Origin of the sequence: Streptomyces sp. NPDC035033 (assembly GCF_040636735.1) — a bacterium.
Taxonomy (GTDB): Bacteria; Actinomycetota; Actinomycetes; order Streptomycetales; family Streptomycetaceae; genus Streptomyces.
Genome location: NZ_JBEZUZ010000035.1, coordinates 1 through 56,930, shown reverse-complemented (window position 1 = coordinate 56,930; position 56,930 = coordinate 1). Strand labels below are relative to the sequence as shown.

53 protein-coding genes and 7 pseudogenes (1 of these 60 running past the window's edge) are annotated in these 56,930 nt (G+C 71.4%); 29 read left to right on the top strand and 31 right to left on the bottom strand.

The window, feature by feature from the left end:
* The 10 genes and pseudogenes from AB0E83_RS16755 to AB0E83_RS16710 all read right to left on the bottom strand — a co-directional run.
* Positions 1-2,443: the 5' portion of a Helicase associated domain protein gene (locus tag AB0E83_RS16755; RefSeq protein ID WP_362111410.1), read on the bottom strand. The gene continues 224 nt to the left of window position 1, outside the view; 2,443 of the gene's 2,667 nt are visible here — the first part of the coding sequence; it begins with the start codon at positions 2,441-2,443; its stop codon lies off the left edge, out of view.
* 225 nt (positions 2,444-2,668) lie between these two features.
* A complete protein-coding gene (locus AB0E83_RS16750) occupies positions 2,669-3,076 on the bottom strand; it encodes a hypothetical protein (protein ID WP_362111407.1) in 408 nt (135 codons plus the stop codon).
* A gap of 97 nt (positions 3,077-3,173) precedes the next feature.
* A pseudogene (locus AB0E83_RS16745) lies at positions 3,174-3,793 on the bottom strand (XRE family transcriptional regulator).
* A gap of 10 nt (positions 3,794-3,803) precedes the next feature.
* Entirely contained in the window at positions 3,804-4,694 is an 891-nt protein-coding gene (locus AB0E83_RS16740) for a hypothetical protein (protein ID WP_362111404.1), read from the bottom strand.
* Positions 4,691-4,975, bottom strand: coding sequence for a DUF6211 family protein (locus AB0E83_RS16735; protein ID WP_362111401.1), 285 nt, complete (start codon positions 4,973-4,975; stop codon positions 4,691-4,693). The genes AB0E83_RS16740 and AB0E83_RS16735 overlap by 4 nt, the downstream gene beginning before the upstream one ends.
* Positions 4,976-5,129: 154 nt before the next feature.
* Positions 5,130-5,648, bottom strand: a complete 519-nt coding sequence (locus AB0E83_RS16730) for a DUF3560 domain-containing protein (RefSeq protein WP_362111398.1) — start codon at positions 5,646-5,648, stop codon at positions 5,130-5,132.
* A gap of 282 nt (positions 5,649-5,930) precedes the next feature.
* Positions 5,931-6,164, bottom strand: a complete 234-nt coding sequence (locus AB0E83_RS16725; RefSeq protein ID WP_362111395.1) for a hypothetical protein — start codon at positions 6,162-6,164, stop codon at positions 5,931-5,933.
* Positions 6,165-6,841: 677 nt separating this feature from the next.
* The gene (locus tag AB0E83_RS16720; protein ID WP_362111392.1) at positions 6,842-7,015 is read right to left on the bottom strand and encodes a hypothetical protein; all 174 of its coding nucleotides are present in this window, start codon (positions 7,013-7,015) and stop codon (positions 6,842-6,844) included.
* Between the two features lie 706 nt (positions 7,016-7,721).
* Positions 7,722-8,060, bottom strand: a complete 339-nt coding sequence (locus AB0E83_RS16715) for a hypothetical protein (RefSeq protein WP_362111389.1) — start codon at positions 8,058-8,060, stop codon at positions 7,722-7,724.
* Between the two features lie 204 nt (positions 8,061-8,264).
* Positions 8,265-8,648: a hypothetical protein gene (locus AB0E83_RS16710; RefSeq protein ID WP_362111386.1), complete on the bottom strand. Its 384-nt coding sequence runs from the start codon at positions 8,646-8,648 to the stop codon at positions 8,265-8,267.
* A 254-nt stretch (positions 8,649-8,902) separates the two neighbouring features.
* Here AB0E83_RS16710 and AB0E83_RS16705 point away from each other — a divergent pair.
* Positions 8,903-9,708, top strand: a protein-coding gene (locus tag AB0E83_RS16705; protein ID WP_362111383.1) for an IS5 family transposase whose coding sequence is annotated in 2 segments (ribosomal slippage) — positions 8,903-9,242 and positions 9,242-9,708 — 807 coding nt in all. Because the reading frame shifts where the segments join, the coding sequence is not laid out codon by codon here.
* Between the two features lie 5 nt (positions 9,709-9,713).
* Here the strand turns inward: AB0E83_RS16705 and AB0E83_RS16700 are convergent.
* From AB0E83_RS16700 to AB0E83_RS16690, 3 genes are all read right to left on the bottom strand, one after another.
* Positions 9,714-10,088 carry a hypothetical protein gene (locus AB0E83_RS16700; RefSeq protein ID WP_362111380.1) on the bottom strand — a complete coding sequence of 125 codons (375 nt, stop codon included), beginning with the start codon at positions 10,086-10,088 and terminating at the stop codon, positions 9,714-9,716.
* 208 nt (positions 10,089-10,296) lie between these two features.
* Positions 10,297-11,451, bottom strand: a complete 1,155-nt coding sequence (locus AB0E83_RS16695; RefSeq protein ID WP_362111437.1) for an MFS transporter — start codon at positions 11,449-11,451, stop codon at positions 10,297-10,299.
* Positions 11,452-11,750: 299 nt separating this feature from the next.
* Positions 11,751-12,665, bottom strand: coding sequence for a LysR family transcriptional regulator (locus AB0E83_RS16690; protein WP_362111377.1), 915 nt, complete (start codon positions 12,663-12,665; stop codon positions 11,751-11,753).
* 127 nt (positions 12,666-12,792) lie between these two features.
* Here AB0E83_RS16690 and AB0E83_RS16685 point away from each other — a divergent pair, with 127 nt between their 5' ends.
* The 10 genes from AB0E83_RS16685 to AB0E83_RS16640 all read left to right on the top strand — a co-directional run bounded on the left by AB0E83_RS16685 (position 12,793) and on the right by AB0E83_RS16640 (position 22,118).
* A complete protein-coding gene (locus AB0E83_RS16685) occupies positions 12,793-13,794 on the top strand; it encodes a fumarylacetoacetate hydrolase family protein (RefSeq protein WP_362111374.1) in 1,002 nt (333 codons plus the stop codon).
* Positions 13,791-14,747, top strand: a complete 957-nt coding sequence (locus AB0E83_RS16680; RefSeq protein ID WP_362111371.1) for a cyclase family protein — start codon at positions 13,791-13,793, stop codon at positions 14,745-14,747. The genes AB0E83_RS16685 and AB0E83_RS16680 overlap by 4 nt, the downstream gene beginning before the upstream one ends.
* A 53-nt stretch (positions 14,748-14,800) precedes the next feature.
* On the top strand, positions 14,801-15,934 hold the full coding sequence (locus tag AB0E83_RS16675) for an FAD-dependent oxidoreductase (RefSeq protein WP_362111368.1): 1,134 nt from the start codon (positions 14,801-14,803) through the stop codon (positions 15,932-15,934).
* Positions 15,935-15,960: 26 nt separating this feature from the next.
* The gene (locus tag AB0E83_RS16670) at positions 15,961-16,965 is read left to right on the top strand and encodes an amidohydrolase family protein (protein WP_362111434.1); all 1,005 of its coding nucleotides are present in this window, start codon (positions 15,961-15,963) and stop codon (positions 16,963-16,965) included.
* An 11-nt stretch (positions 16,966-16,976) separates the two neighbouring features.
* Complete coding sequence (locus AB0E83_RS16665; protein WP_362111365.1) at positions 16,977-17,918, top strand: VOC family protein; 942 nt, start codon at positions 16,977-16,979, stop codon at positions 17,916-17,918.
* Positions 17,919-18,178: 260 nt separating this feature from the next.
* Positions 18,179-19,150, top strand: a complete 972-nt coding sequence (locus AB0E83_RS16660) for a fumarylacetoacetate hydrolase family protein (protein ID WP_362111362.1) — start codon at positions 18,179-18,181, stop codon at positions 19,148-19,150.
* Positions 19,147-19,893, top strand: coding sequence for an SDR family oxidoreductase (locus AB0E83_RS16655; RefSeq protein WP_362111359.1), 747 nt, complete (start codon positions 19,147-19,149; stop codon positions 19,891-19,893). Before AB0E83_RS16660 ends, AB0E83_RS16655 begins: the two co-directional genes overlap by 4 nt.
* Positions 19,890-20,669: an SDR family NAD(P)-dependent oxidoreductase gene (locus tag AB0E83_RS16650; RefSeq protein ID WP_362111356.1), complete on the top strand. Its 780-nt coding sequence runs from the start codon at positions 19,890-19,892 to the stop codon at positions 20,667-20,669. The genes AB0E83_RS16655 and AB0E83_RS16650 overlap by 4 nt, the downstream gene beginning before the upstream one ends.
* A gap of 16 nt (positions 20,670-20,685) precedes the next feature.
* Complete coding sequence (locus tag AB0E83_RS16645) at positions 20,686-21,468, top strand: CoA transferase subunit A (protein ID WP_362111353.1); 783 nt, start codon at positions 20,686-20,688, stop codon at positions 21,466-21,468.
* Entirely contained in the window at positions 21,468-22,118 is a 651-nt protein-coding gene (locus AB0E83_RS16640; protein ID WP_362111350.1) for a CoA transferase subunit B, read from the top strand. Before AB0E83_RS16645 ends, AB0E83_RS16640 begins: the two co-directional genes overlap by 1 nt.
* Before the next feature lie 59 nt (positions 22,119-22,177).
* Here AB0E83_RS16640 and AB0E83_RS16635 read toward each other — a convergent pair.
* A pseudogene (locus AB0E83_RS16635) lies at positions 22,178-22,809 on the bottom strand (transposase family protein); the annotation flags it as partial.
* 213 nt (positions 22,810-23,022) lie between these two features.
* Positions 23,023-23,718: a substrate-binding domain-containing protein gene (locus AB0E83_RS16630; RefSeq protein WP_362111347.1), complete on the bottom strand. Its 696-nt coding sequence runs from the start codon at positions 23,716-23,718 to the stop codon at positions 23,023-23,025.
* A gap of 75 nt (positions 23,719-23,793) precedes the next feature.
* On the opposite strand from AB0E83_RS16630, the gene AB0E83_RS16625 reads away from it, so the two are divergent.
* The 9 genes from AB0E83_RS16625 (at position 23,794) to AB0E83_RS16585 (ending at position 32,551) form a co-directional block, all read left to right on the top strand.
* Complete coding sequence (locus AB0E83_RS16625) at positions 23,794-24,561, top strand: IclR family transcriptional regulator (protein ID WP_362111344.1); 768 nt, start codon at positions 23,794-23,796, stop codon at positions 24,559-24,561.
* Between the two features lie 109 nt (positions 24,562-24,670).
* On the top strand, positions 24,671-25,882 hold the full coding sequence (locus AB0E83_RS16620) for a 4-hydroxybenzoate 3-monooxygenase (protein WP_362111341.1): 1,212 nt from the start codon (positions 24,671-24,673) through the stop codon (positions 25,880-25,882).
* Between the two features lie 52 nt (positions 25,883-25,934).
* The gene (locus tag AB0E83_RS16615) at positions 25,935-26,960 is read left to right on the top strand and encodes an amidohydrolase family protein (protein WP_362111338.1); all 1,026 of its coding nucleotides are present in this window, start codon (positions 25,935-25,937) and stop codon (positions 26,958-26,960) included.
* Positions 26,961-26,985: 25 nt separating this feature from the next.
* On the top strand, positions 26,986-27,675 hold the full coding sequence (ligK, locus tag AB0E83_RS16610; RefSeq protein WP_362111335.1) for a 4-carboxy-4-hydroxy-2-oxoadipate aldolase/oxaloacetate decarboxylase: 690 nt from the start codon (positions 26,986-26,988) through the stop codon (positions 27,673-27,675).
* 2 nt (positions 27,676-27,677) lie between these two features.
* Complete coding sequence (locus AB0E83_RS16605) at positions 27,678-28,595, top strand: amidohydrolase family protein (protein WP_362111332.1); 918 nt, start codon at positions 27,678-27,680, stop codon at positions 28,593-28,595.
* A 39-nt stretch (positions 28,596-28,634) separates the two neighbouring features.
* Positions 28,635-29,939 carry a protocatechuate 4,5-dioxygenase subunit alpha gene (ligA, locus tag AB0E83_RS16600; RefSeq protein ID WP_362111329.1) on the top strand — a complete coding sequence of 435 codons (1,305 nt, stop codon included), beginning with the start codon at positions 28,635-28,637 and terminating at the stop codon, positions 29,937-29,939.
* A gap of 1 nt (position 29,940) precedes the next feature.
* A complete protein-coding gene (locus tag AB0E83_RS16595; RefSeq protein ID WP_362111326.1) occupies positions 29,941-30,915 on the top strand; it encodes a Gfo/Idh/MocA family oxidoreductase in 975 nt (324 codons plus the stop codon).
* Positions 30,916-30,995: 80 nt separating this feature from the next.
* Complete coding sequence (locus AB0E83_RS16590) at positions 30,996-31,880, top strand: aldo/keto reductase (RefSeq protein WP_362111323.1); 885 nt, start codon at positions 30,996-30,998, stop codon at positions 31,878-31,880.
* 197 nt (positions 31,881-32,077) lie between these two features.
* Positions 32,078-32,551 (top strand): hypothetical protein, encoded by a 474-nt coding sequence (locus tag AB0E83_RS16585; RefSeq protein ID WP_362111320.1) that lies wholly within the window; start codon positions 32,078-32,080, stop codon positions 32,549-32,551.
* A 431-nt stretch (positions 32,552-32,982) separates the two neighbouring features.
* Here the strand turns inward: AB0E83_RS16585 and AB0E83_RS16580 are convergent, their stop codons facing one another.
* The 4 genes from AB0E83_RS16580 to AB0E83_RS16565 form a co-directional block, all read right to left on the bottom strand.
* Positions 32,983-34,575 (bottom strand): VWA domain-containing protein, encoded by a 1,593-nt coding sequence (locus AB0E83_RS16580; RefSeq protein WP_362111431.1) that lies wholly within the window; start codon positions 34,573-34,575, stop codon positions 32,983-32,985.
* 68 nt (positions 34,576-34,643) lie between these two features.
* Positions 34,644-35,840: an AAA family ATPase gene (locus tag AB0E83_RS16575; RefSeq protein ID WP_362111428.1), complete on the bottom strand. Its 1,197-nt coding sequence runs from the start codon at positions 35,838-35,840 to the stop codon at positions 34,644-34,646.
* 196 nt (positions 35,841-36,036) lie between these two features.
* Positions 36,037-36,738, bottom strand: a complete 702-nt coding sequence (locus AB0E83_RS16570) for a hypothetical protein (protein WP_362111318.1) — start codon at positions 36,736-36,738, stop codon at positions 36,037-36,039.
* A 607-nt stretch (positions 36,739-37,345) separates the two neighbouring features.
* Complete coding sequence (locus AB0E83_RS16565) at positions 37,346-39,172, bottom strand: protein kinase (RefSeq protein ID WP_362111315.1); 1,827 nt, start codon at positions 39,170-39,172, stop codon at positions 37,346-37,348.
* Positions 39,173-39,287: 115 nt separating this feature from the next.
* Here AB0E83_RS16565 and AB0E83_RS16560 point away from each other — a divergent pair, with 115 nt between their 5' ends.
* From AB0E83_RS16560 to AB0E83_RS16545, 4 genes and pseudogenes are all read left to right on the top strand, one after another.
* A complete protein-coding gene (locus AB0E83_RS16560; RefSeq protein WP_362111312.1) occupies positions 39,288-39,887 on the top strand; it encodes a TetR/AcrR family transcriptional regulator in 600 nt (199 codons plus the stop codon).
* A 1,066-nt stretch (positions 39,888-40,953) separates the two neighbouring features.
* Positions 40,954-41,726, top strand: a pseudogene (locus AB0E83_RS16555) (transposase family protein).
* A 104-nt stretch (positions 41,727-41,830) separates the two neighbouring features.
* On the top strand, positions 41,831-42,352 hold the full coding sequence (locus AB0E83_RS16550; protein WP_362111309.1) for a YrhB domain-containing protein: 522 nt from the start codon (positions 41,831-41,833) through the stop codon (positions 42,350-42,352).
* 235 nt (positions 42,353-42,587) lie between these two features.
* Positions 42,588-43,475: a hypothetical protein gene (locus tag AB0E83_RS16545; RefSeq protein ID WP_362111439.1), complete on the top strand. Its 888-nt coding sequence runs from the start codon at positions 42,588-42,590 to the stop codon at positions 43,473-43,475.
* A gap of 29 nt (positions 43,476-43,504) precedes the next feature.
* Here the strand turns inward: AB0E83_RS16545 and AB0E83_RS16540 are convergent.
* A pseudogene (locus AB0E83_RS16540) lies at positions 43,505-43,905 on the bottom strand (transposase); the annotation flags it as partial.
* 288 nt (positions 43,906-44,193) lie between these two features.
* On the opposite strand from AB0E83_RS16540, the gene AB0E83_RS16535 reads away from it, so the two are divergent.
* A complete protein-coding gene (locus tag AB0E83_RS16535) occupies positions 44,194-44,574 on the top strand; it encodes a hypothetical protein (RefSeq protein ID WP_362111306.1) in 381 nt (126 codons plus the stop codon).
* A gap of 167 nt (positions 44,575-44,741) precedes the next feature.
* Complete coding sequence (locus AB0E83_RS16530; protein WP_362111303.1) at positions 44,742-45,407, top strand: excalibur calcium-binding domain-containing protein; 666 nt, start codon at positions 44,742-44,744, stop codon at positions 45,405-45,407.
* 59 nt (positions 45,408-45,466) lie between these two features.
* Here AB0E83_RS16530 and AB0E83_RS16525 read toward each other — a convergent pair.
* From AB0E83_RS16525 to AB0E83_RS16505, 5 genes and pseudogenes are all read right to left on the bottom strand, one after another.
* A pseudogene (locus AB0E83_RS16525) lies at positions 45,467-46,156 on the bottom strand (transposase family protein); the annotation flags it as partial.
* A 333-nt stretch (positions 46,157-46,489) separates the two neighbouring features.
* Entirely contained in the window at positions 46,490-46,693 is a 204-nt protein-coding gene (locus tag AB0E83_RS16520) for an EF-hand domain-containing protein (RefSeq protein WP_362111300.1), read from the bottom strand.
* 92 nt (positions 46,694-46,785) lie between these two features.
* Positions 46,786-47,001, bottom strand: a pseudogene (locus AB0E83_RS16515) (HNH endonuclease); the annotation flags it as partial.
* Positions 47,002-47,045: 44 nt separating this feature from the next.
* Positions 47,046-47,450, bottom strand: coding sequence for an SMI1/KNR4 family protein (locus tag AB0E83_RS16510; protein WP_362111297.1), 405 nt, complete (start codon positions 47,448-47,450; stop codon positions 47,046-47,048).
* Between the two features lie 220 nt (positions 47,451-47,670).
* Complete coding sequence (locus AB0E83_RS16505) at positions 47,671-47,865, bottom strand: hypothetical protein (protein WP_362111294.1); 195 nt, start codon at positions 47,863-47,865, stop codon at positions 47,671-47,673.
* A 112-nt stretch (positions 47,866-47,977) separates the two neighbouring features.
* Between AB0E83_RS16505 and AB0E83_RS16500 the strand changes: the two genes are divergently transcribed.
* Positions 47,978-48,685: a SpoIIE family protein phosphatase gene (locus AB0E83_RS16500; RefSeq protein ID WP_362111425.1), complete on the top strand. Its 708-nt coding sequence runs from the start codon at positions 47,978-47,980 to the stop codon at positions 48,683-48,685.
* An 86-nt stretch (positions 48,686-48,771) separates the two neighbouring features.
* On the opposite strand, the gene AB0E83_RS16495 is transcribed toward AB0E83_RS16500, so the two are convergent.
* Positions 48,772-49,125: a helix-turn-helix domain-containing protein gene (locus tag AB0E83_RS16495; RefSeq protein ID WP_362111291.1), complete on the bottom strand. Its 354-nt coding sequence runs from the start codon at positions 49,123-49,125 to the stop codon at positions 48,772-48,774.
* A gap of 132 nt (positions 49,126-49,257) precedes the next feature.
* Here AB0E83_RS16495 and AB0E83_RS16490 point away from each other — a divergent pair, with 132 nt between their 5' ends.
* Complete coding sequence (locus AB0E83_RS16490; protein WP_362111288.1) at positions 49,258-50,229, top strand: DMT family transporter; 972 nt, start codon at positions 49,258-49,260, stop codon at positions 50,227-50,229.
* Between the two features lie 655 nt (positions 50,230-50,884).
* Here the strand turns inward: AB0E83_RS16490 and AB0E83_RS16485 are convergent.
* The 5 genes and pseudogenes from AB0E83_RS16485 to AB0E83_RS16465 all read right to left on the bottom strand — a co-directional run.
* Positions 50,885-51,424: a GNAT family N-acetyltransferase gene (locus tag AB0E83_RS16485; RefSeq protein WP_362111285.1), complete on the bottom strand. Its 540-nt coding sequence runs from the start codon at positions 51,422-51,424 to the stop codon at positions 50,885-50,887.
* A 397-nt stretch (positions 51,425-51,821) separates the two neighbouring features.
* Positions 51,822-52,340, bottom strand: coding sequence for a pyridoxamine 5'-phosphate oxidase family protein (locus AB0E83_RS16480; RefSeq protein ID WP_362111282.1), 519 nt, complete (start codon positions 52,338-52,340; stop codon positions 51,822-51,824).
* Positions 52,341-52,648: 308 nt separating this feature from the next.
* On the bottom strand, positions 52,649-54,208 hold the full coding sequence (locus AB0E83_RS16475) for an FtsX-like permease family protein (protein ID WP_362111279.1): 1,560 nt from the start codon (positions 54,206-54,208) through the stop codon (positions 52,649-52,651).
* Positions 54,209-54,220: 12 nt separating this feature from the next.
* Positions 54,221-54,844: a hypothetical protein gene (locus AB0E83_RS16470; RefSeq protein WP_362111276.1), complete on the bottom strand. Its 624-nt coding sequence runs from the start codon at positions 54,842-54,844 to the stop codon at positions 54,221-54,223.
* Positions 54,841-55,317: pseudogene (locus AB0E83_RS16465) on the bottom strand (ATP-binding cassette domain-containing protein); the annotation flags it as partial. The pseudogene AB0E83_RS16465 and the gene AB0E83_RS16470, both read right to left, overlap by 4 nt.
* Positions 55,318-55,655: 338 nt before the next feature.
* Here AB0E83_RS16465 and AB0E83_RS16460 point away from each other — a divergent pair.
* Positions 55,656-56,930, top strand: a 1,275-nt coding sequence (locus AB0E83_RS16460) for a serine/threonine-protein kinase (RefSeq protein WP_362111273.1), incomplete at its 3' end; no start/stop codon positions are given.

Sequence of the window (56,930 nt, the reverse complement as noted above, 5' to 3'; positions counted from 1 at the left end):
TCTTCCCCTCCCTTGCCGCTTGCCGGGTGGCGGGTGCCGGTTCGGCGGGCGGGGAGATGCCGAGGGCGGCCAGGCGGGCGCGCTGTTCGTCGCAGAGGTCCGGCCAGGCGCGGCGTTGGCGGGTGATCCAGCGGCCGAGGTCGTCGCCGTCGTGGACGACGCCGGGGGTGATGTCGGGCAGCTTTCCGTCGGGTTCGTCGGCGGCGAGGCGGGCCAGGACGCGGTGGTGGCGCTGCCAGTCCAGCGGCCAGGGGCAGTTCCAGTCGCGGTCGATCTCGGCGAGCTGTGCCGCGCGGGTCGCGGCGCGGTCGGGGTCTTTGCCGAGGGCGCCTGGGCGGCGGAGGTTGGCGATCAGCCGGCCGATCGCGATGGTGTCCTGGTCGGTCTCGCCCCATACCGCGTCCTGGCGGGGGGCGAGGTGGCCGTGGGCACGGTGGTAGGAGCGCAGGGCGGCGAGCTTGGTCTCCCATGCCTCGTCGCCGGGTTCCCAGACCATGCCCTCGGCGTCCAGCTGGGTCTTGCGGTGGGACTCCAGAGTGCCGGCACGGTGGCTCTTGCGCTGCTGGTGGACCCAGCGGCCCAGCGGGAACTCCTTCATCCCGCCGGCGGTGGCGAGGGTCGTCACGGTGTCGTAGGGGACGGCGTACAGGCCCTCGATGTTGTGTTCGGCGCGCCAGCGGCGCAGGGCCTGGTAGCCCTCCAGCCACACCAGGGACTCGGGCTGGTAGACGCGGGTGCGCAGGAAGGCGGCGATGGTGGCCGGGTCGCGCGGGCCGGCGAAGTGCAGCAGGGCGGACCCGGCGGCCTGCGCCACGCTCTCCTCGCCAGCCTCCCCCTCCTGGTCCTGCTCGGCGCCGGTGACGGAGACGATGTTGCCGTCCTCGTCGCGCTGCATGTGGATCGCGCGGTGTTCTTCGCGGCGGGAGAGGGCTCGGGAGGCGATGTCGGCGACGAGGTGTTCGGAGTGGGCGCGCAGGCCGTTCAGGACGGCGACGAGGGGTTCGTAGGAGGCGGAGGCGACCATGTCCTCGGGGTCCTCGCCGGGCTGGAGGAAGACAGGGACGAGGATCCGGGCGGTCTTGGCGGTGCCGTCGGGGTCGGGGCGCAGGGCGCGGCCGATGTTCTGGACGATCTCGACCTGGGAGCCGCGGGTGTCGGCGAAGCAGACCGCCTGCACGCCGCGTTCGCCGGTGATGTCGACGCCTTCGCCCAGGACGCGGACGGAGGCGAGGAAGGCGCGGTGGACGCGGTGGCCGGTGGCGTCGATGCCGTTGGCGAACTGCCGGATCGCTTCGCGGCGCTCGGTGACCTTGTGCTCGCCGCACAGCCACGCCGACCACACCCGGCCGGGCGGGACGTGGCGGCCGGGGTCGAGGTCGTAGAGGCGGGCCTCGATCGACGATTCGGGCATCTTCTCCGCGGCGGCCAGCGCGTCGAGGCTGGGTTCGTGCGCGTAGAGCTCGGCCGCGGTCCGGGGAAGCTGGGCGGCGAACGCCTCGGCCTCCTCGACGCGGTGGTGGAAGGTCATGACGGTCTTGAGGTTGTGGCGGGCGGCATGCTCCAGCAGCGCGGTCTGCAGCAGGGCGAGCCGGCGGCCGCGCAGCGCCTCCTCGGAAAGGACGAGCATCGGGTCGGGGTCGCGGATCTCCAAGACGTCGATCTCGAACCCGGCCAGGATCTCCCGGGTGATCGCCTCCGCCAGACCCAGCTCATGAATCCACTCCCCGTAGACCCCGCCCGGGTCGCTCACCATCGACACGATCGGCGTCTCTTCGCCGTCGGCGCCGGGGCGGGGGGCTGCCAGGATCCGCGGGGTGGCGGTCATGTAGAGGCGGAAAGCCGCGGGGATGCGGGTGTTGTCGTGGATCGCGGCCCATGGGCGGGCCGCGTCGCCGGCCGTGCCGTGGGCCTCGTCGACCACCGCCAGGTCGAAACCGTCCATCCGCTGCCCGTACATCCGCACCCCGCCCGCCAGCGCCGCCTCCAGCGGGCCGCGGACCTTCGCGGTGCCGGTGAAGTCCTCGGGGTCGTCGCGGTCGACGAGCGAGGCGTACGTCGCGAACACCACCACCGGCCCGCTGCCGGCCCACAGGGCGAGCTGGATCGGATTCGTCGTGGTGCGCACCCCGAGCTCGGTGAGGGCCTCGTCGCCCTCCAGGGAGCAGACGGCGACCATCGGGGCGGTGTGGCCGACCCGTCGCCACGCGGCGGCGGTCTGGGCGAGGAGGTCGAGGGTGGGGACCATGACCAGGACCCGGCCCGCGGGGAAGAACTGCCGGGCGGCGGCCGCGGCCGTGATGGTCTTGCCCGATCCGGTCGCCGAGACGTACGTCGCCCGCTCCCCCGCCGGCCGCGGCACCCGCAGGTGGGGCCAGCCGAGCCACGCCTGGATCGCGTCCAGACCGGTCTTCTGGTGCTCCCGCAGATGGATCGTCGTGCTCACGGGCCCATGTCTCCTTCGGAAGCGGGGTCGCGGGTCAGGGGTCGGTGGACCGGCAGAACTCGGTGAAGGTATCGCCCTCGTTCTTGGTGTCGGGGTGGTAGACGGCTTTCCAGCCCTGTGTGCCTGCGCGCAGATGTTCGGCAGTAGTCTGCCCGGCGCCGGAGACGCCGGAAGGGGGGCGACGGCAGAATCGCCGTCGGCTCCGGGTCCGGGTCCAGGTCCGGCTCAGGAGGCTCTGTGCAGTTCCAGGCGATCGGATGCGTCGTCGACGTTCCACTCGACGTAGAGGCCATCACGGCCCTCGGGCCCGGAGACCCGCACCATGCCGATCATGGCGTACGACGGCTTCGTGAAGTCCAGGTCGATGCCCTGGTCGGTGCCGTGGTCGTCGCTGAACGACCACGTGCCGCAGGTGTCGACCCGCTGTTCCGGGGACCTCTCGATCGGGAAACCGGCCGCGCAGAACGTTCCGTCCTCGCGGAACTCCAGGGACTCCCCGTCGGGGCCCTTCCAGGCTCCCGCCAGCCGGTCCGCGGTAATGGTGCCGGGGGCGAACGGACCCCACCCGAAGGCGAGGGCCGCCCCACATCCCGCGGCCACCACCCCGACGGCGGCGATCAAAAGTTTTCTCATCCTCATCGTGGCCCTATCCGAATCGTTTCGGTCCAGAAGATTCGCTGGGAAATCCCGGCGCCGTTTCCACTGCCGGCGCCGCCGGCGTGTGCCTTGGTCACAGGTCGAACTCGATGTGCTCGACGTTGAGCATGCGGACCTCCTCCAGGCTCGCCGCCCGGGTGCCGCGCTGCTGGAAGTAGACCTCCTTCAGCGCGTCGGCGACCGCCTGGCGCATCTGCCGCTCACCGCCGCGTTCCTGGGCGTCGAAGATCCGTCCGGCGTGGTGCGGGGGCAGGCCGAGGGTGAGGTGGCGCTCGCGGGCCTCGTCGGTGGTGCCGGCCGGGGCGGCGTAGCCGAGGCTCGCGCGGACGTCGATCATCAGGCCCTGACTGGTCGCGGCCGCCTGCTTCGCCCGCTCGCGTACCTTGGGCTGCCACCGCTTGCGGACTTCCCCGGCCATCCGGCCGCCTGCTTCGCCCGCTCGCGTACCTTGGGCTGCCACCGCTTGCGGACTTCCCCGGCCATCCGCCCGGCGAGGGCGGGGCGGGGGTTTTTGATCTGGTCCTTCACGTACCGCTCGACGGTGCGCTGGGAGATCCCCAGCAGCCGCGCGACGGCCTGGGTGCCCTTGAGCTGCTTGACCAGGAACCGCATCTGGGCGCCCGCGGACCGCGGGGGCTTGCGGGTGAACACCTTGTCCAGCATCTGGTCCAGCGCTTCGCCGACCGACCTGATCACCATGGGTCTACTCCCCCGCGTCCGGACCGGCACCGGTGTCGGTGTCGGTGGGGTGTTCGCGGGCGGTGAGGATGATGTTGCGCCAGGAGCTGCGGGATGTGGGCTGGTCGGACTGCCGGCTGAGGCGTTCGATCAGTTCGGTCTGGGTGGCGTCGGGGTGCTGGGCGAGGACCTCGCGGGCGAGGGCCAGGCGGGGGTCGCCGTGGTAGGGGTAGGGCTGGCTGTTGGTGCTGCCGGTGCGGCGGCGGCGGACGGGCTGGGCGGCGGTGATGTCCTTGCGGGTGGTGGCGTAGGTGACGGCATCTGCGCGGCGCCACTTCGGACGCTTGCGGGCGACGGGGTCGCCCCAGTCGGCCGGCTCGGGGAAACCCGGGGGCGGCGCCACAACGGCCTTGGCGACCCAGCTGTGGTCACGGTGCCCGAGGATCCGCGCGAAGGCGGAGGAGCCGATCAGTTCCTCGGGATCGCCCGCCGCGGCCTCCTCGTCGACTTCGGTGCGGATCGAGCGGGCCGAACCCTGCTGCCGGGCGTACCAGTCGGCCCACTCCTGGGCGTCCCAGTACTGGGTGCGGCCGATCCGGGTGGCCGGCGGGTGGCCGTTGGTGGCGCGATCAGCCCACAGGGAGGCGAGCTTCGCCCGGCTGACGTGGTGCTCCCGGATGAGGTCGTCACGGCTGCGCAGGTTCGCCGGCACCTCGGGGTTGAGCCGGCGCCGGTCCCACCCCTCCCATTCCTCGGCGTCCCAGAACATGACACCGCCGATCTTGGTGGGGATCGGGTCGGGGTGGCCGTTGGTCTCGCGGGCGGCCCACCAGCGTTCCAGCGCGCTCATGGCGTAGCCGTAGCGGTTGTGGATGTCCTGGCGCGACAGCACGTCGCGGCCGTCGATGCTGATCACTGGTTCTCCTCGGCAGGCTGGGGCAGGGTCCATGATCGCGCGCTGTGGGTGCCGTGGCGGACGACCATGGAGATGTCAGCGGCGCTCGCGCCCGCGGTCCAGTCCCAGAAACCGGGATGCTGCTCCTGGTGGTACAGCTCCCAGACGTCATCGGCGGGACCGAAGTCGGCGACACTCAGCGGGACGGCCGGGTCGATACCGAACCGGTTCCCGGGGCGCAGATAGACCACGTCGTAGGGCTGGGGCAGGTCGGGGTCGAGGCCGGGCGGGTCGTCTAGCATGGGGTTGTCTCCTCGTGAAGGGGAACACCGGGTCCGGCGCCGTTGCCCTTGTGCGCCGGGCCCACTTTCATGTCTCCTTCCGGGCCGGCCGCGCGCGGCGGCCGGCCCGCAGAGCGCTTCGCCCGTCAGGGCACGGGACGGGCCACGGTGTGGGTCAGGTCAGGGTGGCGGGGTCCGTGACGCGCACCCCGTCGCGGATCCGGGCCAGGACCCGGTCGTAGGGGCGGCGCGGGTCGTCGAAACCGCCGCCCGGCCCCTGGAGCGTCAGCGAGGCCCTGTTGACCCGCTTGACCCGGTAGAGGTCGGTGCGGGTACGCGAGACGCGGACCTCGACGACGTCGCCGGCGCGGAAGTCGGCGGGCGTCCAGGCGCGGCCGCGGCCCTGAAGACGCCCGGCCATGTCCGCCTCGGCCTGGAGACGGGCCGCCTTGTCCCGGGCACGCCCGGCCTGAGCGCGGGCCTCGACCGCGCGCCTGACCGCGGCGTCGGCGCGGGCGCGGGCGCGGACGGCGGACCGGTAGGAGTGGTGGCCGACGAGCAGGGGCTGCCCGTGCTCGAACCGGCCGTACATGCCGGACGCGCGGTCGCTGCGCTGCTCGGCTTCGGCGGCAAGCCGGTCCGCGTACTCCCGGGCCCGGCGGGCCCGGGAACGGGCCTCGCTGGCACTGGTCATGAGGTGCTCTCCTCGATGGTGAAGGGAAACGTCCGGGCCCGGAACACGAGCCCACAGAACGAGGGGTTGCCCACCCTCACTCTTAATATCTATTAGACCACAATTTGAGGTGAGGGGCACCCTCCCGAACTCCAGCCCCGCCGGCATGGAACCTGCCCGCTAGAACGGCCCGGGCAGGCCCAGGACAGACCGCGCGGTCTCCGGCGAGGCCGCACGCCGACCACCTGGTCCTGCCGCCCTCCGGCACAGGCGGGCGGCCGGCGTCCTCGGTGGCGCGAGCCGCTACCGGCCGCAGGCGCAGTCGGGCGGGCACGCCTCGCCGGTGCCGTACGGGTCCAGCGCCCGCGCGGCATTCACCCGGATCCGAGTCTCCTCCGTGAGCCCGTGGACGAACCCCTCGAACAGCTTCGGACGCGACTCCTGGGCCCCGGCGTGCGGGTGCTCCTCACGGACGTGGACACTGACGGCCGCGAGGACGTCGGGCAGGGGCGTGGCGATCCAGTGCGTCGGGCCCATCTACGAGCACAAGCGGCAGACGGCCGTGATCGTGTTGGCGGGCGGCTGGACGGCCGAGGAAGTCGAGACTCATACCCGGCCAACTCGACCACGCCCCGGTCGGTCACGCCCCAGACGGTCAAAGGACAGCCCGGTGGACGGGCGAGCCGGCCGCCGGGGCCTCCGCAGAGCACGACGTCGCGACCTCCGTCACGGGGAACCACCGCCCCGCGACCCTGGACCGGAACGGGCCGGCCGCTCCCTCCCCCGGGCTGCTGCCGCCACCTCGGTCCAGGCGAAGGCGTTGGACAAGCGTGGAATGAACCCAGTGGAGAGGAGGGCCGGCCGGAGGCCGCTCAGGGGCGAGGCACCGGACAGATCCGCCGGCCAACCTCGCTCTCCACCCCGTGGTGAGTCCGGGCCGAAGGCCTATCAGGTTCCCTATCAGCAGGCCCATCCACCTGGGAAAACAGGGGTCGGACCTATCAGGTCGAAAGCCGAACTCACCATGGTGAGTGCCGCTTACCACGGCCGGCTGGTCCCGTCCCGCGCGCGACCGCACGGGACGACCTGACGAGCGGGTACGGACAGAGCCCTCTTGCAGCCGCGGCCCGAGACGCCGGACTCCAGGACCACCCCATGGTGACGGATGCCGACCGGCGCGCGGTAGCAAGACGTCCGGGCGCACGGCCTGGCGGTCAACGGCGCCGGCGCCGCGCGAGCGTCGCGGCGAGCTCCGGCAACGCCCGGACCACCAAAGCGATCTCGGCCCGATCGGCGCGCAGCAGCGCCACGACACACACGACCGTCGCGCAGACGATCGCCGTGCACAGCACCACCAACAGAACAACGGCATAGGGGTCTAGAGACATCACGGTCCTCCTGAATCCGGGCGGCTGCGGTAGACGCCTGGCAGGAAGTCGGCGCCCTCGGTATGCAACTGAAGGATGCGTTGCGGTAGTCGGATAGCCCGTCCCGGCCACGGCCCGGGCCGAAAACCTTCCTCGCGGCCAGACCTACCGCGGGCTGCGGTAGGCGTGCCCGGAGCACCCCTCCTTTTCCGGCCTCGCGCGGTTGAACAGGTGGAAGGGGAGGACGAACTCCAGGCGCGCCTCCGCCGGGCCCGGGCCGGCTCTCGGGAACGGCTCAGACGGACCAGGGGTGAGTTCATCAAGGTCAACGGGAGCCACCTCTCCGCCGAGTTTTGGAGCCACCTCAGCCGGGTCCTGCCCGCAGACAGCAACGGCCCGAGCTGGCCAGATACCCCTTTCTGCTGCCGTCTTGAGGTTCGGAAGGTGGCTCCCGAGTTCGCCGAAGAGCCGGCTCCGGTTCGCGTCGATGAACTCACCCCCGCTCCCCGCCCCGTGGTAAGTCCGGGCCGAGCTCCTATCAGGTTCCCCTATCAGCAGGCCCGTCCACCTGGGAAAACAGGGGGCCGACCTATCAGGTTGGAGGCCGAACTCACCATGGTGAGTGCCGCTTACCACGGCTTCCCGGAACGCATGTCTGTGCCGCCGCGCGCCCCGTCCGGCTTTCTGGCTTGGCGCCCTGGCTCTGTACCGGCGCGTGTTCTGGCGATCAGCCCACGCCGGCTGAGGCCAGGGCGGCCGCGAGCGCGATGCGGGGGACGGCGTCCAGACAGAACTCGGCCGCTGCGCTCGGGTCCGGTGCGGTGCGCGCCTCGTACAGCGCCGGCAGGCCGGTCAGCACCGCGGCGTCAACCGCCTCGTCGAGGATCTCGTCCACGGAGAGTTCGCCGCCGGCCGCCGGCTCGCGCACCAGGGCGGCCGCCGCCTGCGGATCGGCCCGCCACTGCGCGGCGACTTCGGTACCGGCGCTCACCAGATCCATCACGGCGGCCTGCTCGACCATCGGCAGCGGCACGCCGTGCGCGCCGGGCGGGCCGGCCTTCTCCACCCGGAGCCATCGCCCGCTACGGCACGGCCGCCCTCGGCCCGGCACGTCCGTTTCGTCTGCCGAGTACGTGGTGAGCCGCTCTGGATACTTCGCCGCAGGGCTCTGACCTGCGGTGGTAAGCGCGGTGGTAAGTGGCGGGCGGCTGTGGTGAGTGACCGGCCCGGGGGTGGACCGGTCACTCACCATGGCCGGTCCGCCGGTGTCTCACGCTGCCGGGGCGGCGTCGTCGAGGAGGGCCAGGACGGCAGGGTGGTTCTTCAGCCGCATGCGCTCCTCGACCCGCTTCGGTCCGCGCTCCACCGTGTCCCAGTACGGGTGGGTGGACACCGCGATCGACAGCTCCCGGACCCGGTCCAGCAGCTCCTTCTCCCGGACGGCCTGCTCGGGGGTGTAGCCGGGGCTGTCCTTACGGCCGGCGGTGATCTCGTGGGTGTGGGGGTGCTCGGCTCCGGGCCACCCGGCCGCCGGCTCCACGGACCACGGAAGGGACTCGCACAGGGCCCGGTAGGCGGCGCGTGCGCGGCGCAGCTCGGCCTGCGCCTTCTTCAGGTCGTCGGGGAAGCCGTCCGGGACGTCGTTCCCGCGCACCCTGGAATCATATTCCTGTTCGATTCAAGGGGGTGGTGCGGCGCCCCGACCTGGGGCTCCGGTCTGCGCCGGAGCGCGATATCTGTCGCCTGATCGCGAAGACCGTCACTGCCGAGCCCACCGAACGCCACTGCCCACGCCGCCGCTCCGGATGCCGCTGCCCTCGAAGGGGGGCTCGCCAGTTACTGATCGTTTCAGAATGAGTTGAGCCGTGGGCCTTGCGCTCGGCGATCTTGGTCGGCAGGGTGTCCGGCTTGCGTGCTGATCTTGTTTCGGATGGCCTGTGGGAGCGGGTGGCCCCGCTGCTGCCGCCCGCCCCCGAACGGCGCCATCGCCACCCGGGGCGGCTGCGGGTTCCCGATCGAGTGGCGCTCGCCGGCGGCATGTACGTACTGCGGGCCGGTGTCGCGTGGCGTGACGTTCCCGCGGAGGCAGTGGGCTGTTCCGGGGTGACGGCCTGGCGCCGACTGCGGGACTGGACCGAGGCGGGTGTCTGGCCGCGCCTGCACGCCGCCCTGCTGACCGAGCTTCGTCGCGCCGGCCTACTGGGCCTGGACGGCTGCTCCGTGGACGGGTCCCACGTCCGGGCTCTCAAAGAGGGGATCACGTCGGCCCCTCGCCCGTCGACCGCGCGCGTTCCGGTTCCAAGCACCACCTGATCGTCGACCGCCACGGAACCCCGCTCGCCGTCACGCTCACCGGTGGCAACCGGCACGACGTCACCCAGCTCCTGCCGCTCCTCGACGCCGTCCCGTCGATCCGGGGACTGCGACGACCCCACCACAGACCCCGACGGCTATACGCCGACCGGGGCTACGACTTCGACAAGTACCGCCGCCTGCTGTGGAAACGCGGCACCAAGCCGATGATCGCCCGACGCGGGGTCGCTCATGGTTCAGGACTGGGCAAGGTGCGCTGGGTCGTCGAGCGTGCCTTCGCCTGGCTGCACCGGTTCAAACGGCTCCGCACCCGCTACGAACGACGCACCGATCTCCACCAGAGCCTGCTCGAACTTGCCTGCAGCCTCATATGCCTGCGGCGCCTGCGCACCTCGTCCTGAAGCGATCAGCTGGCGACACTGAACCAGCCCGGTCGCACCTCGGTCAGAAGCGGTTGCAGGGACCGCACGGCGGTCCGCAGGTCCTGATCCGTGACGTCAAGAGGCTCCGGCAGGCTCAGCCCGTACCAGCGCAGCCGCCAGAGGTCGAAGATCTCGCTCCCGTCGGGTGCGAAGTCCACATCGATCTCGGTGCCGTTGTCGCTGACGAAGCGGCACCCGGCCCCATGCACCGAGTAGGAGTAGGTGCCGGCCTGCCCACTCCGGTTGATGATCCGGTGCGAACGGACCAGGCCGAGGACATCTGCGAGTCGCTCAAGCGAAGGGATCGCCGCCCTCATGGCCGCGTCGATTGCGTTCAGAGCGTCGACGTAGCCGAGCACGAGCCCCCGTGCGTCCCCAACCCGTTCCATACGTCGTCATCCCCCTGAGCCCGTGGTTGAAGGGGATTGTTCCATGGGCCGCAAGCGTCTTCGCAGGGCGGCATTCTGAAACGATCAGTTAGAGAACGTGCTCTGCCGGTGGAAACGAATCGTCGGCTTCGCCTCACCCCAGCGGGTGGTGGTCTTCTTGCGCAGCGTTTCGTCGGGATCACTGGTGCACGCTTCCGGGCGGGCCGGTGAGTGCGGGGCGGCGGGCGGTCGGGATGAGCGCCGCGGCGAGGGCCGCGGTGGCCACGCCGAGGAGGGCGACGGCGGAGGCGAGGCTGCCCGCCGGCTCCTTGCCGGCCAGCAGGACCAGGGGGCAGAGGAATTCGCCGAGGAAGAAGGCCGCGGTCCACAGGCCCATGCCGCGACCGCGGTCGGCGAAGTCCAGGAGGGACATGGCGCGGGTGACCAGTGACGGCAGCAGCAGGCCGGTGCCGACGCAGTTGACGACGGCTCCGGCGATCAGGAGGGGGAGGGTGTCGGCGAAACCCATCAGCAGGAAGCCGGCGGCGCACAGTGCGAGCAGGGCGGGCAGGCGGTGGCGGTGGTGCTGGGCGAGGCGGGTGAACAGGACGGAGCCGAGGACGGTGGCGGCGCTGGCCACGGCGGTGACGGCGCCGATGGCGCCGGGGGAGTCGGTCCCCAGGTCGTCCAGGAGATAGGCCATCTCGACGGGGACGGTGTAGAAGACGACGGCGCCGAAGACCGTGAGGAGACAGACTCCTGCCATGCGCCGGACGGGGAACGGGCGCCGCGGGAGCGGTTCCTCCGCCTCGGATCCGGGCTGCGGCGGGAGGGGTGCGGGAAGGACGCGGGCCATGACGGGGGCGATGAGCAGGCCGACGGCGTAGAGCCAGAAGGGGGCGCGCCAGTCGGCGGCTCCCAGGGCTCCTCCGAGGACGAAGAAGAGCGTGGCGGAGGCGGAGGCACACATGGTCTGCAGGGCCAGGTAGCGGTCGCGGAGTTCGCCGCTGTAGTAGTCGCCGATGAGGGTGGTGCAGGCGGTCATGATCGCCGCTTCGGCGACGCCCACGAGGACGCGGCTGACCAGGACGGCGTGGAGGGAGTCCAGCCAGAGGGGAGTCGTCCCGAACAGGGCGTAGAGGACGGTGGCGACGACGAGCAGGCGCTTGCGGCCGAGCCGGTCGACGATCATCCCGGCGAAGGGGGCGAGCAGGGCGAGGGCGAGCGCGGGGACGGTGAGCACGACGGGGACCAGGGCCGCGCTTCCCGGCACGCTGCCGAAGTGGTCCTGCATGCGGGGCAGCACGGGGGCGAGCAGGACCGCGCCGAGGACGGGCAGACAGCTGCCGGTCATGAGTACGGCGGCGGGAAGGCGGCCGGCCGGCGCGGCGCCACGGACGAGACCGGCGGGCGGCGGTACGAGGGGGGCGGACATGAGGACGCTCCAAGGCAACGGCGGGGTCCCCCGCCGGAGACGACGCGCCCGGGCGGGTGCGGACGGGGTGGATGTGCCTCGACTATGCGTGCCGATGAACGAACTGCCCATCCCCCGGGTCATCCGCGTTCCCGATGGGTCCGATCCATCGGATGAATGCGCGCCGGTCGAGGCGGGCCGTCTTGCCCGTGGCGCCTCCGGGAGCGGGAAGGCGGACCTCAGACAGGCGTATCGGCCATGCGGCGACCCACCTCGGCCGCGATGTCCCTGAGCCAGGCGTGGGCGGCGTCGTGGGTGTGGACCGGGTGCCACCAGAGGGCCTCGCGCAGGGGAACGGCCTCGTAGGGCGGTTCGAGAACGCGTACGCCGCCGAGGGGCGCGAGGCGGTGGGCGAGGCGGGCCTGGACGAGGGCGATGCGGCGGGTGCCGGCGACGAGAGCGGGCAGGGCGTGGAAGCTGTCGACGGAGACCTCGACGCGCGGTTCGATGCCGAGCATGCCGAGCTGGCGGACCGCGGGGGCGTCGTAGGTGCGCTGATAGGTGACCCAGGGCAGACGGGCGAGGTCCTGGCGGGTCAGGCGGTCCCCGACGTCGGGGTGGTCGTCGGCGACGACGAAGACCCAGCGGTCGTCGTAGAGGTCGGTGGCGGGGAAGCCGCTGATGACACCGTGGGGCATCAGCAGGCCGTCGGTGGCGCTGAGCAGACTCTCGGTGTCGTCGACGACGGTGGCGGGGGTGCGGGTGAGGCGCAGGCGGATGCCCGGCGCCTCCTGGTGCACGGCGCGGGCGAGTTCGACACCGAAGACGTCGACGGCGTAGTCGGAGGAGACGAGGCGGAACTCCCGGGTCTCGGTGGCCGGGTCGAAGGCGGCCTGGCTGGTGAAGAGCCGTTCGAGGACGTCGTAGGCGGTGGCGGTGCGGTCGAGGAGGACCTGGCCGAGCGCGGTGAGTTCGTACTGGCTCCCCGACCGGGAAAGAAGCTCGTCGTCGAAGTGCCTGCGCAGCCTGGCCAGGGCGGCGCTCATCGCGGGCTGACTGAGGCCGACGCGTTGCCCTGCCCTGGTCACGTTGCGTTCCTCGAGCAGGGCGCGCAGGGCGACGACGAGGTTGAGATCCAAGCGGGCCAGATTCAAGACGCCGAGTCCCCTCAAGAACGGTCGAGCAGCTGTTATTCGTTCCATGGATTACACGTATCCATGGAATCTATTTCCCTGATCGCGCGATGCGGGTCCAGATTAGTCCCACCGCAATCAGGAGGACATGTCGGTGAAACCTGTATCCGCTTCTGGTCTTTTTGCCGGGCTTTTCGCCCTCGGCACTCTCTCGGCCGCTGACGGCCCTGCCTTCCCCGCCCTTGTCGACCGTGAGGGGCAGGTGCTCGACCTGCGGGGGGCCCTGGCCGACCCGGCGCTGACGATGCGCGGCCTGCTGGAGGAGTGGCCTGCGGTACTCCCCCGCCTGAGGGAGCTCGCCGCCGAAACCGGGCCCGACCGGCGTCCCTTGTCGGATTTCAGGGTCCTTGCCCCCGTCGAGCCGCGGCAGGTCTTCCAGTCGGGCGCCAACTACCGGCAGCACGTCATCGACCTGCACGTCGCGCACCGGGCGCCGGGCGACGAGCGTCCCGAGGAGGAGCGGCGCGCGGAGGCGGCGGAGATCATGGACCGGCGGGCCGCCGAGGACCTGCCGTACGTGTTCATCGGCCTCCCGAGCTCGGTCACCGGCCCGTACGACGACGTCACGCTTCCGGCGTGGGCGGAGAAGCCGGACTGGGAGCTGGAGCTCGCCGCGGTGATCGGCCGGCCCGCGTACCAGGTGTCCGTCGAAGAGGCTCTGGAGTACGTCGCGGGTTACACGATCGCCAACGATCTGACCGACCGGGCGACGGTGTTCCGCAGGGACATGCCGCAGATCGGCACGGACTGGCTGCGCAGCAAGAACGCCCCCGGCTTCACCCCGCTCGGTCCGTGGATCGTGCCGGCCGAGTCCGTCGGCGACACCCGCGACCTGCGGCTGACGCTGAAGCTCAACGGCGAGGTCATGCAGGACGAGTCCACCGAGGACATGATCTTCGGCGTTGCCCGCATGGTGGCCTACGCCTCCCGGAGCGCACAGCTCCTGCCCGGCGACCTCGTGCTCACCGGTTCCCCCGCCGGCAACGGCATGCACTGGGGCCGGCTGCTGCGCGACGGCGACGTCATGGAGTCCGCCATCACCGGCCTGGGCACCCAGCGCACCCGATGTGTCGCGGAGGGGAAGGCGTGAACCGCACCGATCCCGAGGGGTCGATCGCCCGGGCCGCCGAGAAGTGCTCCAACTGGGGCCGCTGGGGCGAGGACGACCGCCTCGGCACCGTGAACTTCCTGGACGAGGCCAAGCGCCGCGAGGGCGCCGCGCTCGTCCGGCGGGGCGTCAGCTTCTCGCTCTCCCAGCGCTTCGACATGAACGGTCCGCAGAAGGGCTGGCGGCGGCGCACCAACCCCGTCCACACCATGCTGGACACGGGGACGGACGCGGCGCTGGGCAACCAGGGGTTCCCCCACGGCATCGGCGGCGCCGACGACGTGATCGCGATGCCGCTCCAGTGCTCCACCCAGTGGGACGGCCTCGGCCACATCTTCGACCACGGCAAGGCGTGGAACGGCCGGCCCGCCGAGCAGGTCGTGACCTCCGAGGGCGACCTGGTCACCGGCATCGAGCACATGGCCCCGCACGTCGCCGGACGCGCCGTGCTCCTCGACGTCGGCCGCACGGCCGGCGAGGACGGCGAGCTGTCCGACGGTTTCGCGATCACCGAGGAGCACCTGACGGCCGCCGCCGAGGCCCACGGCGTCACGGTCGGGCGCGGGGACATCGTCCTCGTACGGACCGGGCAGCTCGCCCGTGTACGGCGGGACGGCTGGGGCGACTACGCCGGAGGCGCGGCCCCCGGCCTGTCGTTCACCACCGCGTCCTGGCTGCACCGCAGCGAGATCGCCGCGATCGCGACCGACACCTGGGGCTTCGAGGTGCGGCCCAACGAGTTCGACCACGCCTTCCAGCCGCTCCACCAGGTCGTCATCCCGCACATCGGCCTGCTGATCGGCGAGATGTGGGACTTCGAGGCGCTGGCCGAGGACTGCGCGGCCGACGGCGTGTACGAGTTCTGGCTCACCGCGGCCCCCCTGCCCATCACCGGCGCCGTCGGATCCCCCGTCAGCCCCGTCGCCGTCAAGTAGTCCCGGGACCCACCCAGCCCGAGGAACAAGCCCGAGGAACAAGGGAGTTCCCCATGAGCAGCACACCCCGCAGAGTCCTGGTCGTCGGCGGCGGAGCGGCCGGCAACGCCGCCACGATCCTGCTGCGTCGCGCCGGGGTCGACGTCGACCTCGTCGAGGCGAAGGACGACTGGAACGCCACCGCAGGCTCCGGCATCACCCTCCAGGGCAACGCCCTGCGCGTCCTGCGCGAACTCGGCGTCTGGGAGGAGGTGAAGGCGTCCGGTTTCCCCTTCGGATCGGTCGGCATCACCGCACCCGACGGCACCGTCCTGCACGTCCAGCGCGATCTGCGCACCGGTGGCGACGACCTGCCCGCCACCGTCGGCATGCAGCGCCCCCGGCTCCAGCAGATCCTGATCGACGCCGTCCGGGCGAGCGGCGCGACCGTCCGCCTGGGCACCACCGCCACAGTCCTGGACCAGGACGCCACCGGCGTCACGGTCCGCCTGAGCGACGGCGGCGAGCACCGCTACGACCTGGTGATCGCCGCCGACGGCCTGGGGTCCGCCACCCGCGCGCAGATCGGGATCACCGACAAGCCCGAGCCGACCGGCATGGCCATCTGGCGCGTCGCCGCCCCGCGCCCCGCCGGCGTCCAGCACACCGACCTCGCCTACGGCGGCCCGGCGTACATCGCCGGCTACTGCCCCACCAGCGACAGCACCCTGTACGCGTACGTCGTGGAGAAGAACCGCGACCGCTCCTCCATACCCCCTGAGTCCTACGCCGAGGAGATGGTGCGCCTCGCCTCGGCCTACGGAGGCGCGTGGCCGGAGATCACGGCCACCATCACCGACCCGGCGAAGGTCAACTACACGTGGTTCGACCGGCTGCTGGTCGAAGGGGCCTGGCACCGCGGGCGGGTCGTGCTCGTCGGGGACGCCGCGCACTGCTGCCCGCCCACGATGGCGCAGGGCGCCGCGCTGTCGCTGGAGGACTCCTGGGTCCTCGTACAGATGCTCACCGAGACCGACGAGTGGGACGACGCACTGCTCCAGGGCTACTACGAGCGGCGGATCGCCCGGGTCCGTCCGGTCGTGGAGGCGTCCGTCCAGATCGGCCGGTGGCAGCTCGACGGCGTCCGCGACGCCGACGTGCCCGGCCTGATGGCCCGCACCATGACCATGCTCAGGGAACTGCCGTGACCCCGTCCGCCGCCACCGGGCCCCCCGTGTCCGCGCCCACCGTGGACGTCCACGCCCACGTCCTGCTGCCCGAGATCGACGCGCTCGTCGCGGGCCTGCCCGGGCATGCCGAGGCCAGGGCGCTCGACGCCCGCCGCAACGGGCCCGACGCCCTCGCCGTCAACGGCCCCATGGTCCGCGACCGCGTCCCGGCCCTGACCGACCCCGCCGTCCGGCTCGCCCGGATGGACGCCCAGGGCATCGACGTCCAGCTCGTCAGCCCCTCCCCGTCGCACTACCACTACTGGGCGGACGCGGACACGGCCGAGAAGGTCTGCCGACTGGCCAACGAGGCGACCGCCGCGCACTGCGCGGCGGCGCCCGGCCGGCTGAAGGGGCTGGGGCTGGTCCCGCTCCAGCACCCGGCACAGACCGTCGCCGCCCTGGACCACGCCCTGGCTCAGGGGCTCGCCGGGGTGGAGATCTCCAGTCACGCGCCCGGCCGGGAACTGTCCGATCCGGCGTACGAGCCGCTGTGGGCGCGCGCGGAGGAGACGGGGGCGGTCGTGTTCCTGCACCCGTTCGGCTGCACGCTGGACGAGCGCCTGGACCGCTGGTACCTGTCCAACACCGTGGGCCAGCCCACCGAGAACGCCGTCGCCCTTTCGCACCTGATCTTCTCCGGCGTCCTCGACCGGCACCCCGGTCTGAAGGTCGTCGCGGCCCACGGCGGCGGCTACCTGCCCACCCACATCGGACGCAGCGACCACGCCTGGCGGGCCAGGACCGACGCGTCCGCCGGCTGCGCCGAGCTCCCCAGCAGCTACCTGAAGCGTCTGTACTTCGACTCCCTCGTCCACGACCCTGCCGTGCTGCGGGCGCTGGTGGAGGCGGCCGGAGCGGACCGGGTGCTGCTCGGCTCGGACTTCCCCTTCGACATGGGGTCCGCGGACCCCGTCGGCACCCTGCGTACGGCAGGCCTGTCCGAGGCCGGCTTCCACGCCGTCCGCGGTGCCAATGCCGCCGCCCTGCTCCACCTCTCCCCCGCCTGAGGAGGCTTCCCATGACGAACACCCGCCTGCTCACCCATCTGCGGCACGTCGACCTCGCCGTGCCCGACTACGACAAGCAGCTCGACTTCTACGCCGGCGTGTGGGGCCTGACCAAGGTCGCCGAGGACTCCGGCATCTCCTTCCTCGCCGCCGAGGGCAGCCCCGAGCAGTACGTGGTCCGGCTGCGCAAGGCCGACGAGAAGCGCCTCGACCTCGTCTCGTACGGCGCCGCCACGGCGGCCGACGTCGACACCCTCGCCGAGCGGCTGCTCGCCGGCGGCGTGCGGCTGATCTCGCGGCCCGGCGCGGTCGACACCCCCGGCGGCGGCTACGGCTTCCGGTTCTTCGACGTCGACGGCCGCACGATCGAGGTCTCCGCCGACGTGGCGGTCCGCAAGCACCGCAAGATCGAGGAGAAGGAGTCGATCCCGGTCAAGCTGTCGCACGTGGTGCTCAACTCCCCCGACCTGGACCGCACCCGCGCCTGGTACGAGCGGCACCTCGGTTTCAAGCTGTCCGACACCCTCAGCTCGCCGCACATGGGCGAGGTCATGCACTTCATGCGGATCAGCTCCCAGCACCACTCGATGGCGTTGGCGAAGGGCCCGCACACCTCGCTGCACCACATCTCCTTCGAGATGCGCGGCATCGACGAGTACATGCGCGGCACGGGCCGGGTCCTGCGGGCCGGTCACACGAAGATCTGGGGTCCGGGCCGGCACATGGCCGGGGACAACACCTTCACGTACTTCCTCGACCCGCACGGCAACACCGTCGAGTACACCACCGAGCTGGAGGAGCTCGACGAGGACACCTGGCACCCGCACGTCTACGACTTCTCGCAGCCCGAGGTCACCGACCAGTGGGGCACCGCCAACCCGATGAACGAGCTCGTCGCCAAGGAGTCGTTCAACGACCCCGACCGCGGCTGCTTCGTCGCCCCGCCGGTCTAGTCCGCCGGCCGGCGCCCCGCCGGTCCGGCCACCGGCCGCCCAATCCCCGGCCCGCCGGTCCGCCGGTCCGGCCCCCGGCCGTCCGATCCCCGGGAACGCGGCGGAGCATGTCCGCCCTGACCGCCACCGCCGCGTTCCCGGCTCCGGTCCACGGGACCGGAGCCCCGAAGGAGGCCGGCAACGGGCCTTCTCTCCGTCCCGGACGGCCCGGTCCCGTGTCCCGTGTCCCGTCCCCCGTTCCTCCGTATGGGAGCCGCCTCATGCGCTTCGCCGCTTACGCATACCGGCACCGGAACCGTGTCGCCGTCGTCGAGGACGACGGCACGCTGTTCCCGCTGCCCGGAGTCACCTCGCTCACGGACCTGATCCGCGACACCGACGGCCTGCCGGGCCTGCTCGCCGCCGGAGCCGCGGCCCTGGACGTGCCGCCCGGACCGCACGTCTCCGAGGTCCGGCTGCTGTCCCCGCTCCAGCCGTCCTCGATCAGGGACTTCGTCACCTTCGAGGAGCACGTCGAGGGCGTGCGCCGGTCGGTGGACGGTGCGGCCGGCGTGCCCGCCCAGTGGTACGAGGCGCCCACCTACTACTTCACCAACCCCCACGCGGTCTTCGGGCCCCACGACGACGTCCCTGTGCCGCCGGGCTCTTCCGTACTGGACTTCGAGCTGGAGGTGGCCGCGGTCATCGGCCGCGAGGGCCGCGACCTCACCCCGGAGCAGGCGCGGGAGCACATCGTCGGTTACACCGTGCTCAACGACTGGTCCGCGCGGGACCTGCAGTCCGCCGAGATGAAGGTCGGCCTCGGCCCCTGCAAGGGGAAGGACACCGCCACGACGCTGGGCCCGTATCTGGTGACCGCCGATGAACTGGATCCGTACCGTGACGGCGACGGCTTCCTGCGGCTGGCCCTGACGGCCGAGGTCAACGGCGAGCGGGTCGGGTCCGACCTGCTGTCCAACATGAGCTGGACCTTCGAGGAGATGACCGCCTACGCCTCGCGCGGCACCCGGATCGTCGCCGGCGACGTCCTGGGCTCCGGGACCTGCGGCAACGGCGGCTGCCTGGCCGAGCTGTGGGGCCGGAGCGGCGAGCGGGTCCCACCGCCGCTCAAGCCCGGCGACACCGTCACCCTGACCGTGGAAGCCATCGGGTCGCTCACCGCCCGCGTGGTCCCGGGCGCCGAACCCGTCGCGCTGCCCAAGGGCCGGCGCCGTGACCGGGAGCGGCCGTGAACGGCGGGCGCCTGGCGGGCAAGGTCGTCGTCGTCACGGGAGCCGCCCGCGGCCAGGGCGCCGCCGAGGTGGCGGCCCTGAAGCGCGAGGGCGCCACGGTCGTCGCCACGGACGTGAACGGCGGAGAAGGCGTCCGCCGGCTCGACGTCAGCCTGGCCGACGACTGGGCGGACCTGGCCGACTTCCTCCGCAGCACCTACGGGGCCGTGCACGGCCTGGTCAACAACGCCGGCATCACCTGGCGGGCCCGGCTGGACGAGGTCACCGCCGAGGACATGAGCCGCGTGCACGCCGTCAACGTGAACGGCCCGCTCCTGGGCATCCAGCACCTGGCTCCGCTGATGCCTCCGGGCTCGTCCGTCGTGAACGTCGGCTCGTCGGCCGCGCTGACCGCCCACTACCCGGTGGCGTACACGACGAGCAAGTGGGCCCTGCGCGGACTGTCGAAAGCGGCCGCCCTGGAGCTCGGCCCGCGGGGGATCCGAGTGAACACCATCCACCCGGGATTCATCGAGACGGAGATGACGGCCTCGGCCGCACCTGTCTTCCGGGAGGCGAACATCCGCGAGACGCCGCTCGGCCGTGTGGGCACGGTCGACGAGGTGGCCCCTCTGGTGGTCTTCCTCCTCTGCGACGACTCGTCGTTCGTCACCGGCGCGGAGATACCGGTCGACGGCGGTCTCACCTCGCACGGCGGAGTGAAGTCCGGGTCCGACGCGCTCCTCGGCGGGGTGGCGCGATGAGGCGGCTGGAGGGCAAGATCGCCCTGATCTCGGGTACGGCCCGCGGTATCGGGAAGGCCGCGGCTCTGCGGTTCGCCGCTGAAGGGGCCCTGGTCGTCGGCGGCGACCTCCTGCACGAAGAAGCCCTGGAGACGCAGCGGCAGATCGGCCGGGAGGGAGGCACCGCCCTCACGCCCGGTCCCCTGGACGTCACGCGTCCCGAATCCGTCGAAGCGTGGGTGACGGAGGCCGCCGAGGCGTTCGGTGGCATCGACATCGTCCTCACCAACGCCGGCACGGTGCGGTTCGGCCCCCTGGCCGAGCAGTCCTACGCCGACTACAGGACCACCGTGCAGTCCGAACTGGACTCGGTATGGCTCACCGTCCGCGCCGCGTGGCCGCACCTGACCCGCAGCCGCGGCTGCGTCGTCACCGTCGGATCGACCGCCGGCCTCACCGGCTCGGTGAGCAACCACCGCACCGCTCACTCCGCCGCGAAGGGGGGAGTGATCGCCCTGACCCGTCAGCTCGCCGCGGAAGGCGCCGCTCACGGGATCCGTGCCAACTGCGTCAGCCCGGGGCTGATCAACACCGAAGGCTCACGCGGCAACCTGCTCGCGGACACCCATCCCCTGCGCGACACCGCCCGGCACGTACCCCTCGGCCGCCTGGGTCTCCCCCAGGACATCGCCGCGGCGGCGGTGTTCCTCGCTTCCACGGAAGCCGCCTACATCTCCGCCGCCAACCTCGTCGTCGACGGCGGCTGGTCCGCGGTGCTGCCAGGCCCCCTCACCTGAAAGGACACCCGGAACCGTGGACAAGCTCATCCGGAAACCCGCCGATGCCGTCGCCGACATCCCCGACGGCGCCTCGCTCGCCGTCGGCGGCTTCGGCCTCAACGGCATCCCCGAGACCCTGATCCGTGCCCTGCACGCCCAGGGCACCACCGGCCTCCAGGTCGTCTCCAACAACTGCGGCACCGACGGCCGGGGCCTGGGGATCCTGCTGGCGGCCGGACGCATCAGCCGGGTCACCGGCTCGTACGTCGGCGAGAACAAGGAGTTCGCCCGCCAGTACCTCAGCGGGGAACTGGAGGTCGAGCTCGTCCCGCAGGGCACGCTGGCCGAGCGCCTGCGGGCCGGCGGCTGCGGCATCCCCGCCTTCTACACCCCCGCCGGTGTCGGCACCCAGGTCGCCGACGGCGGACTGCCCTGGCGCTATGCCCCTGGGGGCACCTCCCGGACGGAGTCCGGGGGAGGCACCGTCGCCCTCCCCTCCCCCGCCAAGGAGACCCGCGAGTACGAGGGCCGGCCCCACGTCCTGGAGCACGGCATCACCACCGGCTTCGCCCTCGTCCGGGCCTGGCGCGGCGACCGGCACGGCAACCTCGTCTTCCGCCGCGCCGCCGCCAACTTCAACCCCCTGGCCGCGATGGCCGGCCGCATCACGATCGCGGAGGTGGAGGAGCTGGTGGAGCCCGGCGACCTCGACCCCGACCGGGTCCACCTGCCCGGCATCTTCGTCCAGCACGTCGTACCCCTCACCCCCGCCCAGGCCGCCGACAAGCAGATCGAGAAGAGGACGGTGCGCGCCTGATGGCCTGGAACCGCAACCAGATGGCCGCCCGGGCCGCCGCCGAACTGACCGACGGCTCGTACGTGAACCTCGGCATCGGCCTGCCCACCCTCATCCCCGCCCACGTGCCGGCCGGCGTGCACGTGGTGCTGCACTCCGAGAACGGCATCCTCGGCACCGGCCCCTACCCGGCGGAGGACGAGGTCGACCCGGACCTGATCAACGCCGGGAAAGAGACCGTCACCGTCCTGCCCGGAGCGTCGTTCTTCGACTCCGCCCTGTCCTTCGGCATGATCCGCGGCGGACACATCGACACCGCCGTCCTGGGCGCCATGCAGGTCTCCGCCACCGGTGACCTGGCGAACTGGATGATCCCCGGGAAGATGGTCAAGGGCATGGGCGGCGCCATGGACCTCGTCCACGGCGCCCGACGGGTCATCGTCCTGATGGAGCACACCGCCAAGGACGGCACCCCGAAGATCGTCGACGAGTGCACGCTCCCGCTGACCGGCCGTACCTGCGTCGACCGGATCATCACCGACCTCGGAGTCCTCGACGTCACCCCGGACGGCCTCGCCCTGGTGGAAACCGCGCCTGCCGTCACCGTCGAGGACATCCGCGCCCGCACCGGCACGCCGGTGTACATCGGCAGTTCCTCCGCCGCGTGCTGAAGGACGAGGACGGCCTGGACGATCGCGGTGATGCGGTTGGTGCTGCAGCGGAGCTTTCACAGGAGGCGCCGGCCCTTCAGCGTGGACACGGCCTGTTCGCCGCAGCAGCGGATCGTGGCGTGCGTGCTGTTGTGACGACGGTGCCACCGCTTGGGCCGGCCCCGGTAAGCGCGTCGACAAGGCCGTGAGTGCGGGCAATGGCCAGATCGTGCCTGGAGCCGGGCAGCGCGGGCGAGGCCCGCGGCAGCCAACCGAAGAGATCGGTGAGGACCTGGACGTTCATGCCATCGCGTCTGTGCTTGCCTGACCAGTACGGAGCGTCGGCAGCGATCCGGTCGATGGGCGGCAGGGTGCCGGATCACGGACGCCTTGGTCCGGGCGATGCTCATCGCTTCGGCCAGGACGGGTGCGAGCGCGGCCGGTACGTCGACGGCCTCGCGTATGTACCGGTACACGGTCGCGATGCCGATACCGAACCCGGCGGCGAGCTGGGCGTAGGTGTCACCGCATCACAGACGGGCCAGGGCGAGCAGAGCCTGACGGCCGGCGGTCAGGCGTCGCCTCGGGTCCCGTTCTCCCCTCGCCGGGCGGCGAGGCGTCCGGTCAGGTACCGCAGAGTGCGACTGGACAGGTCGGTCGAACGGGGTCTCCCCTGCTCGAGCGAAGCCGAGAGCTCGGGGAAGGGGGACAAGCACGCGAAGCTCCTGGTGACTGCGGGCGGTCTCGGTCGAGAACCCGTCCACCAGAAGCTTCGTCGTTCCACCGAACTGTCCGTCACACGGCCAGCACCGCCAGGTCGGAAAGGGCTCATCGGCTCAGCGACTTTTGCCTGCTCCGGCACGGTACGACCCCTTCAACAGCACCACTTCCGTCGTCCCTGTCCCTCAACGGTGCTGACACACAGCTACGCCTCGGGAGCTCTCATGCCCCTGGATCGAGCGGCCTTCGACGCGGCGTCAGATCCGAGGAGGTCGAGGACCTCACCGGCTCGGCCCGGCTGGCTTGACGTGCCCAGCACAGCGCCGCTGAACGTCGAGCTGATCGAGGTGTCCCCCGGCAGCGGGCCGACAATAGTGACTCCCGCCAGGTCCATCAGCTCACTGTGCTGCTGGAAGGCCAAGTCGGCCCGGCCGGCCACCAGCAGGCTGCCTGCGGGCACTCCCGGTGGCGCTTGGACCAGTCGATCGGAGAGCGTGTCGGCAAGGCCCAGTCGGGTGATCAGGGCGATGAGAGCCGTTCCGCTCGGCCCGGTGGAGTAGGCGATACCTTTCGCGGACGTCAGCGCGGTTCGCAGGTCGGCTTCGGAGTCGAGGGCCGGAGCAGTCGCTCCTTCCGCCACGGCGGCGACGACCTGCGAGATCCACAGCGGCCGTGATGTGCCCCGGAGGATGTGCCCTTCCTTCTCCAGCTCGGCCAGAGCGCCGTCGGCGAGGACGAGCAGATCGGCTTCGGCACCCTCGCGTACCCGTCGGGCGATCTCGACCCCACCGGCGGAATCGAAATGTACGGGCAGTTTGTGAGTGTGCCTGATGTGTTCGGACAGGTCGGCCAGCAGGGGCCGTGTCGCCATCGAGGACAGCCCGACGATGTTCTGGTCCACGCCACCTCCTCGGTGTCGGGCAGATGGTACGACGCCCCTCGGAGCTCGTCGACATCGGTCTGCGAGACTGTCGGCGTGAGCGCATCCAGGAGCACGGCGGCGGGAAAGGTCCTGGAGGTCCTCTCCGCCTTCGACCGCGAACACCCGTCGCAGACCTTGTCGGAGATCGCCCAGCGTACGGGGCTGGCCTTGAGCACCGCGCACCGGGTGGTGGCCGAACTGGCGAGCTGGGGCGTTCTCGAACGGGCCGAGGACGGGGCGTGGCACGTGGGGCTGCGGCTCTGGGAGATCGCCTCGGGATGCCCGCGCACCCAGATCCTGCGCGATGCGGCGCTGCCGTTCATGCAGGACCTGTACGAGGTCACGCACGAGAACGTCCAGCTCGCGGTGCGGGAGGGCACGGAGCTCACGTTCGTCGAGCGGATCGCCGGGCACCGCTCGGTGGACCTGCTCACCATGGTCGGAACGCGCTTCCCCATCGCCTCCACCGGGATGGGCCGGGTCCTCCTCGCACACGCGCCGCAGGAGATCCAGGAGGAGGTTCTCGACGCCCCGCTGCGCGCGTGGACACCGCACACGGTCCTCGACCCGAAGGCCCTGCGGGCGCAGTTGGACCGGATCCGCCGCGAGCACGTCTTCGTGAGCGACCGTCAGCTCTCGGAGAGCACCGTCGCGGTGGCCGCACCCGTACGGCTCGGCCGGAACGGGCCCGTGACCGCCGCGCTGGGGGTCGTGATCGCGGCGCGGAACGCGAGCCGCGCCCGCCGGCTGCGGGAGCCGCTCATGCGGGCCGCTCACGGGATCTCCGACGAGCTCGGTCGCCGCACCCGTACGGCCTCCTGAGTTCCGGCCGGAACGGACTTCCGCCTGACGGAAACGGCAGCGACCTGGTCCCTGACCGGGTGACAACGTGCGGGGTGTCCGCAACGTTCGCAGCCGCTCAGGAGTTGCCATGGCCGATGCCCCCGTCGACACCGTCGTCTCGGTCCCCGTCGCCGTCGTCGGTGCGGGCCCGGCCGGCCTCATGCTGGCCCACCGGCTCGGCCGCGCGGGAGTCGAGACGGTCGTGGTGGACACCCGCACCCGGCACGAGATCGAGACGACGCAGCGGGCCGGGATCCTGGAGGCCGACGTGGCCCGGGACCTGGTCGAGACCGGAGTCTCCGACCGGATCCTGCGAGACGGCCACGAGCACGAAGGCACCGAGCTCCGGTTCGGTGGCCGGGCGCACCGGATCCACTTCAAGGCGCTGGTCGGCGAGTCGGTGTGGCTCTACCCGCAGACCGACGTGTTCATCGACCTGGCCGACGCGCGGCAGCGCGACGGCGGCACGGTCCACTTCGGCGTCAGGGACACCGAAGTCCTCGACATCACCACCGACGCCCCGCGGATCCGGTACACGGCGGCCGACGGGTCCCGGCACGAGATCCGCGCGCGGTACGTGGTCGGCGCCGACGGGTCCCGCAGCATGTGCCGCGACCTGGTGCCGGAGGACCGGCGGACGCGGTACGGCAAGGAGTACCCCTTCGCGTGGTTCGGGATCCTCGCAGAGGCGCCGATGAGCGCGCCCGAACTGGTCTACGCCCACTCCGAGCACGGCTTCGCGCTGATCAGCCGGCGCACCGAGGCCGTGCAGCGCATGTACTTCCAGTGCGCCCCCGACGAGTCCGTCGACGCCTGGTCGGACGACCGCGTCTGGGAGACCCTCCAGGCGCGGGTGGCTGGCGAGGACGGCTTCCGGCTGAAGGAGGGGCCCGTCATCGAGAAGACGGTGCTGCGGTTCCGGTCCTTCGTGCAGGAGCCGATGCGCTGGGGTTCGCTGCTGCTCGCCGGGGACGCCGCGCACACCGTGCCGCCGACCGGCGCCCGCGGCCTCAACCTGGCGCTGCACGACGTGAAGATCCTCGCGGACGTGCTGGTGAGGGCCCTCGGCGGCCACGACGGCACGGCTTTGGACGAGTACCAGCCGCGGGCGCTCCAGCGGGTGTGGCGGGCGCAGAACTTCTCGTACTGGATGACCCGGCTGCTCCACACCGCGCCCGGCGCCTCGGCCTTCGACCTGCGGCGCCAGCTCGGCGAACTCGACAACGTGGTGGGCACGCGCGCAGGACGGACGTACCTCTCGGAGCAGTACACCGGCTGGCCCGTCAGCGCCCAGGGCTGATCGCGTTCCCGGCCCGGCCGGCTCCCGCCCCGACACCCCCAGGAGACCTCCCTTGATCATTGACTGTCACGGTCACTTCACCACCGCGCCCCCACAACTGGCCGAGTGGCGCGGCCGGCAGATCGCGGCCGTCGGCTCCCCCGCGGACGCGCCCGACCCCGACGGCCTCGTCATCAGCGACGACGACCTGCGCCAAGCCGTCGAGGGCAACCAGCTGCGCCTCATGGACGAGCGCGGCAGCGACCTGACGATCTTCTCCCCGCGGGCCAGCTTCATGGCTCACCACATCGGCGACTTCGCCGTCTCCTCGACGTGGGCGAGGATCTGCAACGACCTGGTCCACCGCGTCAGCGCCCTCTACCCCGACCGGTTCGCGATGGGCGCGATGCTGCCGCAGTCCCCCGGTGTCGACCCGGCGACCTGCCTGCCCGAGCTGCGGCGCGCGGTCGAGGAGCTGGGCGCGGTGACGGTCAACCTCAACCCGGACCCCTCGGGCGGCCGTTGGACGGCTCCACCGCTGACGGACCGCAGCTGGTACCCCCTGTACGAGGCGATGGTCGCGTACGACATCCCCGCGATGATCCACGTCAGCACCTCCTGCAACCCGGCCTTCCACACCACCGGCGCGCACTACCTCAACGCCGACACCACGGCCTTCATGCAGCTCGTCCAGGGCGACCTGTTCTCCGACTTCCCCACGCTGCGGTTCGTGATCCCGCACGGCGGCGGCGCCGTGCCGTACCACTGGGGGCGCTTCCGGGGTCTGGCGATGGCGCTGGGCAGGCCGGACCCGGAAGCGCTGCTCGACAACGTCTTCTTCGACACCTGCGTCTACCACCAGCCCGGCATCGACCTGCTGACCGGAGTGATCCCCAGCCGCTCCGTCCTCTTCGCCAGCGAGATGATCGGCGCGGTCCGCGACGTCGACCCGCGCACCGGCCACCACTTCGACGACACCAAGCGGTACGTGGACGCCACCCCGCACCTGACGGACGAGGAGCGCGCCGCCGTCTACTCCGGCAACGCCCTGCGCGTCTACCCCCGCCTCGCCGCCCGCCTCGCCGCGGCCGGCCGCTGACCCCCGCCCTCCAGGAGAAGCACCCATGGAACACACCGAGATCGGCGTCGTCCACACCAAGATCGACCGGGCCGACCCCGAGGCCGTCACCGAGCTGTCGAAGTACGGCGTCGCGACGATCCACGAGGCGATGGGCCGGGTCGGGCTGATGCGCCCCTACCTGCGTCCGGTCTACCCGAAGGCCCGGATGTGCGGCACGGCCGTGACCGTGCTCCTCCAGCCCGGCGACAACTGGATGCTGCACGTCGCCGCCGAGCAGATCCAGGACGGCGACGTCGTCGTCGCGGCCTGCACCACCGAGAGCGAGGACGGCTTCTTCGGCGAACTCCTCGCCACCTCCTTCCGCGCCCGGGGCTGCCGCGGCCTGGTCATCGACGGCGGTGTCCGCGACGTCGCCGACCTGGAGGACATGGACTTCCCCGTCTTCTCCCGCGCGGTCCACGCCAAGGGCACCGTCAAGGCCACTCTCGGCTCGGTCAACGTGCCCGTGGTCTGCGGCAACGCCCTCGTCCGCCCCGGTGACGCGATCGTCGCGGACGCCGACGGCGTCGTCGTGGTGCCGCGCGAGCGGGCCGCCGAGGTGGCGGCCGCATCGGCCGCGCGCGAGGCGAAGGAGGAGGGCAAGCGCGCGCGGTTCCGCGCGGGCGAGCTCGGCCTCGACATGTACGGCATGCGCGGCCCGCTGGCCGAGCTCGGACTGCGGTACGAGGACTGACGATGACCGGTTTCGAGAAGACCCCCGGCTGGCTGGACTGGTACGCCGGTCCGAGCCGTCCCGAGTTCCGGCTCCCCGAGGGCGCCGTGGACGCGCACTGCCACGTCTTCGGCCCGGGCGGGACGTTCCCGTACGCCCCCGAGCGCAAGTACACGCCCTGCGACGCCTCCAAGGAACAGCTCTTCGCCCTCCGTGACCACCTCGGTTTCACCCGGAACATCGTGGTGCAGGCCACCTGCCACGGCGCCGACAACAGCGCCATGGTGGACGCGCTGAGGGCCTCCGGCGGCCGGGCCCGGGGCGTGGCGACGCTGCGGCCGGACGTCACCGACGCCGAGGTGCGGGAGCTGCACGAGGCGGGCGTGCGCGGGGTGCGGTTCAACTTCGTCAGACGGCTCGTCGACGCGGCGCCGAAGCAGGACCTGCTGGACATCGTCGAGAAGATCGCGCCGTACGGCTGGCACGTCGTCGTCTACTTCGAGGCGGCCGACCTCGCCGGCCTGCGGGACTTCTTCCTGTCGATCCCGGTGCCGCTGGTCGTCGACCACATGGGCCGGCCGGACACGGCGAAGGACCCGGAGGGGCCCGACTTCGAGACCTTCCTGGACTTCCTGCGGGCCCGGCCCGACATCTGGTGCAAGGTGACCTGCCCGGAACGGCTCTCGGTGAGCGGCCCGCCGGCCCTCGACGGGGAGCGGGCGGCGTACCGCGACGTCGTGCCGTTCGCCCGGCGGGTGGTCGAGGAGTTCCCCGACCGGGTGTTGTGGGGCACCGACTGGCCGCACCCGAACCTCACCGACCACATGCCCGACGACGGGCTGCTCGTCGACTTCGTCCCGCACATCGCGCCGACGCCCGAGCTGCGGCAGAAGCTCCTCGTCGACAACCCGACGCGCCTGTACTGGCCCGAGGGCCACTGACCCCTTCCCTCGACAGGATCCCTCGATTGGAGTTCCGGCATGGCGCTGGACAGGACCTACAAGCTGGTTCCGGGAACGACCGTCTTCGACTCGGAGCAGTCGGCGAAGGGGTACCACCTCAACCAGTTCTGCATGTCGTTGATGACGGCGGAGAACCGGGCGGCGTACCTCGCCGACGAGCGCGCCTACCTGGACGCGTGGCCGTTGCGGGAGGAGCAGAAGCGGGCGCTGCTCGACCGTGACCTCAACGCGGCGATGCGCGAGGGCGGCAACATCTACTTCCTCGCCAAGTGGGGTGCCACGCTGGGCTTCTCGTTCCAGCAGATGGCGGGCTCGATGACCGGCATGACCGAGGAGGAGTACCGCGCCATGATGGCCGGCGGTGGCCGCTCCGTCGAGGGCAACCGCATCGACCACGCCGTCCTCGAAGCCGCCCACGCGCCGGCGGCCCCGGGCGTCCACGCCGCGGTCACCGGCGCCGTCTTCACCTCGCACGTCCCGGCGATCGGCGCGGCCCTCGACCACGGCAAGACCGACGAGCCTTACTGGCAGCCGGTGTTCGAAGGGTACGAGTACTCCAAGGCGTGGGAGCGGGAGAACGTCCCCGACGTGGTCTTCCTCGTCTACAACGATCACGCCAGCGCCTTCGACCAGTCGCTGGTCCCGACGTTCGTGCTCGGCACCGGCGCGTCCTACCCCGTCGCCGACGAGGGGTACGGACCCCGTCCCGTCCCCGGCGTCGAGGGCGATCCCGACCTGGCCGCGCACATCGCGCACGCGCTGATCCAAGACGACTTCGACCTCACCCTCGCGAACGAGATGGCCGTCGATCACGGGCTGACCGTGCCGCTGTCGCTGATGTTCGGCGACGTCGAGAAGTGGCCGTGCAAGGTCATCCCGTTCCACGTCAACGTGGTGCAGTACCCGGTCCCCTCGGGCGCCCGCTGCTTCAAGCTCGGCCAGGCCCTCCGCAAGGCGATCGAGTCGTACGACCGGCCGCTCAGGGTGCAGGTCTGGGGCACCGGCGGCATGAGCCACCAGCTCCAGGGCCCGCGCGCCGGCCTCATCAACCGGGAATGGGACAACGCCTTCCTGGACCGGCTGGTCGACGACCCGGCCGGACTGGCCGAGGTCCCCCACCTGGAGTACGTCGAGGAGGCCGGCTCCGAGGGCATCGAGCTGGTCATGTGGCTGATCGCGCGCGGCGCGCTGAGCGACGTCGACGGTTCCGGCGAGGTCGAGGTCAAGCACCGCTTCTACCACGTCCCGGCGTCCAACACCGCCGTCGGGCACCTGATCCTGGAAAACCGTCCCCGGGCCGACGAGCCCGCCGAGGAGGAGTGACATGACTGACGACCGGACCCTGCGGATCGCCCTGGCCGGCGGCGGCGCCTTCGGTGCCAAGCACGCGGCCGCGCTGAAGCGTATCGAGGGCGTCGAAGTCGCCGCCGTCGTGAGCAGCAGCCTCGACCGCGCCCGGAAGTTCGCCGCCGACCAGGGCGTCGGACGGGCCGTCGCCACCCTGGACGACGTGCTGGCCATGGACGACATCGACGCCGTCGTCCTCGCCACCCCCACCCAGCTGCACGCCGCGCAGACCCTGGCCTGCCTGGAGGCCGGCAAGCACGTGCAGGTCGAGATCCCGCTCGCCGACTCCCTCGGCGACGCCGAGGCGTGCGTGGCGGCGCAGGAGCGCACGGGGCTCGTCGCGATGGTGGGCCACACCCGCCGCTTCAACCCGAGCCACCAGTGGGTGCGTCGACGGATCGAGGCCAGTGAGTTCAACATCCAGCAGATGGACGTGCAGACGTACTTCTTCCGCCGGCAGAACCTCAACGCGCTCGGGGAGCCGCGCTCCTGGACCGACCACCTGCTGTGGCACCACGCCGCGCATACGGTCGACCTGTTCGCGTACCAGACCGGCTCCCCGATCGTGCAGGCCAACGCCCTGCAGGGCCCGATCCATCCCGAGCTGGGCATCGCGATGGACATGTCGATCCAGCTGCGCGCGGCGAACGGCGCGATCTGCACCCTGTCGCTGTCGTTCAACAACGACGGGCCGCTCGGCACGTTCTTCCGCTACATCGGCGACACAGGCACCTACATCGCCCGGTACGACGATCTGTTCACCGGCCGGGATGAGCCGATCGACGTCAGCGGCGTCGACGTGTCCATGGACGGCATCGAGCTCCAGGACCGCGAGTTCGTCGCCGCCATCCGCGAGGGCCGAGAGCCGAACTCGTCCATCGCCCAGGTCCTTCCCTGCTACCGGACGCTGGCGGCGCTGGAACGGCAGCTCACTGTCGCCGCTGGCTCGTGACCGCGCCGACGCGGGCCGGCGCGGGGTGGGCCCCGCGCCAGATCGGGCCCTTCGAGGTCCCGGCCGTCGGCCTGGGTTGCATGAACCTGAGCCACGCCTACGGCGTCGCGCCCTCTACGGAGGACGCCGAGCGGCTGCTCCTGACGGCGCTGGAGGAGGGCGTGACGCTTTTCGACACCGCCGCCCTCTACGGCTTCGGCACCAACGAGGAGCTCGTCGGACGGGTGCTCGCCCGACACCGGGCCCGGATCGTGCTGGCCAGCAAGTGCGGCATGACCGGCGTCGACGGCCGCCGCGTCATCGACGGCCGGCCCGAGACCCTGCGGCGTACCGTCGACGAGGCGCTGGCCCGGCTCCGTACCGACGCGATCGACCTCTACTACCTGCACCGGCTCGACCGGGCGGTGCCGGTGGAGGAGAGCGTCGGGGCGATGGCCGGGCTCGTCGAGGCGGGCAAGGTGCGGGCGCTGGGCCTGTCCGAGGTGTCCGCCGCGACCCTGCGGCGGGCCCACGCCGTGCACCCGATCGCCGCGTTGCAGAACGAGTACAGCCTGTGGACGCGCAATCCCGAGCGGGGGACCCTGGAGGCGGCCCGTGAACTCGGCGTCGCCCTCGTGGCGTTCAGCCCCTTGGCCCGGGGTTCCTCACCGACGCGCCCCCGGACTTCGGCGCCCTTCCCGCGGGTGACATTCGCCGGGGCATGCCCCGCTTCGACGAGCGCCACTATCCGGGCAACCTGGCGCTGCGGAGCGAGCTGGAGAAGATCGCCGGCGGCGCCGGCGTCACCCTGTCATAGACCGCTCGGACGCAGGCGCCCAGTGACTCCCGAAGCCGTCGACAAACGCCCCCCTCCCCTTTTCTCGTGTACAGAGCCGCTTCCCGCCCGTGGCCAGGGCGGAAGGTGTCAGGACGGCTCGTACAGCCTTTACGCCCCGGGGGGCCAGGACGGTCCCGACACGGGGTAGGGCCGGAGCTGCCGGCCGGACCAGACCCCGCTGCCGGAGCGGCCTTCGCGCCAGAGCCCGCAGGGGGCCGGTGAACGGCAAGGTGAAATCTCCCGAACCAGCCGGGTTCGGACGACCCGGCGACGGGGCCGTGGCGGAACGCCTTGGCCGGTCTCTCGTGGCCCCGTGCTGTCAGAGGTGCCGGGCATGATCGGAGGATGGACTACTGGCCCTACCCGCCGACCGAGGCGGACCGTATCGACCCCTTCGACAGCGGGTGCGCCGAGACGCAGTACATGCTCTTCGGAGGCCACCGGCCCTCGTCGGCGTTCACCGATGCCGCACTGCTCGACGCCCCTGATCTGCACCAGTGGATCCCCATGGGTTACAAGATCCTTCGCAAGGCTCAGAAGGTGGCCGTCCACCGGCACGGTGACCTCGTGCGTGAATGGCCGGTGCAGTACCGCGATCCTCGCGTCGACCCCGTGGAACAGCCCTTCGGCGAAACGCTGTATCTGGACGACTGGAAGCGCAGTGTGTGCGGATACCGGGTCTTGACGTCGCCGACGGCGATGACCGCCCCCGACGACGCCTATGACTACGCCGCCGCGACCGAGATCGCCCGCGCGGCGTCACGCGCGACCGGACGCGCTCTGGTGGTGTACCTGCACGACGCCGAGAACTGGCACTGAAGCCTGCGGCGTTCCGGTCTCCCGGCCATCGTCGCCGAGGTTCGTCGCCTCACGCGTCAGAACGTGTCAGGCGGTCAGGAACGCGCGGGCCGCCGCCGCGCCTGCCGCGGCATCCCGGTCGCAGGGTCCGGTGCAAGGAACGCATCGCCGGGCAGTCCCCCGAGCGTGAGGAGTTTTCCGTGCTCACGATCACGAGGTGTCCGCTCCGGGCGGCCGGCCGGAGGCGTTCCTGTCCCACCGTGCCGGGACGGCTGCCCCGTGTGCGGAAACGACCGCACGGCGGACGACATCGGCTGGGGAATCCTGCTGCGCCGCGGCGAGGTCGCCCACGCCTACCTGGGGCGCGGCGGGCGGGTGCGCGGCTACCGCGTGCTCATCCACTGCGGCCCCCGCACGTGGCCGAGCCCACCGGCCTGTCCGGCCCGGCGGTGTCAGACGAGCCGGAAGAGGTCGGCGGTGGCGTGTACGTCGGTGAGGTCCTCGATGTTGCGGAGGTTGTCGCACAGGGCTTCCAGGACCGAGCCGTGTTCGGTGGCTTCCGGACTGTTGACGGCCACGCCGAAGAGCCTGAAGTCCAGTCGGCGTTTGGCGGCCCGCCAGTCACGCGTCCACTCCTCGGTGACCTCGCAGGCGTCGTCGGTGATCAGGACGACGTCCCCGCGTGCCCGGCCGGCGGTGGCGAACTCCTCCGCCAGCAGGTCCGCCGCCGCGGACAGCGGCCGCTGGAAGTCGGTTCCGCCGCCGAGGAAGGTCTCGGCGAAGTCGACGACCTCGGCGGTCGAGGCGGGCCGGCCGGCCGGGAAGCGGAAGACGCGGAGCTCGTCGGCGGAGGAGAACAGGATGCCGACGAAGTCCCGCCCCGCCGCGTGGGCCTGGTCCAGCAGCGCCAAGGCGCATGCCTTGGACCAGGCCTCCCGGGTGATGCCGTCGGGGCCCTCGGCGTACATGGAATGGGAGGTGTCCACGCACGCGACGACGGCGCCCTTGCCGGTGCTCTGCTCGCCCTGGCCGTCGTAGAGCATCAGCTGCCCGGTGGCGTACCGGGCGGCGAAGACCGCGCGGAGACCGGGCAGGCCGAGGTGGGCCAGTTCGGAGGGCAGCACGCGGGAGAGGTCGTCCCCGAGGGTGACGCCGACCAGCTCGCCGGTGGTGTTCTCCACCCTGCGGGCGCGTTCGCCACCGGCCATCTGCCGGAAGCGGCCGATCAGTTCGGCCCACCGGGCGAGGCGGCCGCCGCGCAGCCGCTCGGCGAGCCGGTCGCGTTCCCCGAACGGCATCCGCTCCAGCTCGCCGGGGCCGACACCCCATGCCCGGTGCAGCGCGGCTTCGTGCCGCACCGCTTCGGCGGCCCGCGCGGTGGCGTTGCGCGCCATGACCTCGATGTCGGCGGCGGCCGCGGCGACGGCCCGGGCGGCGGCCCGCGCGGCCTGCCGGGCGGCGTCCTCGGCCGCCTCCGCGGCTTCCAGCGCCCGCTGGGCGGCGGCAGCGACCGGGCCCGGCACGGCACCGTCCTCGCCGGCCGCGGCAGCGGCCCTCCTGAGCGCCTCGCCCACGCGAGCGGCGGCGTCCTGAGCGTCCCGCAGGGCCGTGCCCGCACGGCCGGCCGACTCCCGGGCGTCCCAGGCCCGCACCAGCATCCGGCGCAGAGCGGTCGCCTGGACGAGGACGGCCATGGCGGCGGCGTAGGGGTCGCCCGCCGTCTCCCGGCGGAGTTCGGCGAAGTCCGGCGACCTCACCAGCGCGGTGACGATCCCGTGGTCGGCCAGCCGCGCGGGGTCCATCTCGGCGGGCTCGCGCAGCCGGGGTTCCGCCTCCTGGTAGGCGGCCAGGAAGACATCGGCGAGGAGATCGTCGATGTGGGCGTGCGGGGGTCGCAGTTCGTCGGCCAGCTCGCGCAGCGCGGCCGACTGCGCGAGCGTGTCGCGCCAGGCGATCCGTTCGAAGGGGCCCGCCACCACCGTCGCGGTGTGCCACCCGGGCCGCCCGTCGCCCAGTCCCAGCCAGGCCCCGGAGCGGCGTACCAACGCGTCCAGCGCGACAGGCGTCCCGCCGCCGGCACCGTCCGCGGCTCCCGTCCCCGTCTCCCCGGCGCTCACGGCCGCGCCTCCACCGCGCCGACGTCCACGCCGAGGGCCTCGGTGAGCACCCGGGCACGGACAGCGCGATGACGACCGGTGACGCGGTCGATGGCGGCGGTCGAGCGACCGGCGTTCGCCGCCTCCGCGCGCAGCGTCTCCAGCCGCTTGCCCGCCATGGCGAGCTTGCCGTGGGCGTTCTTGATGACCCACTCGCTCAGAGCCTCCCGGGACTGCCCGGCCATGGCGTCGAGCTGGGCCTCCAGCTCGTCGATGGTGTCGGCCAGGTCGAGAGCCTCCTTGGCGTCGGGATTGACCAGGTGCAGCACCTCCCGTTCGACGGTCGGGCGCTGGGCGGGCGAGTCCCACAGCACATGGGTCAGCATCGACAGGTCGGTCTCGGCGACCGCCGGGCGGCCGTCCAGGTAGGCGGAGGCCTGGAGCAGTCGCACCGCCTGCCGCCAGCGGCGGTCGGAGGCGACGAGCTCCTTGCGGCGCAGGGCGGCGCGCAGGGTGCACACGGCGTCCACGATCGCGTCCGGGACGCAGATGCCCGGGACGGACTCGGCCACGGCCCGCTGCAGCGCGGCCAGTCCGACGGTGGTCCGGGCGGGGGCGGCCGGGCGGCCGACGGCGGAGCGGACCAGTGCGGCGAAGTTGGACGGGTCCGCCAGGTAGCCGACCTCGATCCGCACCAGCAACCGGTCGTAGATCGCGGCCGAGTCGTCGCCCTCCGGCAGTTCGTTGCTCGCGGTGATCGCGCCGATCAGGGGGCAGCGGATCGGTTCACCGCCGTTCTCCGGGTGGTAGATCCGTTCGTTGAGGTAGCCCAACGTCTCGTTCAGCGCGGCCGTGGAGCACTTGAAGATCTCGTCGATGAACGCGATGTGCGCGGTGGTGGCGCGGCCCTCGTAGACCTGGCGGTACTCGCCCCGGGAGAGCGCGGCCACGTCGATGGGCCCGAACATCCTCGTCGGAGCGGTGAACTTCGACAGCAGGATCTCCCAGTACGACGCCCCCTCGATCCGGCCGGTGAGCTCCCGGGCCATCTCGGACTTGGCCGTGCCGGGCGGGCCGAGCACCAGGGAGTGCTGCCCGGCGAGCAGCGTCACCACCAGCGCGCGCACCACGTCGTCCCGTTCGTAGAAACGGTCCGACAGTTCCGCGACGATCGTCCGCAGCCTTGCCGCCGTGTCGGGCACGCCGAGCGGGATCTGCCGGCCCTCGCGCTCCGTGCTCCACGGCCGGTCGCCGGCCGTCACCGAGTGCCTCCCGGAGTGCTGCGGCCGCGCGACCAGGCGCCCGGCGGTATGAGCCCGGTCCCCCGGGCGAGCCCGGGGCGGGCACGGATTCTTTCCTCGCCGGGCACGGTGATGCCGCGGCACGAGCGGGTGGGGGCAGATTTCGCGATCACGGTGCGCAGCGTAGAGGAGGCCGACGGCCGGCAGCAGTGCGCCGGCCACAGACCGGGCCGCCGACCGGTGCGGGGGCCACATGTCTTCGGTAGGAGACGGGGGTGCGTCGGGGCGGCGAGCAGCGAGCTCTCCGTCGGCCGAGGCCGGGCGGAGGGTCACTGTGATGTGCCGCCTCCATGACAGTGAGCCGCCTGGGGACGTGTCGCACCCTGTCGGCCACCAGAACACAGGACACCGCCTCGTGTCGGCGACCGACCATCGCCATGGGGTTCCACCACGTGAAACCACCCTGCAGCGCATCGGCACCGAAGCCGTGCGGACGCTGGACGCGTCCTCGCACATCAGCCGCCTCCACGACCACGTCGGCCGCTGCCACGTGTCCCGAGCGCACGGCCTCCCGGGCGAGCAGCAGCACCTGGCCCGTGGTGCGCACTCCCCGCAGCGTGAGAGTGCCGAAGTCGGTCACGGAGGTGTCGTCGAGGATCGCGGCCTCGTGCTCGGGGCAGTGCACGGTCACGTCCTCCAGGACGTTGTCCCACGTCAGCCGCACGCCCTGGGCGCCGAACTCCAGAACGCCGCCGCGCAGCCGTACTCCCGGCGCAAGCGTGATCATCGGCATCCCACGGACCACACCGTCGACCTCGATGGCGGGTACCCCGGCCCGGGACGCCTTCACCAGATCGGCAGCCGTCGACACCCTTGCCCACTCCACCACAGCGACCTCCCGGGACACAGTCGTATGCCTTTCCTACTGTGGTGCGGCGGCATGTCCCGCATACCCGATACGCCCCCTGGCTTCGGTTCCAGCGACGCACACGGACGTCCCAGGTCACCCCCGGGGAGTCAGGTGATCCCCACGGAACGACCTGGCTCCATCACCAGGCACGGGCCCCTGTCGTCCCCTTCACCGGCCTCACCGGCCTCACCGATGGCCCATTCCGCCTTCGCCGAGCTGCCGCACCCTCCGGTATCGGTTCCGGGAGAGGCGATCTCGCACCGTCCCGCCTCTCCCAAGCGTCGCTGTGCCCCTGTCCGCGAACCGGAATGACGGAGATCGCGACGCGACCACTCTCCGGCACCTCGTCACCAGCAGCCGCGCTGCCTGAGCGCCGCACCGTGGAAGAAGCGAGGGATCCGCTCACCAGCGAGGCCGACCTGTGCCGGCGCCTTCCGCCCGGAGCCGGCGGTCCGCGCGGAAACGGACACGAATACAGAAACGGAAACGGAAACGGAAACGGCAGGCTCATGGCGGCTGACCGTAGGCGGTACGCGGGCGGGGCGGTGACGGACTCTGCGTGCCGGGTTCAGATCTCCGGCATCTCGGAGCGTCGTCGCACCCAGTCACCGCAGAAGTCGCCGCCGTTGTCCGGGCTCCACTTCCGTTCGCCGGCGCAGGCGTCGTCGGGTGCGCCGCCCGGGTAGACCTCGGTGATCCGCACGATGTACCCGTACTCGTCGGGGATGGGCTCTTCACAGCCTGTCACCTTGTTCCAGTAGACCGACAGGCTGTCGTCATCGACCGTGCCGAGCATGCACTGCCCGGTGAGGTAGTTCCGGTTCAGGCAGAGGTTGATCTCGCTGCCGTCGTCGTTGTCGTGCGACCAGGTCATGTCCTCCGATTCGCAGCCGTCGTAGTCCTCGGAGACGGAGATCACCCGGTAGTACGAGCCGGGGTCGGAGCAGGAGGACACGCGGGGTGTGCTGGAGTTCCACTCGAAGGTGTCCTCCTTGTAGTTGCTCAGGCAGTCGTCGGCCTCGACGGCGGCGAAAGCTTCGTCCTCGGGGTCCGGCGGAGCGGGCGTGGGCTCCTCGGTCTCCTCGGGCTCGTCCGTCGGTTCGTCCGTCGGTTCGTCCGCGGGAGGGTCGGTGGCCTCAGTGGTGGGGCCGGCTGTGGCCGTGCTGTCGGGGGGTCCCCCGGCGTCGTCCGTGTCCCGGCCGGAGGTCCACACACTCAGGGCGAACAACACGGAGATCAGCACGGCGGCGAAGGAGACCGCCACCAGGGCAGCCGACGTCCCGCCGGAGTTCCCTCCGGCGGTCGGCCCCGGCCGGGCCCCGGGCTGTGGCGCGGCCCGCTCAGGACTTTTCGGCTTCTTCTCGGCCTCCGGTGGCTTTCTGCCGTCCGTGAGGTGCTTCGTCGGCTTCGGCGCGGGGCGTTTCTCCGTGGTGGCCGTCGCACTACGCTTCGCGGGTTCCTCGGAAGCCCCGGACCCTCGGGGCCTCTTGGGGTCCAGGTACTTCGCCGTGTCGTACGCCGCCAGCGTGCCGACCAGGGGATCGGGGAGCCAGCCGCGGGCAAGGCCGGAGGGCTCGTGCCCGGCACGGTCGGCGGCGTACGACATGATCTGGGCGAGACCGGGGCGGTCGGCGGGATCCTTGGCCAGGCAGCGGCGGACGAGGGCGCGCAGCGGCTTCGGGCAGGCGTCGAGTTCGGGGTCCTCGTGCAGGATGCGGTAGAAGAGCGCTTCGTTGTTGCCCTCACCGAAAGCGGCTCGGCCGGTCGCCGCGTACGTCGCGAGGTTGCCGAGGGCGAAGACGTCGGTGGGCGGTCCGGCCGAACGGCCGCGCACCTGTTCCGGAGCCATGTACGCGGGGGTGCCGATGCGCAGCCCGGTGACGGTGGCGGCGGTCGCGCTCGCGGCGTGGGCGATGCCGAAGTCGATGACGCGGGGGCCGTCGTCGGCGAGCAGGATGTTCGCTGGTTTGAGGTCGCGGTGGACCAGCCCGCAGGCGTGCACGGCTATGAGGCCCTCCGCGACGCCGGCGATCAGCCGGAAGACGGTGGGCAGGGGGAGCGGTCCGTGCTCGTCGACGGCCTGGGCGAGCGAAGGGCCCGGCACGTAGGCGGTGGCCAGCCAGGGCCGGCTCGCCTCGCTGTCCGCGTCCACCACGGGGGCGGTATAGAGGCCCTCGACGCTGCGGGCTGCCTCGATCTCCCGTTTGAAACGGCGCCGGAACTCCGGGTCGTGCGCGTAGTCGGGCCGTACGACCTTCACGGCGAGCGGTCGGCCCCCCGGGGTGAAGGCCAGGTAGACGCGCCCCATGCCGCCGGCGCCGATACGGGCCCGCAATGTGTATCCGCCGACGCTGTCCGGATCGTCGGCGTCGAGCGCGGAGAATCTTCCAGTCATCGGCTCCCCCGTACTGTCACGGTGCCACGCACCGTAGCAAGAACTAAATCTTTTTTCTAGAAAAATCTTCTGGTTTTTCTTCCGGTCGTTTCCCGCCCGGACGTACGATGCGGTCGTGCCCCCCAAGCAGCCTCGCGGTGAGGTCACCGCCGACCGACTCCTCACAGCGGCGCTCAAGGTGTATGCCGAGTCCGGCCACGAGGGGTTCACGGTGCACGCCGTCACCAAGGCGAGCAACATCAGCGCCGGCAGCCTCTACCACCACTTCGGCAGCTTCGACGGTCTCGCCGCGGCCCTCTACGCCCGCTGCATGAAGCAGCTTTTCGATCGGATGAGCAGCGCCCTGGCCCGTTCCCTCACCGGTCCGTCGGGGGTCCGGGCGCTCGTCGAGGCGTACCTGGGCTTCACCGAGGAGCATGCGGACGCCGCGCTGTTCCTCCACGCCTCCGCCTACGCCGGCTACCTCACCGCGCACGCCGAGGAGATCCGCGCGGCCAAGGAACCGCTGCGGCAGACCGCCGCGGCGTGGCTGGCCCCGCGGATCGCGGCGGGCGAGATCGCGCCCATCCCCGAATCCCTGATCGAAGCAATCGTCATCGGGCCGATCGCCGAGGTCGCGCGACGCTGGCTGTCCAGCACGTACGACGCCGACCTCACCGAGGCCCGGCAAGTCCTGCCCGAACTGATCTGGCGGTCGCTGCGCCCCGACAGGTGACCCGCCGCGACGCCCCGCCTTCCGCGTACACGTCGCCTCCCTCCTGCCCGACAGCCGCCTCCTCCTCCACGACCGCGCCCAGGCCGAGGCCTACCTCGCCGGCGAGCCGATCCCCGACCTCCCCACCGGCGAACCCCGAGGCCCCCGCAAAACCCACCCCTACGCGGGAGGCCCCCGCCTCGACATCGCACGAGAGGCACGCGCCCGGACCGGCGGCACGCCCAAGGGGCGCCCGGCCGCCGAACTCGCCGCCCTCCACGGCTCCACACCCCGCACCTGGGAACGCCTCCTCACCGCAGCCGCCCCGCACCCCGACAACGACACGACCGCGGGTTGAAACAGGCCGGGGTGGCAGCGCAGCTCGACGAGACGGTGGAGAAGCGTCGTGACCACGAGCGACGCCCACTCCCACCCCGCCGGGAACGGGTCCGGCGCGCCCGGACCGGGTGGGCGCGGTGAGCACATCTCGCCACGGCACATCGCGTTCGGCCGGCTTCTCCCTCACACAGGGCAGCGGGACATCCCCCGTTCCGGAGGAAGGCGGAGGACGTCCTGGGCTCGACTTCCTCACCGACCAGGAAGGTGCCGTCCTCGGGGATCTCTTCCTGCGTGTCTCCTGCCTGCGCACTGGTCGTCTTGGACGTCGCACCCGTCTTCGCCGGCGCTTCACCGGCCGGTGTCGAGGCGGCCTGTGAGGTGGCCGGGGTGAGGCCGGGGGTGAGGCCGGGGGTGAGGCCGGGGGTGAGGCCGGGGGGTCTGCGGCCTTGTTTCCGACGGTTCCCACAATGGCGATCAAGACCCCTACCACCAGGCCGCCGAGCGCTGCGGGCGAGGGCGCCAGGACACTGCGCCGCCCGCGCCCCCGGGGCCGGCTCGCACCCTGGGCGATCAGGCGAGTGGGCGCGCCGAGGCCCGACTTCCCCGGCAGGGCCGGGTAGTTCGGTATCCAGTCCCCATCGACCTTGGCGTAGAGGCCGGGGGCTCGTCCCTTTGCCCCCCCCTTTGATCACGCCGGTGTGCCTAAGGGTTGCCCCGTAAGTGATCTTGCTCTGAGATGATCTCGACCGTGTCAGGCGTGATCACGGCGTCCGAGCCGTCATGGATAGCTCCGTTCACCGGTCTGAGTCCCCGCATCTTCGGCAGGTTGGTGACCGCGCTGCGTCGCGAGGGTGCCGACTCCCCGGGTCTGGGCCGGCCGTGGAAGCTGTCATTGGAAGACCGGATGCTGCTGGTCGCCGCGTATTGGCGGACGAACTTGACGATGCGGCAACTGGCCCTGTTGTTCGGGGTCTCGAAGTCGACGGTGGGCCGGGTGGTCGACGACCTTGGCCCGAGGTCTGCGCTGCGCCCTCGTCGGCGGTTCGCCAAGGACGCGGTGCTGATCGTGGACGGCGCCTTGGTACCCACCGGGGACCACACCGTGGCCGAGCAATCGAAGAACTATCGCTATTCCACCAACCATCAGGTGGTCATCGACGCCGACACCCGCCTGGTCGTGGTGGTCGGTCGACCGTTGCCCGGCAACCGCAACGACTGCAAGGCACGGGCACTGTCCGGAGCCGAGGACGCGGTCGGCCGTACCACCGTGATAGACGACGGCGGCTACCGCGGCACCGGCCTGATCATCCCGCACCGCCGAGAGCCCGGCCAGACCGAGCCACCAGCCTGGAAGGAAGCCCACCCCCCCCCCCCCACCGCAAAGTCCGCACCCGAGTCGAGCACGCCTTCGCCCGCATGAAGACCTGGAAGATCCTGCGCGACTGTCGTCTGAAAGGCGACGGCGTCCACCACGCCATGCTCGGCATCGCCTGCTTTCACAACCTTGCCCTGACCGGATAGCAGATCTATGCCTACCGGACCGCGTCTGCGACCGCGTTTGGGGTCTCAGTGCGCAGTGCTGGCGTGGTGGGAAATCCGGTTGACCCGATGTGGATGATGAAGGCGTGATCTCCAAGGAGCGTGCCGTCGAACGGGTGGAGTCGTTGCTGGCCACGATGCGGCTGGCACACGAGCTGGTCGTCCACGAGGTGAAGGAGCACGCGTTGGGCTGGCTCGTCTTCTGGAACTCGGCGGAGTACGCCCGCACACGCGATCTGCGCGATCTCCTCGTCGGCGGCGGCCCCTACCTGGTGGACCGGTACGACGGGAGCGTCCACCACATCCCTGTCACCACGTGGGTGGGCGAGGACTGGGAGGAGCTCTACCTCCGGCAGATCAAGGGGGTGCGGGCGCACGCCCCCCTGGCCGCTTCCGTGCTCGCGCTGATGAACTCCGCCGGGACGGTGGCCGCGATGCATCACCTCCGCAAGCAGGCTCCGCGCTTGAGCCTGCAGGAGGCGAGGACCTACGTCATGGCCGTCCGAAACGGAGCCGAGCCGCCACACGAACTGGCGAACCTCACCAGGGAAGAAGAGATCTGCCCACCTCTGGCGATCGAAACAGTGGCCGGCCCGGACCGCCTGTAGTCCGCTTGTGAAGGCGAGGCCCAGATCGTGTGGCTACGGCAGACCTCAAACGCAGCCTGAGATTACTTGCGGGACAGCCCTTAGGTGCATGATGTGCCGGGACATAGGGGGGGGACGCACGACGCAGACCACGTCGCCACAATGGGGGCTGACACCGCCGGGGGCTCCTGGGCATCCGGGTCCGCCGCCGCAGGGGTTCATGCCGGTGCGGCCTCCGGACGGCGGGAACGCCGCGGTGTTCACCACCGGGGCTGTGGCAATCGGGGCTGAGACCGTGATCGCCGTGCTGGTCGCCGTCCTGTACAGCTTGCAGTCCGAGTCCCACGGAGGCGAAGGCGGCCTCGGATGGCTGTCCGGCACCATATTCGCGCTCGTGCTGCTGGCAGTCATTTCGATGATCGCAGGGCTGGCCGGTTCGGCGATGGCGGTGCTTCCCCTCGTCCTCCTCGGGCGTGCGGCGGCCCGCCGTACGGGGCGGTGCGACAGCTGGCGGCTCACCCTGGCCACTGTGGCGGTCGTTGCCGCCGCCCTGGCGCTGCTCATCGGCTCCTGCGTGCTCCTGGCCGGTTTCGGCGGCCCCGGCGACCTGCTCGTTTATCCCGCCCTTGCCCTCGGCCTCATCGTCGGGCTGGCCCCCGCGACCTTGTGCGCCCGGGCGGCGGGGAACCCCGGAAGGCCCGGGGCCCGATGGCGGGTGCTCGGGGGCGTGGCGCTGGGCGGTCTGGGGCTGTTCGCGGTGACGCTCGCGGTCGGGGTCGCGGCGTACAGCTCTGGGGTCCTCAAGATCTACGAACCGCCCCGGCTCACTGAAGCCGACATGGTCGGCACCTGGACGGACGGCGACGGCGGAAGCCTCCGCTTCGAGGCGGACGGCACGGTGACGGCGAAGGGCGTCAACGCGTACGAGGCCACGGGTGAGCGGTCCGGTGCCTCCAACTGCACCGGGAAATGGCAGCTGACCGAGAACGACGGTGTCGGTCGGCCGTACGAGCTCAGCATCGCGGACTGCGAGAGCCTGTCCGTCGGCTGGGACATCGGCGGTACGGAGGAACACCCGACGGTCTTCACCTGGATCGGCGAGCCGGATTCGGGTGAGCGGTACATCCTTACGCGGCAGCGGTAAGCCATTCGGTGCTGAGGTCTCGGGCCTGGCCTGGCGGTCGGATTCGGTCCTGTCAGCGGCCCCCTTTTGCAACCCGCAGGCTGACCGGGTCGATCGCACACCGCGACCAGTCCAGCTGTCCGCGGGCGCCGAGTTCGTCGAGGATCACGCGGTAGAGCCTCGCCCGGACCCGGACCCGGACCCGGACCCGGTCCCGGCTCCACTGGGCGAACCGGCGGTAGGCCGTGGGCCAGGCCGGGCCGAACACCGGCGGGAGCTGGCGCCAGGTGCAGCCCGAGGTCGCCACGAAGACGATCGCGGCCAGGGCCTCGCGGTCACCCGCTCGGCGTCGGCCGCCGCCCTGCGGACGTATCACCTCAGTCGGCGGCACCACCCGTCGGAACAGCACCCACGACTCGCCCGGCACCAGCCGTTCCACGAGATCCTTCACGCACGGTTCGACAAACGATCACGCCATGAGAAACAGCGTCTTGCTCACCCATGGACAGCGTTTTTCCTTACTGGGATGGGCAACTGCCCGAGGGCGAACGCCGAAGCGGGAAGAGGGCCGGCGACGGAGGCGGCCGGTTCCTGGGCCGGAAAGGGGCGATCGGCGCGGAACCCGCGCACGTACGTGTCATCGGGGCCGGCGCGGGCACGTCGTTGCCGGGCTTTCCGCCGACGGAGCCGAGGCTGGGGCGTCAAGCGCCGATTGCCCTCGCCACCTCAGAATGGGTGCATGGCTCCTCTCTCCATCGACCCGCGCTCGTTGAACGCCGACGAGCGCGCAGTGCTTGAACACATCCTGTCGGCGGAGTTCGACGGCGCGTCGCAACTGCGGAATCAGCTGGACCGCACCGAGGTGACCGCTGTCTGGGGGCCCGGCTCCGTGAGCGTCGATCTGCAGGTCCGGGAGCCGTGCGAGCATGCGGCACTGCCGACCGAGCTCGTTCCCGTGGACGCGCACGTCCATGACCCGTCCGGCGCCTACGTCGGCGAGATCCTCGTATGGACGGACCGGGGAGCCACGCTCGCGGCGCTGGAGTTCGCCTGGGTCACCGACGAGATGCCCACCTCTCTCCCGACCGTCATGCACGGCCGGCTCAGCTGGCCGTCCTGACGGCTCCGCCCGCCCTCAGCCCCTATGCCCCGCAGGGGACGGGCGCCACGTGAGACACCGTCTGGGACGCAGCTCAGAGCCTGAGACAGCCCGCAACCGGAACGTGTGCGCGATGTACGGTTCCGCGACGAACGCAGGAGGGGTTCGCACGGAACGGGGGGCGGCGCATGGCCAAAAACGGTGGGGACAGCTTCGCGGATGGCTGCGTCGGCTGCATCATGCTCGTCGTCATCGGCGCGGCCGTCTTCGTGGGTTGCAAAATGGACGACGCCTCGGAGTCAGACCCGAGCAAGCCGGAGGCAGCGCCTACGCAGCCAGCAAAGCCGGACTGGCGACTTCGAGACGACCTCGTGCACGGTGGCGACCAGACGCTGTGGATCGACCTGCACAAGTCGGTGAAACTCGACCTCTTGGACACCCCCGCCCAGGACCTCAACAGCAAAAGATTTTCTCTGGACCATCTCAATGACGACGAAGGCCTCACGGCCAGGGACGTGGAGGTAAGGCTCCTCTCGAAGCCGGAGCATGGAACGGTCGAGCTCAACGAGGCTGACGGCACAGTCACTTACACGCCGCAGTGGGACTTCAGAGGCACGGACAAGATCCGGTACTCGTTGAAGCTGAGGGGGAAGCCCGAGATCGCTGAGGCTACATACTCGATCACGGTGGAGCTGAGCCCCGGCGGAAAATATCACGAGCAGCAGAGTCAGGAGCCGTTCGAGAACTGCGCTGCGGCGCGGGCGGCCGGCGCCGCGCCGGTAAGCAGAGGAGAGCCCGGCTACGGCTCCCATCTTGACCGCGATGATGATGGGATCGGCTGCGAGTGGGGCTGACGCCCTCCGGTCCCAGCACTTCGCGGGGCACGCCTCCCAAGGTGATTCACTGAGCGTTTTCAGCGTTGACGTTCCAGGGTGAGGATGGCTGCGGTGATGACGGTCATGTGATTGGGGCTGCAGCGGGCCCGGCGGAAGATCTGCCAGGACTTCAGCCTTGCGATGCTTCGTTCGACCGGGGCCCGTGCCGCCGACAGGGCCCCGTTGATCGTTCGCTGGGTCGTGGTGAGGTCCCGGTTCGGGAGCCGTCCGATGGGTGTGGTCGCCCAGAGGCCGGCGCCGATGTAGGCCCGGTCGGCGAGGACGGGGACGCCCTGGCGTTCACGGATCCGGATGATGCGGTGGGTGCGGGTGGCGGTCAGGTCGTGGGTGCGGCCGGGCAGCGCGGGCGAGATCCACAGCAGCTTGCCAGCGGGATCGGCGAGGACCTGCACGTTCACGCCGTGGCGACGGTGCTTCTACGAGAAGTCGCTCCGGCTGTCGCCGACGCGGTCGTGCTCGGCGAGCGTCCCGTCGAGCAGGACGTAGTCCGGATCGGCCTCGCGCAGAACCCGCAGGAAGTCGGGCGCCCGGCCGGACAGGTGCCGGACGACGGCCGTGACGTAGGCGTGGGCGGTGCCGACGGATATGCCGAAGCCGGCGGCGATCTGCGCGAGCGTGTCGTGGCGGCGGAGATAGACCAGGCCGACGAGGGCACGCTGGTGGGGCGGGAGCTTGCAGCGTCGGTCACCCTCACGGGTGACGATGAGCGTCGCTGTCGTCGCGCTGCTGTCGCCGCTGGGGAACCGGAGGCGGCGATGAAGCGCGTTGGGGCGGTGTGCAAGCCGATCGGCACGGCGCTCGGCCTCGGTGGCGTTCGAAGCCTTCTTGCAGAGGCCACGCCGGACGGCCTCCCGCGCACCCCGCGGTGAACCGGTTTCTCCCCCTGAGGAGATGTGAGGTCCGGTCAGCTGGGGTGGTGCCGTGACAGAGCCCCCGGTCGTCAACGCCTCAGGGGGAGGAGGAGCACGCCGGGCGACCTCGGGGTCCGCCCGAACGCCGGGGCCACGGTGGACCCGGCGCTCGGGCGGTCAGACCTGACGCTACTTCAGCAGGGTGCGGAACTCGTCGAAGTCCAGGACCCCGTCGTGGTTCGCGTCGGCCCTCATAGCCTTCTTGACCTCTTCCGCGAGGTGCCCACGGGCGCCCTCGGCCTTGAAGCCCTCCGCCAACTCGACGATATTGATCCGCCCGTCGCCATCCGTGTCGATCTCATCGAACAGCGCCCTGAGCTCGGCCTCGTTCACGGCATACCTCTCTCACGTTCACGGGCCCCGGAGGCCCACATGCCCACCACCCTGCCACACCGTCGACGGCACGCTGACGTCCACACCTTCCGGTCCGCGCACAGGCCCCAGCGGAGCTTGGTGGCGCCCCATTCACCGAGGTAGCGGCAGGCGGCGTTCGGAGCGGGCGGCATCCACGTCGACGGGCTCTGGTCGGCCTTCTGACGGTTCGACCGCGCCGTGACCGCCACCAGCACCAGCGACACCGCGGCGTCCTGGTCGTTGGCGTACGCCTCACCACGCTTCGCGTCCCAGGCTGAAGCGCCAGCCGGCAGGGAGCGTGACTCCAAGGGTGCTGTATTCCGAGGCCGTTCTACCGGTACCAGTCTCCGGTCGCCTGCAAGGCCCGTTCGATGTACTGGTCCAGGCTGTAGGAGACCAGGTATCGGCTGTCCGTCTCGTGGTCCCAGACGAAGATCTCATCGCGTTGCGGAGTTCGAACGAAGGCGAACTGGTCGCCTCCCCCGTTGTCTCCGAAGAACATCAGCGGTTCGAACGGCATGTACAGCTCGGTGAAGTCCCGAGTGCTGCGGAGATCCGCGTTGTCCTTCGCGATCCGCTCGGCGCTCCAGACGACGTCGAGACCGTAGCGTCCTCGCACGCCGTTGCACTCTCGCAACAGACCGGCCAACTGCGGGGGCAGCGGCTGTCCGAGTGTGCTCTCGACCGCTGCCAACGCTTCTTCTCCGGCCGGAGCGTCGAGCTCAGCACTGGCCATCGCCTGAAGGATCTGTTCACGCCACATCAAAGAAGCTTCTCAGGCGCCAGAATGCAGGATCGCCCCAGGTCGGCCCGGGCGATCCGGATTCTGCGCCTGGTGCTGTCTGCCTGTTCGGTCCTGCCCCTGGTTGCCGGCCCCGAGCGTGCCCGCGTCCAGCACTCCCGCGAGCTGATGGAACGGCTTGGGATCACGACGATTGGACCTTCGGGCAAAGCAGTTACGGACAGACCTCGTCGTCCTTGACGGCGAGGACGGTGACGATGACGTCGGTCAGGTGCTGCCCTGGTGCGGGCTCCTGGAAGCAGATCGTCCAGTTGCGGTCGAGGATCTGCATCCTGCCCTGGCCCGTCGCGTCGCTGGATGCCAAGCCGTAGAACCCGGCGGCCTGCGCGGTGTCCTGAGCGAGCTGCAAGTCGCTCCCGACCATGTTCAACAGGTCCCCATCTCGGCGGCCTCCGGCTGCGCCAGAGTGGCGGCGGGCTGCGTGACGGTTTCGGTGACGACAGGAGCATCGCTGGGGAGTCATCGCCGCCACCAGCGGTGACACCCCCGTCCCCGGTACCAGCGAGGTCTCCCTGCTCAGAGAGGTCCTCCACCAGCCCCAGCGGCCGATCCGCAAGGTCCTCGCCCTCCAGCACGCCCGCCGCATCGCCCTCGGCCTCCAGCACGCCCACCTCACCGAACCGCCGTCCGTACCCGGCGCGACCCTGGCCGCCCGCTACCAGCCCGCCGGCTCCGACAGCGAGATCGGCGGCGACTGGTACGACGCCTTCACCCTGCCCGACGGCACCCTCGTCCTCGACATCGGCGACGTCGCCGGCCATGACCTGCCCGCCGCCACCGCCATGACCCAGATGCGCAGCATGCTCCGCGCTCTCGCCTACGCGAGCGGCCCCGGCGCCGCCCCCGCCGACACCCTCGCCCACCTCGACGAGACGGCCGACCTCCCCCACTGCGTCCTGCCGGACCCCGGCCGCACGAACCACACCCGCACCCTTGCCCCCGGCGACACCCCCCTGCTCTACACCGACGGCCTCGTCGAGACGCCCTCCGCCTCCCTCGACACCGGACTGAACCGACTTCGCCACCGAGGCCACCGTCTGCCGCCACCAGGCACTCCCCGACCTCCTGCGCACCCTCCAACACCTCTCCGACCAGCGCGACGAGTGGACTCGATCTTCAACGATCCCCGACTCCGCGTGGCGCTCGCCGACCGGATCACCTTCCGCTGAACGCTGATCCAGACCGGCACGGATCCCTACCGCTTCACCGCTTCCAGGCCGCCGGGGCCGCGCGCGACGCCCGTGACCTGAAGGGCTCAGACGGGCGGAAGAGCCGGCTCGGTCTGCTCGACCGCGCCGAGGACGGAGTCGAGCAGGCCGGGGAAGCGGGCGTCGAGTTCTTCGCGGCGCAGGGTGTTGACGCGGGAGTTGCCCGGAGCGGTCTCCTGGCGGATGAGCCCGGCCTCGCGCAGCACCTTGAAGTGCGCGGACAGCGTCGACTTGCTCAGGTTGATGCCGAAGGTGCCGCACGGCTTGCCGTCGGCCTCGGCCAGGGTCCGCACGATCCGCATCCGGGTCGGTTCGGCCAGCGCGTGGAGCACGGCATAGATGTTGATGTCCTCGGCGCGGGGGTGCTGGAGCGGCTTCACTGTGCTGTTCTCCCAGACCATCCCCAGTGTTTGCTTGTTGGCGAACACTGGTTGACCGACTCTCGGTCGCACGTATACGTTAACCCGGGTGTTCGCCAATCAGCGAATACCGGAACTGACGGAACTGTGCTGTCCGCACCACTGGAGATCCACATGGCCGAGATGAAGACCGCCGCCGCAGCCGCCGGGGGCCTGGCCACCGCCCTCGCCTTCGGCGGCATGTTCACCGTCGCCAAGTCCGCCTTCGGCCACGTCGACCCCTTCCACCTCACCCTGGCCCGCTTCGCCCTCGGCTCCGCGATCTTCGTCATCGCCCTCCTGGCCGTCGAGGGCCGCGAGGCACTGCGCACCGACGGCAAGTTCCTCAAGCTCTGGGGCCTCGGCTCGCTCGGCTTCGCCGCCTTCAACCTCCTCACCTACGTGGGGCTCCAATCCACCCCAGCCCCCACCGCCTCCCTGATCATGGCCGCAATGCCCGCCATCACCGTCGTCGTCATGTGGGCCCGCACCAAGAAGCGTCCAGCCGGCGTGACCCTGGGCCTGGTCCTGCTCGCCCTGACCGGCGTCGCCATGGTCCTGGGCAACGGCAACCCGCTCGTCGTCTTCACCGGCGGCATCGGCGCGGGCGGCCTCTCCATCCTGGCCGGAGTGATCGGCTGGGTCATCTACACCACCGGCGCTGCCGGCTTCCCGACCTTCTCCGTCCTGCGCTACACCGCCGTCACGAGCGTCCTGGGAACCCTCACCATCGCGATCGCCACCCTCTCAGCCGACGCCCTCGGCACCATCCCCACCCCCGGCGTCGCCGACTACACGGCCAGCTGGTGGCAGATCCTCTACATGGCCGTCCCCGCCACCGCCGTCGCGATCCTCGCCTTCAACCACGCCACCCGCATCCTCGGTCCCGCCAACGGCGTCCTGTTCATCAACCTCGTCCCCATCACCTCCTTCGTCATCGAAGCCGCCCGCGGTCACCAGCCCACCACCGCCGAACTCGCCGGCGTCGCCCTCACCCTCGCCGCCGTCATCGCGAACAACGTCTACGGCCGCCGCACCGCCGAGCACGTCACCCCCACCCCGGCCCCGGCTGATGAACCCAGAAAGACCCTGACCACCACCGCCTGAGCATCAGAACCTTTCAGCACATGACCAGAGCCCCACCACGAGAAGGAAGGACGAGGCCGGCAAGCAGGCGTCGGTGTGCCGCCCTCGATGAGGCGGACGGCGCTCTTCTGGAATGCCGGCCGAACGTCGTGTTCGGTGGGGGCAGCCGAGGATGTCGAGGGTGACGCGGTGGTGGAGTCGTGCCGAGGTGACCGTCAGGAGAACCGTGCCCCCTGGGAGGGTCGGATGAGGCGACGTTACGGAAGCCGGGGACGCCGGTGGGGATGCCCAGGGCGGTGCAGGCGGCTTCGTCCATGGGTTCGGCGGTGATGACGGACTCGGTGCTCTCGACGTCCCGGCCGAGCCAGTCCGCGACGCGTACGCCGACCGGGGCCTTCGCGGCGGTCTCTCCGGTGCTTCGAGTGCCGTACGAGGGCGGTCCGCTCGGTGGCGGTGCCGTCGGCGGTGGGCTTCCACGCCTGGGCCGCGGACAGGTCGGGGGGTGTGAAGGTGCCGAGGTCGGCGTCGGTCCGGCGGGCGGCGGTGGCGCGGGGTCGGTGCGGACCAGGCCGAAGGCGGCCGGGGAGGCGTAGGCGGCGGAGGCCGTCTGCTGGCCGACGTCGCGCTGTGCCGCGAGGCCGTGCGCGGTCGGGAGTTCGCCGCTGGCTGTCGGCAGTTACGCAGGATGTGCGCGAGGTGGGGCGGCGAGGGCTCGGTGGTATCGGGTGTAGGTCTCGAAGACCTCGGCGACCTCGAAGCCGAGGCGGGTCAGCACGGCGCTGCTCTTGCCATTTCCGTGGGTGACGCCCGCGAACACGTCGGTGGCGCCCAGCGCAGCGGCTCCGTACTCGATCAGTGCGCGGCAGGCCGCGGTGGCGTACCCGTGTCCCGTCGCCTCGTGGTCGAGCCAGTATCCGAAGCCGTACTTGGGTGGGTGGACGGCCACGAGGTCGACGCGGCCGATGAGGGTGCCGTGCAGGAGGACGCCGCAGCGGAGGGACGGGCTCGGGTCGTTGAGCAGCTCGGCGTGGGCTGTCTTGTAGTCCGAGGCGGCCAGCGTCCGGTAGTCGCCGTGCCGGGTGAGATGTTCCCGGTTTCGGTCGATGAGTGCGTAATATTCGTCGGCTCGTCCAGCGGTGAGGACACACAACGTCAATGGGGAGATGTCGGTTTTGAGTTCGGGAAAGACGCGCTTGTGGTGGTGACTAACGGTCATGTCGGTTGACGCTACGACGGGGGCTGGGCCCCTGCCATGGCTTTTCTTGGGGGGATGAAGCGATTGAATGGGGGTCAGTTGTGCACTCGAGGCGGGTGCCGGTGAGACGGCCGTCGACCAGGGCCGGGCGGTACCGGATCTGGTCGAGGCTGAGCTCACAGCCCGGGTGATCTGGCCCAGCCCGAATTGCCAGTTCCGTCTCGTAGCGAACCAGCACCACCCCAGTTGCCTTATCGAGCAGTTGTGAAGTCACCTGTCGATGGTTTTGGGAGGCGCCTCGTTCTACGGATGGGTGATGTCGACGAGTTCGGGAGACGCCGGGGTCCTTGCCCGGGCAGCAGCCGAAGGGCCCGCCAAGACCGGCTGATCACTCCGGCAGCCGGCCGGAGGGTCCCGGCTACGTGTCCGCGCGGGTCCAGAACTGACGCGGCGCGAACCCCTCGCGCCGCAGCCAGTGCTCGGTATAGACGATCCGCTCGGCCTCGATCACGACGAGCGGCCCCGTCGGCGGTTCGTCGAGAGAGCGCGACCGTTCGACATGGTCGGACTGCCAGCGGAAGGCCGGCCAGTAGTGCTCGAAATCAGCGTCGTCCTCGGACAGTACGCGAGCCCGGCCGAAGAGCTGGGCACCTCGGCTGCTGGCCTGCCCGACCAGCGGAGCGAAGATCCCCACAGACACCCGGGGATCCGCGGCGAGATTTCTCATCTTCGGCGAACCAGCGGCCGTGGAGAACATCACCGCGAAGCCGAGAGGGAAGTACCGCACCGGCGTCGCGAGCGGCCCCTCCGGTCCCGCCGTCGCGATCACACACATGTTCTGCGACGACAGCAGATTGAGTATGCGCTCTTCCAGCCGCTCACGATCGAGCCGCTGCTTCGGAGACGGGCCGGCCAGCCACGGATTGGTCACAGGCATGATCAAGTATCCCACGCCCTGCCCCGGGGCTCTCCAGCCCGGACGGCCACGCCCGTCGGCAGTGCCGTCAGAGCTCGTCGACATCTCCGCAGCCGTCGATCACCAACTGCCTCCGGAACCAGTCGACAAACGCTGTTCCTAGAGACCGACGAAGCCGACCCCAGCGCCCTCTCCGGGCGTCACGAGGGGGCCGCGTGGCTCTACTCGTTGTGCAGGACCTTGGCGATGGTCAGCCGTGCCGCCGAGCGGGCGGGGAGCAGCGCGCCGAGGACGGCGATCACCACGCCCGCGAGGGCCAGCGCCGCCAGCTACGGCAGGTGGTAGACGTCCTTCATGGACTCGGGGAAGACGATGAAGCCGACGTGGTCCAGCAGCAGCCGGTGGGCGGCGATGCCGAGCGGGATGCCGGCCAGGCCGGCGAGCAGGCCGGGGCCGGCCACCGAGATGACCGTCATCAGGACGACCTGGCGGGGCGTCATGCCGATCGACTTGAGCATGCCGAGGTCGCGTCGGCGCTCGCGGGTGTTCAGCAGCACGGTGTTGAAGACGCCGAGTGCGGCGACGGCGGAGATCAGCACGGTGAACACGGTGGAGAAACCGACCACGGTGGTGGTGGCCGCGTTGCCCGCCCCCTTCGGCTCGGGGTGCAGGCCCGGATCGATGGCGGCGACGGCCGCCCGGGCCGCTTGCGCGTCGGCGGCGGGGGCGAGGCGGACGACGTACTCGATCGCCTCGGCCCGCGGGGCGAGTGCGTCCCGTGCCTGCCAGGTGGCTTCCATCGCCTGGGCGTTGCCCTGGGCCAGCATGCCGACGAAGGTGACGGGCAGCCGCCGTCCTTCCAGGTGGAGCGTGGTCCGGTCGCCGACCGCGAAGCCGTGCTGGGCGAGGAAGGCCGGACCGGCCGCCACTTCCCCCGGTGCGTTCGGCCGACGTCCCCGGACGATCGGTTCGGCCGAGTCGAGCCGGTCCCCGCGGTAGAAGTCGACGAAGACGGTGCCGCCCGCACCGGCCAGGCTCGCTTTGGTGAAGGTGCGCGCGGTCACGGTCGCCACCCCGGGCACCGCCCGCAGGCGCCGTTCGATCTCGCCGTCGCCGAGCACCGGCGGCGTCCGGCCGCCGGCTTCGGAACCCACCTGCACGTGGAGGGTGCCGCCCTCTCCCTTCCCGCTCTCGCCGTACGCGAGCATGGTGCCGGTCAGACCGGTGGTGAGGGTGACCGTGGTGACGCCGAGGGCGATGGCCGCCATGGTCAGCAGGGCGCGGCCCGGCCGGGCGAACGGCTGGCCCATGCCCAGGCTGAGCGCTCGCGGCAGCCGGGAGCCGCTGAGGCGGCGCTGCACCCGCAGGCCGCGCCGGGTGCCGGGCGCGCTGTCGGCGGAGATCGCCCGGGCCGCGGGCAGCCGGTGCGCGCGCAGGGCGGGGATCAGCGCGGTGAGGAGGACGAGCGCCGGGAGGCCGAGCAGGCAGACCAGGGAGAGCCAGGGGCTGACGTCGAGCGACGCGGTGCCGGTCTCGATGCCGGAGAAGGCGATGCGCAGGACCGGCTGGGCGATCAGGGTGCCGACGAGGGTGCCGAGCGCCGTGCCGAGCGCGGTCGGCACGGAGAGCATCGTCAGGTGGACCGCGACCACCTGGTTCGGGGTGTAGCCGATGGCCTTGAGGATGCCGATGTGCCGGTGGCCCGAGACGACCGCGCCGCTGACCACGTTGCCGACGATGAGCACCGAGACCAGCAGGCCGAGCACGCCGAACAGCGTCATGAAGGGCAGATAGCCTTCGGCCTGCGCGGAGAAGGCCCGCTTGAGCGTGAAGTGGGTCTGCGTGCCGGTCACCGCGTCGGCGGGCAGGCCGGCCGTGACCCGGTCCACGTCGTCCCGCAGCTACGCCTCGGAGCCGGATGCCGTGAACCGGTAGAGCATCTGGGCGGAGGCCGGGTGGAGGGCCTCGGCCTGCTCGGGGGTGACCCACGCGTTCGCGGACTTGCTCATGGAGACGGCGAAGCCGACCACGGTGAGCGTCGGCGCGCCCGGCGACCGCAGCTGCTGGCCCAGCCACGCGGGGTTCGGGCCCCCGCCGGCCGGCCAGTTCAGCACGAGCTCGCCGGGGGCGGTGGCCCACCGGCCCGTCAGCAGCTCCAGCCGGTCCACCGGGCCCGCGGGGTCGGCCCGGCCCACCACGGTGAGGGCCCCGGGGCCCATCCAGAGCCAGTCCTCGGGGAGCGTCACCACCGCCTGGGCGAACGGCCCGGCGGCGGCCTCGACACCGGGCCGGCGGACGGTCGCGCCGAGCCGCTCGTGCGAAACCCTCGCGGAGTCGAAGGCGACCACCGCGTGCGCGCCGCGCTGCTGGGCGAAGGCCCGGTCGAAGGGGCCGGAGGCGGCGCTCAGCAGGGACAGGGCGAGCAGCACCGTCACCGAGGAGCAGAGGACGACGAGACCGATCACGAAGGTCTGCACCCGCCGGCGTTTCACCGCTGCGCGCGAGGCGCTCCAGATGGCGCTCATGCGAGCCGCTCCAGGGTGCTCTCGCGGGCCACCCGGCCGTCGGCGACCTCGACCAGGCGGCTCGCGCAGCGGGTGGCCAGCTGCGGGTCGTGGGTGACGATCAGCAGGGTCTGGCCGATCTGGTTGAGGTCGATCAGGAGGTCCATCACCTGCTCGCCCGACCGGCTGTCCAGCGCGCCGGTCGGCTCGTCGGCCAGCAGGAGCGCCGGCCGGTTCATCAAGGCCCGCGCCACCGCGACCCGCTGGCGCTCGCCGCCGCTGAGTGCGGCCGGGTAGGTGTTCCTGCGGTCCGCGACGCCGAGCTCGTCGAGGAGTTCCAGGGCACGGCGGCGGGCCTGCCGGGCGGAGGTGCCGGTCAGCTGGGCGGCCAGCGCGACGTTGTCCAGGGCCGGCAGGTCGTCGATCAGGTTGAAGAACTGGAAGATCATGCCGACCTGCCGGCGCCGGAACAGCGCGAGCCCGGTCTCGTTCAGCCGTCCGCGGCCGGAAACAGGCGCCGGAGAACCGCGCCCCGCTGAACCGGTGCTCGGAGGATCACCGCGCTCGCTCAGGGGGAGCGGGAACGCCTGCCCCGCCCTGGCCGACGGCCGCACGGTGCCACCGCCGTCCCCCTTCCCAGGTTCGTCCGAGGCCGTCGGAACCCGCGGTTGCGCCGGTCGCGGGAGCGTTGTGCCGCCAGTGTCGGCTTCGTCGTGCGGGGGGTCTTTCCGGCGTCGGGCCGGGATGAGTGGATCCGTCCCTGAAGCGTTCGCCACCGGGCGTGGCACGATAGGGGGTCTGGCCCAAGTGCCGTTCTTTTTGGAGGCGTTGGATGGAGCCGTTGACCGGCGATGATCCGAGACAGGTCGGGCCGTACCGACTGTTGATGCGCCTGGGCGAGGGCGGGATGGGACGGGTGTACCTGGGACGCTCGCCCGGTGGCCGAGCGGTGGCGGTGAAGCTGGTGCACGCCGGGCTGGTCGGAGCGCCGGGCTTCCGGGAGCGGTTCGCGCGGGAGGTGCGGGCCTCGCAGGCCGTGTCGGGGACGGGCACCGCGCCGGTGGTGGCCGCCGACCCCGAGGCCGTCGTCCCGTGGCTGGCCTCCGCCTACGTACCCGGCCCCTCGCTCGCCGAGGCCGTGCACCAGCACGGGCCGCTGCCCGAGGCGTCCCTGTGGAGACTCCTGTCCGGGCTGGCCGAGGCTTTGGTGGTGGTGCACGCGAGCGGGCTCGTGCACCGGGATCTGAAGCCCTCGAACGTCCTGCTGTCCCTGGACCGGCCGCTGCTGATCGACTTCGGGATCGCGCGGGCCGCCGACGGGGCCGCTCTGACCGGGACCGGACTCGTAGTCGGTTCGCCCGGGTACATGTCGCCGGAGCAGGCCGAGGGACGGGAAGTGACCGCGGCCGGCGACGTGTTCTCGCTCGGCGCGGTGCTCGCGTACGCGGCGACCGGGCGAGGCCCGTTCGGCGGCGGTTCCGGCCCGGCGCTGCTGTACCGGATCGTGCATCACGAGCCCGACCTGAGCGGCCTGCCCGAGGCGTTCGCCGCCATCGTGCGGGAGTGTCTGGTCAAGTCTCCCGAGCACAGGCCCTCCCCGGCGGCGCTGCGTGCCCGGGCGGAGGCCGCCCAGGTGGGCGGCGGGGCCGACTGGCTGCCGGCCCCGATCGCCTCCGCGATCGCCCGAAAGGCCGAGCACCTGCTCAATCTGGACGGGGAGGAGGACACCGAGGCCGGACGAGGACGAACCGCCGCTCCGCCCACCGCCGTCGTCACCGCGGTGGATCCTCGCGCGACGCCCGATCCGCATGCCCTGCCGACGCAGGCGGCCGCTGACCGAGGTGTGCTCCGCCCCCCTCCGGCGGGACCCCTCCCTCCTGGCCCGTTCCCCTCTCACGCGCATACGGTGCCGCAGCCCGGAAAGGCCCGCACGAGCAGTCGCAGCGGGGTTCGGAAGCCGCTCCTGTGGGTCGTCGGCGCCGGTGTCGCGGTGGCCGCGGGGGGGGGGGGGGCCGCCCCCCCCGGGGGCGGGGGGGGGGGGGGCGCCGGGGGGGCGGGGGGGGGGTTGTGGGCGGCCTACCAGGCGGAGGAGGCGGCGCCGAACAGC

Bases quoted from the DNA above. Each gene is read 5' to 3' on its own strand.
- AB0E83_RS16605 (WP_362111332.1), top strand. From the start codon at position 27,678: ATGACCGGTTTCGAGAAGACCCCCGGCTGGCTGGACTGGTACGCCGGT.
- AB0E83_RS16480 (WP_362111282.1), bottom strand. From the start codon at position 52,340: ATGCCTGTGACCAATCCGTGGCTGGCCGGCCCGTCTCCGAAGCAGCGG.
- ligA (WP_362111329.1), top strand. From the start codon at position 28,635: ATGGCGCTGGACAGGACCTACAAGCTGGTTCCGGGAACGACCGTCTTC.
- AB0E83_RS16720 (WP_362111392.1), bottom strand. From the start codon at position 7,015: ATGTCTCTAGACCCCTATGCCGTTGTTCTGTTGGTGGTGCTGTGCACG.
- AB0E83_RS16535 (WP_362111306.1), top strand. From the start codon at position 44,194: ATGGCTCCTCTCTCCATCGACCCGCGCTCGTTGAACGCCGACGAGCGC.
- AB0E83_RS16620 (WP_362111341.1), top strand. From the start codon at position 24,671: ATGGCCGATGCCCCCGTCGACACCGTCGTCTCGGTCCCCGTCGCCGTC.
- AB0E83_RS16495 (WP_362111291.1), bottom strand. From the start codon at position 49,125: ATGGTCTGGGAGAACAGCACAGTGAAGCCGCTCCAGCACCCCCGCGCC.
- AB0E83_RS16585 (WP_362111320.1), top strand. From the start codon at position 32,078: ATGGACTACTGGCCCTACCCGCCGACCGAGGCGGACCGTATCGACCCC.
- AB0E83_RS16565 (WP_362111315.1), bottom strand. From the start codon at position 39,172: ATGACTGGAAGATTCTCCGCGCTCGACGCCGACGATCCGGACAGCGTC.
- AB0E83_RS16650 (WP_362111356.1), top strand. From the start codon at position 19,890: ATGAGGCGGCTGGAGGGCAAGATCGCCCTGATCTCGGGTACGGCCCGC.
- AB0E83_RS16640 (WP_362111350.1), top strand. From the start codon at position 21,468: ATGGCCTGGAACCGCAACCAGATGGCCGCCCGGGCCGCCGCCGAACTG.
- AB0E83_RS16510 (WP_362111297.1), bottom strand. From the start codon at position 47,450: ATGGCCAGTGCTGAGCTCGACGCTCCGGCCGGAGAAGAAGCGTTGGCA.
- AB0E83_RS16730 (WP_362111398.1), bottom strand. From the start codon at position 5,648: ATGACCAGTGCCAGCGAGGCCCGTTCCCGGGCCCGCCGGGCCCGGGAG.
- AB0E83_RS16725 (WP_362111395.1), bottom strand. From the start codon at position 6,164: ATGGGCCCGACGCACTGGATCGCCACGCCCCTGCCCGACGTCCTCGCG.
- AB0E83_RS16735 (WP_362111401.1), bottom strand. From the start codon at position 4,975: ATGCTAGACGACCCGCCCGGCCTCGACCCCGACCTGCCCCAGCCCTAC.
- AB0E83_RS16490 (WP_362111288.1), top strand. From the start codon at position 49,258: ATGGCCGAGATGAAGACCGCCGCCGCAGCCGCCGGGGGCCTGGCCACC.
- AB0E83_RS16595 (WP_362111326.1), top strand. From the start codon at position 29,941: ATGACTGACGACCGGACCCTGCGGATCGCCCTGGCCGGCGGCGGCGCC.
- ligK (WP_362111335.1), top strand. From the start codon at position 26,986: ATGGAACACACCGAGATCGGCGTCGTCCACACCAAGATCGACCGGGCC.
- AB0E83_RS16470 (WP_362111276.1), bottom strand. From the start codon at position 54,844: ATGAGCGCCATCTGGAGCGCCTCGCGCGCAGCGGTGAAACGCCGGCGG.
- AB0E83_RS16665 (WP_362111365.1), top strand. From the start codon at position 16,977: ATGACGAACACCCGCCTGCTCACCCATCTGCGGCACGTCGACCTCGCC.
- AB0E83_RS16695 (WP_362111437.1), bottom strand. From the start codon at position 11,451: ATGACCGGCAGCTGTCTGCCCGTCCTCGGCGCGGTCCTGCTCGCCCCC.
- AB0E83_RS16660 (WP_362111362.1), top strand. From the start codon at position 18,179: ATGCGCTTCGCCGCTTACGCATACCGGCACCGGAACCGTGTCGCCGTC.
- AB0E83_RS16530 (WP_362111303.1), top strand. From the start codon at position 44,742: ATGGCCAAAAACGGTGGGGACAGCTTCGCGGATGGCTGCGTCGGCTGC.
- AB0E83_RS16590 (WP_362111323.1), top strand. From the start codon at position 30,996: ATGAACCTGAGCCACGCCTACGGCGTCGCGCCCTCTACGGAGGACGCC.
- AB0E83_RS16750 (WP_362111407.1), bottom strand. From the start codon at position 3,076: ATGAGAAAACTTTTGATCGCCGCCGTCGGGGTGGTGGCCGCGGGATGT.
- AB0E83_RS16675 (WP_362111368.1), top strand. From the start codon at position 14,801: ATGAGCAGCACACCCCGCAGAGTCCTGGTCGTCGGCGGCGGAGCGGCC.
- AB0E83_RS16685 (WP_362111374.1), top strand. From the start codon at position 12,793: ATGTCGGTGAAACCTGTATCCGCTTCTGGTCTTTTTGCCGGGCTTTTC.
- AB0E83_RS16485 (WP_362111285.1), bottom strand. From the start codon at position 51,424: ATGACCGTTAGTCACCACCACAAGCGCGTCTTTCCCGAACTCAAAACC.